Raw genomic sequence first — 56,883 nt, forward strand, 5'->3', positions numbered from 1 at the left:
ATGGACAGATACCAGCTCCTACCCTGGTGTGGAAAGAAGGGGAAACTGTCACCTTGCATGTGACCAATCATTTGAAAAAAACCTCTTCTATTCACTGGCATGGCATCATTTTACCTGCCGGGATGGATGGTGTTCCCGGTCTGAGTTTTGACGGTATTGCTCCGGGAGAGACTTTTACCTATACCTTCAAAGTACGGCAGCACGGAACCTACTGGTATCACAGTCACTCAGGATTTCAGGAGCAAACAGGGATGTATGGTGCCATTATCATCCAGCCAAAGAGAAAAGAACCGTTTGCCTATGACAAAGACTATGTTGTACTGCTCTCTGACTGGAGTGATGAGAAACCCGAAACGATCTACAAAAAACTCAAAAAGATGAGCCACTACTATAATTTTTCTCGAAGGACGGTAGGTACTTTTCTGGATGAAGTAAAAGAGAAAGGCTTGGCAAATGCGTTTTCTGATAGAAAAATGTGGAACCAGATGCGTATGAATGACCGGGACCTCTCTGATGTCACAGGATACACCTATACTTTCTTGATGAATGGAAAAAATCCTGCGACCCAATTTAAAGCACTTTTTAACAGAGGGGAAAAGATCCGTCTGCGTTTTGTCAATGCCTCGGCAATGACATTCTTTGATGTACGTATACCCGGACTCAAAATGACCGTGGTAGCTGCAGATGGAAATCATGTCAAACCTCTAAGCATCGAGGAGTTTCGTATCGGGGTAGCAGAAACTTATGATGTCATAGTAGAGCCTGCTGATCATAAAGCCTATGCCATATTTGCACAGAGTATCGACCGTTCAGGGTATGCCATGGGATCATTCACACCGAAAACTTCTATGTTGGCAAAGGCACCTGCCATGGATCCCAAACCTGTACTTACCCATACTGATATGGGAATGGATATGGGCCAAATGGATCACGGCGGGGGTATGAAATGCGGTTCAGGTATGATGATGTCTTCTAAAAAAGACTTGGAAAAAGACAAATATGCAAAGATGGAATCACAGAGATATCCCATAACGCAACTGCCTATGAAACGCGGATTACAAACTACCATGAAGGCAGTAGCACCTAAATACAGACTGGATGATCCAGGAGTAGGACTGAGAAATAATGGTCGAAAAGTCCTGACCTATGCAGATCTGAAGAACAGATACTCAACGCGTAAAGCCAAAAAACCGGACAGAGAGATCATTTTACACCTCACGGGCAATATGGAACGCTATATGTGGTCTATCAATGGTATCAAATATGCCGACTCCAAACCTTTGGTGTTTTACTACGGTGAACGTATACGTATTACATTTATCAACGATACCATGATGAACCACCCCATGCATCTGCATGGCATGTGGAGTGACCTGGAAACAGGTGACGATAACCATTTGGTTAGAAAACATACAGTCATTGTACAGCCAGGTGCCAAGATAAGTTACAGGGTCACCGTTGATGCCAGAGGTGCATGGGCATATCATTGTCATATGCTTTATCATATGGCCGGTATGTTCAGAAAAGTGGTGGTAGCATAAAGGAATGGATATGAAAAAAATAGTATCAGGTTTGATGGTTATGTTTGCATTGGGACAAACTGCTCAGGCAAGTATGGAGGATGATCCATTGGTCACCATGTTCCTTATGGATCGATTTGAAGTACTGGACAATGATGAAAATACAAGAGTGTGGGAAGGCAGCTTTTGGATAGGCTACGATATCAATAAACTTTACCTCTACAGTGAAGGGGAAGCGACTTCTGACGGCTTGGAGTCAAGCCAAAATGAACTGGTGTACTCCAGGGCTATGGCACCGTTTTGGGATGTACAGATGGGGTTGGCCTATGACAAAAGTGATGATGCATCCAAAACATGGGTAGAGATCGCAATTTCAGGTTTGGCGCCTTACTATTTTGAGACAAGAGCGGCTCTGCTTGTCAATGGAGAGGGGAATGTCGGATTACGTTTAGATGCGGAGTATGAAGCACTGCTGACACAGAAACTGATACTCACACCATCACTCGAAGCAGATCTCTACACAAAAGACGATCCGGATATGCACATTGGTTCCGGAATTTCCAACCTAGAAGCAGGATTACGTTTACGCTATGAATTTATACGTGAACTTGCACCCCTATATCGGTATTACATGGGAAAAAACATTTGGAAATACACGTGAATATCATCCTATAGATGAAACCAGTGTAATGGTAGGTGTGAGGTTTTGGTTTTGATCTGGACTGGTATATGAGGATGATCTGAGTACTCAGTGTATAGTTATTTCAAAGAGCTTGAGATGAGAGTTGAAAAGCACATAAAATGCGCTAAATAAAGGATTATGTCAGCCACATTTTCCTGGAGCACATTTCATACCGTTAAATTGGCCTGTAAGTGTGCCATCGGTACTTCCCTCATGCATTTTATCCATTCTCTCTTTCATCATTTCCGGATGTGCTATAAAGTTATAGCCTTTAAACAGTGTGATCCCTCCATAGAGAATAACAAGCATTGCGGCAAGCTTCATCATGGTACCACGAAGGGAGCCTTTTTGCAGGATCTTTGTGAGAAAGCCTAAAAAGAAAAGTGCAGGGATGGTAGCCAGTCCGAAGGTCGCCATCACCAAAGCACCCGCAAGAGGATCAGCTGTACTTGCCGCAAAAATGGAAAAAGAGTAGACAAGCCCACAAGGGATAATACCATTGAGCAAACCTAACAGATAAAAACTGAGATACGATTTGTCTGACATCAGTGCTCTAAAGCTCTTTTGATACCATGGGTATTTGGAAACCGACCATTCTGCTGAGTTTAGAAATTTAAAATTTCCCAAAAGTGAAAGTCCAGCCAATACCATGAGTATACCCGTAAAGACAAAGAGCACTCCCTTAGTAGTAGGTGTAAATGCAACGACTTGCCCTACAAAACCAAATAGGGCACCTAACATAGCATAAGTCGTGACACGACCGAAGTTATAGGCCAAATGTGCGGATGTTTGTTGAAGATAACTTGTTTGTTGATCTATTTTTGTAGAAGAGTATGCAACAACAATCCCGCCACACATACCAATACAATGTCCAACACTGCCTAAAAAAGCGGTTGTTAAGATGATAATTAAATCGATATTGCCCATTTAGACAGCCTCTTTTGCAAATAAATATAAAACTATAGTATTATTTTGTTAAAATAGTGTTAATAAATCAGAAGGGCAGGATTTTGTTTAAAAATTTAAAACGTCAACTCATGAAAATGTTCAGAGAATTACTTGTATACCATCATAGTTCTTTAGAATATAGAGCAAAGATCTTAACCCTTATGGTCTCAGCGAATGGTGAGATCTGTGAATGTGAAAAACAAAAATTGAAAGAGATAGCACATAGCATTTATAGTGATGACCAGGAAAGAGCAGAGCTTCTCATCGATACGGTTAATGAATACCATACAAAAATTTTAACTAACAACGGATTGGATTTTGAGCATCTTATTCTGTTGGTTGAAAGAGAGACCAGAGAAGTACCTCGTTTTACATCAAAGATAGATATGGGACTTCTTATGCAACTGCATGAATGTATGGAGAGTTCAGAAGATACCCTGTTCCAACAGCGTATTATAGAATTTTTACAAGGTCTTAAGGACGAATATGGAGTGGTATAGATTTATGATTTTTGGAAAAGTGCAGGGGGTATTCTATCGTAAGTTTGTTTCTCAGGCGATGATGAAGAAGCAATATAAAGGATACATACAAAATCTTGATGATGGTACAGTAGAAGTGGTAGCTGAAGTGTTTGATGAGGATTTTGATACATTCATGAGTATATTAAAAGATGGATCACCATCGAGCTTGGTAGAGGATATCCGATATGAGATCATCAATGATGCAGAATTTAGAACCGATGGGTTTGAAATAAGATATTAGGAGAATCAAATGAGCAGCGGTTGGGGATGTCAATTTATGGGGACAAAAGGTGAGGATAAAGAGTGGTGTCTAAAACTTCATCATCATTGTGAGCCAGGGTGCAAAGGATGCATCATCGCTGGACAAGTAGAGTTTTCCACACCCAATGTGAGTGAAGACCAGGAAAAGAAAGTCAAAAAGCGCAGTGACAACCCTCTAAGCGGTAAGTAACTACGCCATCTCTTTGCCAAATTTCGCTTTAAGTTTTGCTAATTTTGGTGGTATGACTGCCATACAGTAACCCTGCATTTGGTTTTGACGATAATAGTCCTGATGATACTCTTCTGCTTTATAGTAGTTGTCTAAAGGTTCTATGACTGTGATGATAGGATCACTATAGTCCGCCTGGGCAGCTTCCATCGCAGACTCGGCAGCCTCTTTTATCTCATCATCGGTATAAAGAATGGTTGAGCGATATTGCGTTCCTACATCTGCACCTTGTCGGTTGAGTGTTGTAGGGTTGTGGACCAGGAAGAAAATTTCCAGTAAGGTATCTACCGTAATGATACTGTCATCATACGTGATCTTAATGACTTCTGCATACCCTGTGTCACCTGTACAGATATCTCTGTAGGTTGGATTGGGCGTATGTCCATTAGCGTACCCGCTCTCTACATCACTGACACCTTTAAGTAATTCAAATACTGCTTCAGTACACCAGAAACATCCACCGCCGAGTATGAGTTCACGTTTCATTTCTATCTCCTTTTATTTCACCGATACGGTGATTCGTATCGAGTCATGTGCTTGTTTAATTTATATTTATTTTATTTGCTATAATACCTAAGAAACTAAAAACTAATCTAAATAGGGAGTATTTCTTATGAATGTTAATGTTGTATGCCCGCATTGTCTGAAAGTGAACCGTATACCTAAGAAAGAATCTTATGCTAAAGCGAACTGCGGTGAGTGTAAGAAGTCTCTGCTTGAGAGTCAGCCTATTTCTGTCGATTCAGACAAACTGGGTACTTTTATAGCCAATTCCGATATTCCTGTGGTCGTAGACTTTTGGGCACCATGGTGTGGCCCTTGTCTGCAGATGGCTCCTGCTTTTGAAGAAGCTGCTTTGGCGATGCCACTTCAGGCACAGTTTGTAAAGGTCAATACCGATGAACAGCAAGCTTTGGGTGCTCAGTATGGCATACAGAGCATACCAACGCTCATCGTGTTTAAAAATGGTAAAGAAGTTGATAGAGTGAGTGGTGCTTTAGATGCCAGTAGACTACAAAACTGGGTCAGGCAGTCTCTGTAGATGAGTAAAATATTATTACTTGAAGATGATGCCAATCTGAATGAAACGGTTACAGAATTTCTGCAGGAAAAGGGGCATGATGTGGTGAGTGTCTATGATGGATATGAGGCACAAGAAAAATTGTATGAGAGTAAGTATGACCTGCTTCTTTTTGATGTCAACACGCCGGGTATGAATGGTTTTGATCTTTTAAAAGAAGCGAGAGAAGCTGATGTGGTTGCACCGGCTATTTTTATTACTTCTTTAGACTCGGTGGATGACTTGGAAAAAGGCTTTGAGAGTGGATGTGATGACTACATACGTAAACCTTTTGCGCTCAAAGAACTGCAGATACGTGTGGAGACACTCCTTAAACGTGCTTTTTATCATGAATCCAAAGAGTTGATAAAGATTTCAAAAGATATTGCCTATGACATCAAAAATAATGAATTGATCATCGATGGTAAAACGGTATCCTTGGGACACAAAGAGTCAATGCTGCTTAAACTCTTTATGAAAAATGAGGATGAGGTCATTGTCCATGAACGTATATATAAACATTTATGGGATTTTGATGAAGAGCCCAGTGATACGGCACTCCGCACTTACATTAAAAATCTTCGTAAAATCATAGGTAAGGAAAGAATTGTTAGTATTAAAAAACAAGGCTACAAATTCACTGCTGAGAAGTGAGAAGAAATCTCTTTTTAGATTTTTAACGCTCTATGCAGCTATGGTCATATTTCTGATCACCCTGCTTTCACTGTTTTATTATCAAAGTCAGGAAGAACTGATGCTTTCTGACAAGCGAGCGATGCTGACCAAATATGCTTATATTCAAACAAAAAGACTTAAAGTACTGCACCATTTTTTTCCTGAAAGAACTGAATACCCTCGTGATCCCCGTTTCAAATCAGCTATTTATGATTTAGAACATATGAAAATATTTTCATTACTGGAAGATGAAAATGTACGTTTTGATGCGGAAGAGATATATATTACGCATGACCATATACATTTAGTGAAGATGCTGGATGAATTTTATCTGGGGACGAAGTATCTTGTCATAGAAGTAAAAGACAGTGGTGCATGGAGAGGGGAGATATGGAAAAATATCATAGGCTATGGTATTGTTATCTTTATCTTTTTTATACTGTTCGGACTCTATCTTGCTAAATTGTTTTTAAAGCCGATGCGGGATTCCATTGTACTGTTGGACAGGTTTATTAAAGATACTACGCATGAGCTTAATACACCGCTCTCTGCTATACTGGCAAATATAGAGATGATGGATACCGATGTCATGGTAGAGAAAAATAAGACCAAACTGGCACGAATCAACATTGCAGCTAAAACAGTTTCTGTACTTTACAAAGATTTAACGTATCTTATGCTGGAAGAAGAGAAAGAGAACCATAATGAAGAGATAGATATCAAAGAGCTCATATATAACAGGTTAGAGTATTTTTCTGTTCTGGCACAGTCAAAACATATAGAATATGATCTAGACTTGGAAGAGGCAAGTATTACTATGGATAGACGTAAATTTACAAGGGTGATAGATAACCTCATATCAAATGCGATTAAATATAATAAACGTAAAGGTACAATAGGAATACGATCAAGAGAAGGCATGTTGGTTATCTGGGATACAGGTATAGGTATAAATGAAGAAAAAATACCTTTTATTTTTGATCGCTATATGAGATTCAATAAGAGTGAAGGTGGTTTTGGTGTCGGTTTGAGCATCGTTAAAAAAATACTGGATGAATATAATATCTCTATAGTGGTAGATTCAAAAGAAGGAGAGGGTACAGAAATGGTGTTGAGATGGTAAAGCCTATCATGCTATGTTTAGCCTTGGTATCAGGTGTGTTCGCACAGGATGCGTATGAACGTCATTGTGTGGAGTGTCATAAAGAGTTACCCACATCATTACAGCGTATGTTTATGCGTTACCTGCTTGTCTATAGTGGTGAAGAAAATGTGAAAGCAGGGCTGAAACATTATTTGAAATATCCCTTAAAAGAGATCTCTGTTATGTCTGATCTATTTATAGACACTTATGGTATTAAAGAAAAAACGAAGTTGTCTGATAGTGACATTGATGAAGCTTTGGATATATATTGGAATAAGTTTAAGGTTTTTAATAAGTTGAAGTAGTTACAATAACTTTGGATAAGGTTATATTATAAAATAAAGGAAGAATGAACATGAAAAGAATAGTCACTGTACTTAGTCTTGTTGCATTTGCAATGGTCAGTACACCAACAGTCGCATCTGCGAGTGTAAAAAAAGGTCAAAAAGTATATAAAAAGAAGATTAGAAAATATTGTGGATTCTCAGGCGTGAGATTTGCAAGACATCATACCCAGGATGAGTGGGAAGAATTATATGATGATGGCGAATTTGAAGCAGAAACAAAGAGACTTTGCCCGAAATTACCTCTAAAGAAAATTAAAAAATCATGGTGGAAACACTTGTATGAATTCACTTATGAATATGGTGAAGGTGGATCACACGTTCCAAAGTGTTAAACTAAATGTAACTTCTCGAAGCAGTTGTCAACCTTCTGCTTCTTCTTTCAAATACTTCACAATATTTTCACAATTCCATGCTATTATGCTTTTACCTAAAAATTAAAAGGATTATATATGAAGACTATGACAAAATTGGCAGTTGCTGCTTTACTTGGTATGACATTACTCTCATCAACTGCATCTGCAGATGTGAAAAAAGGTCAAAAGATTTATCTTAAAAAGATGAAAGCGCCTTGTGGATTTAATGGTGTTAAGTTTGCACAAAAACATACGCAAGATGAGTGGGAAATGATCCATGAAGCTGGTAAGTTTGAAAATGAAGTAAAGAAAATATGTCCAAAGTTAAAAAAATTCAAAGCAAAATATGTTGATGATGTATATGACTTTGCTTATGAATATGCAAGCGATTCTGGTAACGTACCTGCGTGTTAAGGAATTGTAAACTATAATTTCGAGGTGAAAGGCCTACTTACCGTAGACCTTTTTAATGTTAATCAATAAAATAAAAGGAATTAAAATGAAAAAAATTGCAATCGCAATGTTACTCGCTGGATCTACACTACTTATGGCTGATGGTGCTGCTGCTTACGCTAAATGTGTTGGTTGTCACGGTGCAAACGGTGAAAAAAAAGCTCTAGGTAAATCTGCTGTGATCACAGGTCAAGATGCTGCTAAAACAATTGAGCAACTTAACGGTTATAAAGCTGGTACACTTAACCAACACGGTATGGGTGGTCTTATGAAAGGTCAAGTAGCTTCTATGGATGATGCTACTATCAAAGCTGTTGCAGAGCACATTGCAGCAATGAAATAAGTTTTTTTAAACTTTTACATTCAAAAGCCTTTTGGCTTTTGAATAGATCTCCTCTTTTCTCCTCTTAAAATCTATTTTATTTTCTTACTTTAATAGCGATCAAATAAGCATTTGAGTATATACTACTAACTGCCAGTACATTTTCCTGTTTCACATTTCATCGGAAGTAACTCTTTTTTTGGTACCTTTACGGTATTGTCTGATGAACATTTTGTACTTAACCTACCGGTCTCTTTGACACGTACACAATCGTATATCTCTTTTGTTGTTAACGCTTTCAGTACACAGTTCCGCCTATTGTCTTCTTTTTCAAGCTGGTTTAAAATGTTCATCTTCTTTTTTACCAGTAATGCGGAACCATCAACCATACTTGCACCACATTTTCCTGGACCACATTTCATACCATCTTCAGTGATGGATCCTTTTTGCTCTTTATCTGTACATCCTGCTAGAAGAGATAGAGTGAAAAGCAGTGTGATCGTTAGCCTTGATTTCATTTGGAACCTTTAGTTTGTTTTAATTGATATTTCTCATACATTTCGTAAAAAATAGGGATGAGAAACAGGCTTAATATAGCGGAACTTACAAGCCCACCTATCATAGGTGCTGCAATACGTTGCATAACTTCACTTCCTATACCAGAAGTGTACATGATAGGTAGAAGTCCTGCCAATATGGCAAATACAGTCATGAGTTTTGGTCTCACTCTTTGCACAGCACCTTCATAAATGGCATCGGAGAGGTGTTGCCTGTTAAATTTTCCACCCATTTTTTTATGCATCTCTTCAACACTTTCTTGTAGATAGACAATCATGACTATAGCTGTCTCTGCAGCAATTCCTAGAAGGGCTAAAAAACCGACTATCACTGCAATACTCATATTAAACTGCAACATATATAAATAAATTATACCGCCTAGTAGGGCAAAAGGAAGTGTGAAAAATACAATAAGTGTAGGTACCATTTTCCCCAGTGCAAAATAAATAAGGATCAATATCACTAAGAGCACAACAGGAACTATCCATTTTATTTTTTTCATTGCTGAGGTAAGGTATTCTGACTGTCCTTCCCATTCTAGGTAATATCCCGGAGGGAGTTTTATATTTTTTAAACTCTTAACGGCCTCTTCTTTGTATTTAACTGCACTCACTCCTTGTTGTGGCGTAATATATATGAATGTTACCGGTGTTGCCATTTCACTTTTTATTACAGAAGCACTCTCTTTGTATTCCACTTTTGCAAAGGTGGAAAGTGGTACAAATCCAAGCGGTGTTTTGACTTGTATATTACGTATATCATCAAGGTTACGACGCTCTTCTTCTTCAAAGCGCAGTGCGATAGGGTAACGTTCCAAACCTTTATACATTGTGGTGATCTTTTTACCACCGATCGCAGCTGAAGTATATTCATGGATCAACGATTTAGAAATGTTATAACGCTGTAATGCCTCGGTGTCTATGTTAATATCTATGAAAAATCCCGCACTAGCCTGATCAGAAAAAACAGATTGTGTACCTTTAAGTTCACGTAGTTTTGATTCTATTTGCATTGCTGTAGATTGTAGTACTTTTGCATCTTTTCCATAAAGTTTGATGCCCAAAGGTGTTCTTATACCTGAAAGTAACATATCGATTCGACCACGTATAGGATAGGTCCAAGAGTTAACAAGACCCGGTATCTGGAGTGCATCTTCCATTTCGGCCATAAGTTTTTCATGTGTCATACCTGTACGCCATTGTGATTTTGGTTTAAAGGTAATGATGGTTTCGATCATACCAAGAGGTGCGGGATCAGTAGCTGAACTGGCACGTCCTCCTTTACCAAATACCGTCGCCACTTCAGGAAAACTTTTGATGATCTGATCAGTTTTCTGTGTCAGTGCTTTACTTTGATCCACAGAGATGCCATACGGTGTAACAGGCATATACATGACAGTTTGCTCATTGAGCATAGGCATAAATTCCCAGTTTAACTTTTGGTAAAGAGGTATAGCAAATGCAAGTCCGCCAATGGCTAGTGGTATAACGAGGTATTTGAGTTTTAAACTATAGAGCAGGAGCGGGTGATAAAGCCAAATAAAAAAACGATTCAGTGGATTTTTTGATTCGGGGATGATCTTTCCTTTTATGAAGTATATCATTAAGACAGGTACTAGTGTAACGGAGAGTATCGCTCCTGCAGTCATCGCAAATGTTTTAGTAAAAGCAAGAGGATTAAACAGTAATCCCTCTTGACCCGAAAGTGCAAAGATAGGTAAAAAGGAGACGACAACAAGTGCCAGAGCAAAAAAGATAGGACGTCCAACAAGTTGAGAAGATTGAATAATGGTTTTGATACGTTCATCATTCTCCAGAGGCTCACCATGCGCTTCAGTTTTTTTATGTATAGCTTTATGCGCATTTTCTATCATAACGATAGATGCATCTACCATGGCACCGATAGCTATGGCGATACCTCCTAGACTCATAATATTAGATGGTATAGCAAAAACTTTCATAAGTAAAAAAGGTAAGGCTATGGTTAATGGAAGTACGATAAGCATGATAAGTATAGAACGAAAGTGTATTAAAAACAAACTAATGACTATGATGACGATGATACTTTCTTCAAATAGAGTCGTTTGAAGCGTTTTAATCGCTGATTCTATTAGCCCCGAACGGTCATAGGTAGTAACAATGTCCACACCTTCTATTTTAAGTTCTTGTATTTTAGACTTGATACGTTTTATGACAGTGTATACATCTTCTCCATAACGTACCATGACAATACCTCCTACCACTTCTCCCTCTCCATTGAGGTCAGCCAGTCCACGTCTTGCACTTGGCACCATCTCTACACGTCCTAATTGAGAGAGTGTCAGAGGTATACCATTTTTGGTAGTGACGACAAGTTGTCGTATTTCATCTAAATCTTTGATATACCCTTTGGCCTGTACCATCCATTCATAGCCGTTTTGAATGACGATGCGTCCACCAGTGTCATTATTGTTCTGTTTCAGTGTTTTAGAAATATCTTTGATCGAAAGATCATACTGCACCAGTGCATCATTGTTCACAGTAATTTGATAGGTTGGTACAAATCCACCTATACTGGCTACTTCACTCACCCCATCTACACCCATAAGTGCGTATTTGTAATAGTAGTCTTGAAGTGTTCTCAGTTCATCAAGGGTTTTGGTTTGAGAGGTCAGTGCATATTCATACACCCATCCTACACCAGAAGCATCGGGTCCGAGTGTGACTTCCATCGTATCTGGAAGCTGACTTTGTATGGATGCCAGTTGTTCAAGTACACGGCTTCTGGCCGAATAGAGGTCTGTACCTTCTTTAAAAATGATGTAGATCAGAGCATTTTCGTAGGTTGAAAATCCACGTACGGTTTCAATGTTTGATATTGCCAGAAATTGTGAAACCAGCGGATAGGTTCCTTGATCTTCTATGATTTCGGGGCTTTGCCCTTTCCAAGTGACTTGTACGATGACCTGTGGAGGTGAAAGATCCGGCAGGGCATCTAACGGTGTATTCCTCATTGCCCAAATGGAACCTATGATGAGGAATAGGGTGGTCATAAGGACAAGAAAACGATTTTTAGCCGAAAATACTATGAGTCGTTCTATCATTAATAAATCCCGTTGATTTGGGCATCAGAATCCATCATGAACAGCGCATTATTTACCACCGTATCTCCCTCTTTAAGACCTTTGATGATTTCATAATGTTTCGAGTCTATGGGTTTGATCTGAATGACCATAGGTTCATACTCACCTTCAAATTCCGTAGCAAGAAAAGCATACCACATGCCATTTTTACGTATAGCTGCGGTACGAGGTATAATAAGACGACTTTTCGCATCGGCTGATGCATAGACTTTTGCATACATGCCTGGTTTTAATAAAGTTTCCTCATTATCAAGTTGAAGTCTTAATGTAGCCGTTGCCTCTTTAGGATCCAGTTTTGGGTAAAGAAGTTTTTTTTGGGCTGTATAGGTTTTGGAAATACCTTTGGATTTTACACTAAAATGAGTTAGGAGAGGCAGTTTTTCAATTTCATCCTGATAGAGTTTGACTTCTATCCATACTTTTTCCAGGTTTACAATTTGAAAGAGTTTTTTTTGTGAATTGAAAGAGGCACCTTCGTTAATATTTTTTTCAAATATCCATCCTGATTGTGGTGCATAGATAGTGGTAAATTCATCGACCTTACGTTCATTGTCAATCCGTTTTATCTCTTCATTACTGACACCCAAAAGACGTAGTTTGGTTTTTGCACTCTGAAGCATTTGAGGTGAAGGGTGCTTTTTATTGAATTCCAATGAGTGTAAGTAGTCCTGTTTGGATTTGTATACTTCTGGAGAATAGACATAGGCTAAGGCATCACCTTTTTCTACTTTTTTATAGAGTGTGTCGGCAAAAAGTTTTGTGACATACCCTGAAAACCATGCATGTATATCAACTTTGCGTGAATCTTCCGCAACGATATATCCGTAGCTGATTTGCTCCTTGGCCATGGTCATTCTTTTTACTTTGATGGTCTTGACATTAAAAAGCTGTTCTATGGTAGGAATGGATTTTTTTTGATCCTGAGAGAATAAAAAAATTGGAATCAGTAAAAGTGTGAGCGTTGTTTTTATATGTATGGATACCATTATATTTCACCTATAAGAGATTTGAGTTGTGCCTGTGTTCGAAGGTATTCGGCTTTGATGGAAATACGCTGTTCTTCCAGGTCTAGTTTTTGTTCCAGGAGATTGGTGTAAGCAAAAAGGTCACCTCCGCTTTGAATACCGGATTGACTCAGTTCGATCATATGATCAAGCTGGGGTAGGCTTTCATTTTGGATAATGTCATAGATGTGGTAGGCTTCAGTGAGTTTAGCATACATAACAGTAATTTCGCTCTCCAAGGAAGATCTGTAATCTAAAGAAGCACTTGCTGCAGCAAGTGCTTCCATGCGTGCGGCTTCTGCATTATGTTTTTCTGAACCATATAAGGGCAGAGATACTCCCACTGTCACAGAGGCATAGTCAGGATATTCTCTACGGTTGAAATAACCTACATTCAGATAAGGGTCCGGGGTAACACTTAGTTCCTGTATGACCTTGTTTGCATCAGCGATATTTTGCTCGGAGAGTTTCATGTGGTAGTTTAGATTGTTTTGTGATTTAGAAAGATAACTTTCTAATGATTTAGGACGTTTGATCATTAATGGATCAGAAATTGTAGATACATCTCTTTGTACAAGGTATTTGAGTTTAGCTTGTTGGTTTTTCAAGATCATTGTATAACGTTCATATTTTATTTTTATTTTAGCAAGCATCAAACTCGCAGCCATCATGCTGGTGTGACTTTTGTTCTCTGTAGATGCGTAGGAGGTATAGAGTTCTATATTCTGTTTTGCTACAACTTTATATCGGTTGACTATACGGATGCGTTCTTCAAGTTCTTTCATTGTATAGGATGTCATCCGTATCTCTTTAGCCAGTGTGATCTTGGCTACTTCATAGGAGTCAACTATAAGACTTTTTTGGGCTTTCGTAAAGGTTTTTCGGGCATCGAGTTTACCGAACCATGGAAACTTTTGTTTAAAATTAACAGCATTGAACTGCATAGGTTCAAGGCCGCGGTCAGAAGGATTATCAAACTGTATATCATTGATAGTAAAAGAGAGGTCTGGATTAGAGAAATTTTGACTCTCTTCTATACGTTCATCCATTGCCAAAAGACGGTGCTGGATAGTTTGGAGTGAAGGGTGCTTTTTGATTGATTGATCGATAAGTTGTTGAATACTTTGTGCCTGCAGCAATCCTACAGTCCATAAAGTAAAAAGTATAATACGCATTAGTTCTCCCGGAGTTTGTTTAGTGTGTTTATAAAGTTATGATATTTTATCGTCATTATGTGTACCCTGTGTGCAATATGTAATATATGTGAAACAAGCGTTTAAAAATGGAAAAAATAAAATATACTATAAAACCTATAGATTTACTTGACATTAAAAATATATTTGGCTAATATACACTTATAAGATAATGAAATGCACTTGTAAAAACCCTAGATGTTTACATTAGACAAGGCATTGCACATTTTTTTTGGTTATTTTAGTCTCCCCTATATTGTTTATTGTTAATAAACAAACTGAGAAAAAGTCAATGTTGTAAATTACTCTAGGGTCTTTAGAGGTGCAAATCATAGTGCTAAAGGGCTTTGCTCAAAAATATTACTTCAGTGAAAGGAAAGAATATGTCTCCAAGTTGTCCGATATCTACAAGAAGAGTTGACTCTAACATGGTAAGAATTATCTCTTTCCAGGTAACACTTTTTACGCTTATACTTTTGATCACACAAGAGAGTGCCTTTGCACTCATCATACTCTTTGATTTTTTCATGAGAGCATTGCGATTATCAAATTTCAGTCCATTTGAGATGATGGGTAAGTTTGTACTTAGAGGGTGGGGTGTTGCACCTAAACTTTGTGATGAATCACCAAAAAGGTTTGCGCTGTATCTTGGACTGGTCACTTCATTGTTTATTGTCGTCTTTTATTTTGCCGGTTTTACACTATTTGCTACTGTGGTAGCGATTATTTTATTAATTTGTGCATTACTTGAGACATTATTCGATTTTTGTATAGGATGTAAGCTATACTACGTGATACAAATCGGTAAAGGTCTTTTAGGAAATGATAGGAATATCCAGTAAAACAATTTATGCTGTCGCTGCACTTCAGGAGTTGGGTTCAATTCCAGACAATAAAGTCCTTAAGATAAAAGAAATAGCAGCAAATGCATCCATCCCGCAAAACTTTTTGGAACAAATACTTTTAGAACTTAAAAAGCAGGGTCTGCTTACAAGCATCAAAGGTGCACATGGCGGATACAAACTTGCAAAAAAACTTAATGATATCACACTCAAAGATGTGGTGCTTATCTTAGAGTCAGATATATTTGCTGATAACTATCAAACAGATAATCAAGCACTTAAATTCTTTTGGGATGATATTAAACAAAAAGTCTCAGCCGTGTTCGAGATCCCCTTGTCTGAACTGAAGAACTATCAACTTAAAGCCAACCAAATACTTAATTATTCAATATAGGAACTAAGATGAACAATACCACTGATTTTGATTACTTCAATACCTTACTTGTCCAAAGTGTAGGTTCAAAGGTAGGCCCTATTGCACCTACGATCACCCCGTCTGCTGCTTATGGCTATGAAAATGCCGAAGAAGCAGAAGGTATCTTTTCTGCACAGGTCAACAAGCCTCTCTATGCAAGAGTAGGGAACCCGACAAATGCTAAATTGGAAGCTATCGTAGCGAAGATGGAGGGTGGATTTGGTGCCATTGCTACTTCTTCAGGTATGGGTGCTATCTCTATGGTATGTAGCGCTTTTTTATCTGCAGGGGATGAGTTGCTTTGTATCGGTGGCTTCTTTGGAGGGACCTATTCACTTGTGAATGAAACTTTGGCACGTTTTGGTATCACAAACACTTTTTGTACTGTAGATGATTTTGAACACATTGAAGCAACACTTAAACGTGGTATTAAAATGGTACTTTTTGAGTCAGTAGGTAATCCCAGCCTTACACTTCCAGATATACAGCGTATTATCGACCTTTGTAATAAGTATGAAACATTGGTCATGATAGACAATACTGCAACACCGCTTTTGGTGAGACCACTGGAGATGGGTGCCGACATCTCTGTACACTCTTCAACTAAAAATATGTCTGGTCACTCAGCTGCACTGGGTGGAATAGCTGTTTTTAGAGCGGTAAAAGAAGAGGGTGATAAATTACTGAACCCAAAATATGCAGATGTACACAAAATAGTGAAAAAGATGGGAAAAAAAGCATTTATACCTATCTGTAAAAAACGTGCCATTCGTGATTTTGGTATGACTGCCAATGCCTTTGGTTCATTTATGACAATGGTAGGACTGGAAACACTCTCACTTAGGGTAGAGAGGATCAATAAAAGTGTTGAAACTGTCGCAGCATTACTTGACGAGAAACTGCCTGAGGGGGTAAGTGTAAACCATCCATCACTTCCATCAAGTCCTGATCATGATCGATACAAGTCAGACTTTGCCCAAGGTTGCGGTCCATTACTCAGTATAAACTGTGGCACAAAAGAGCGGGCTTTTATTTTCCTCAACAAACTGAATCTTGTGATACAAACAGCAAACATAGGGGACAATAGAACACTCGCACTTCATATGACAAGTACCATTTATAGTGATTTCAATGAGGAAGCCCGTAAATTTTTAGGTGTGGATGAAGGGTTGATCCGTGTTTCCATCGGTTTGGAAGATCCTATGGCCATTGCAGAAGACTTTTTACAAGCAGCAAATGCATTATAAGTAGGTATCGTGCGCCATACGTTTCTGCGTTTTTCCCTATTCATACTGTTGCTGTTGGTTTCTCTCGAAGCCAGCAGTGAACACAAAGGGCTTATCTATCTCAATACTATTAGAGAAAAGAGTGGCCTTATCAAACTTAAAACCAATAAAACTTTACAACATGCAGCTACTTCACATGCAAACTATCTCATACATAACCAACAAAACGGACATTACGAAAAAAGAGGAAAATATGCATATACAGGTAGTACACCTTCTGAGCGTGTGATAAAAGCAGATTATCCTTCCACTTTTGTGATGGAAAATGTCTCTATTAATACAGCAGGGCATAAAAAATCCATAGACAACCTTTTTTCCGCGATTTACCATCGTTTTGTATTTTTGGATTTTGATATAGATGAGATAGGTTTTGGGGTTTCATCTAGCAAGAAAAAAAGAAAAGTAAAACATGCATATGTCTATAATATGGGTTCATCAGGTATTGCAGGACTTTGTAATAGATCCTTTACTTTGACACATGGTATCTATTATATGAGTGATATTTGTAAGCAAAGTACCAAGATGATACCTCAGTCACTTTTTGAAGTAACAAAAGATAAAGTACGACGTAAAAACAGAGATATTATCGTGTATCCATACGCTGAACAAAGAGATATCTGGCCTGCTTTTTATAATGAGTCTCCAGATCCTCTTCCTGGTTATAAAGTCAGCGGTTTTCCACTTTCTGTACAGTTCAATCCTGCAAATTATAAACATGTAACGTTGAGATCTTTTCGTTTATATGATGAAAATGGAAAAGAGATAAAAGAAACTAAGATCCTGCAATACAACAGTGATCATAACCATCTTTTAACCGAATTGGAATTTGTACTCATGCCACTGAAAAGACTAGAGTTTGACACAAAATATACGGCAGTATTTGAAGCGGTTGCCGATGGGGCTAAAATGAAAAAGCAGTGGACATTCAAAACAGCCAAACCTGAAGAAAAAATATATAGAGTGAGTGGCAATAAGACAAAACTGACAGTACAGGCAGGTTCAACAGTTTTACTCTACATGGTACCGGGTTCAGGGAAAGATATCTTACATAGTTACCGGTCCAGGGGAGGTATCAATGCCTCATTTCTGGATCAAAATACCTTAAAAGTGACATTCCCGAAGAGACGCTCTTCAGGCAGGGTCAGTTTGGACTTTGGTAAGAAAAAAGTTTTCTTTGATGTACAGTAGTTAGAATGAAGCTTTCAACCCATAAAAATAGTTTTGTAACTGCATCATACCTTTAGTGGAAAACTGTTCCATGAAGCTCTCTAGTTTATCTTTTTCTTTCCATCTTGGATCTGTGACCTTCGCAAGTTTTTCCACTTCTGCCTTGGCTTGGCTTTTTACTCCGACACGGTCTATAAGTCCTGCATCTTTAGCTCTTTTGGCTGAAAATATATGGGCATCTGCATACTCTTTTGAATGCTTTATATCTAAGCCCCGCGCATTCGCTACATCACTGATAAAAAGTTCATAGGTATCTTTGGTCAGTCTTTCGAGTTCAGCACGTTCTTCTGCTGTCCATTCTCTTGTTGGCGTGCCAGCTTCTTTGTAGGTACCTTGTTTGACTATCTGTGTTTTAACACCGATAGTATCCATCAGTTCTTCTATGTTTGCACTCTCCATTATCACCCCGATAGAGCCCACGATAGAGCCTGGATTGGCAATAATAGTATTGGCATAGATAGATGCGTAATAGCTGCCGCTTGCCATCATCCCGGAAGCATAAGCAACCACGGGTTTATGCTCTTTTAACGCTTTGATAGCATAGGCGATCTCAATAGAAGGAGGAACCGCACCCCCGGGTGAATTAATGTTGAGCAGTACACCTTTGATCTTCGGGTCTTTTTGTATCTCTTCTATCTCTTTGAGTATGGCATCAGCATCCATGATGGGACCTGCGAGTTGTATCTCTTGTAGATTGGCAGGCTTTAATTCTGTTGTTGACGTGGGCATAAGAACAACAAAAGCAATGAGCAAAAAAAGCATTCCCAAAAAGTGTTGACCTATCCATTTGATCGCTTTTCCTATAGCACTAAACATATTTTTCTCCTTCTATATAAACTTCTGAAACTTCTTTCGTATGCAAGATACTCCACAGTGCTAACTCATCTGTTCTTTGAGGTGCTTCAGGCAGTGTAACAATTGCAAAGTCCGCAAGTCTGTCTACTTCTATTTTACCACAGTTTAGACCTAATATATCAGCGGCATCTCCAGTGACTGCACGTAGTAATTTTTCGGAAAGTTCTTGGATATGAATGTCGTTGTGTAGCATGATCGCAGCTTTAAGTTCATCGAAGATATTCAGTGAATCGTTGGAACTTAATCCGTCTGTAGCGACAGTAAAAGGGAGGGATAGGTCTTCAATAGCAAGCCTTCCGCACCCCAAGTATCGGTTGGAACGAGGACAATGGGCGATAGTGTGTCCTTTTTGGGCCAAATAATTTAACTCATCTTCCGTTGCCTGTACACAGTGTATGAAATGTGTCGGATAGGTATCAAAGGCATGCATGAACTCTTTGATATTTGTGACCGTCGTGGATGTGTTAAAGTATTTTAGGAAAAATGCTTTGAGTGCACCAGTACTGGATTCGAGCCATTCTCTTTCTGCCTGTGATTCTAAAAAATGCGCACTAAGGGGCATCTTATGTTTTTTAGCTACATTCACTGCTTTTTGCAAGAGTATAGGATGTACTGAATAGGGCGAATGTATCGCTATAGCGGGGATGATACGAGAACTTTTATCGCATGATTGAGAAGCTCTGACACGTTCTTGAAAGTCACCATACAGCATATCTGCGTACATAGCATTTGAACCTATGAGTTCATTAAAGAAGACAACACGTTGAGGGGTTTTTTCACAGACTTCAAGTTCATTACCAAAACTTGAAACAGCCCCAAATGTTGTGATACCTGATCGCATCATCTTTGTACATGAATCTAGCATCATTTCATTGGTACAGGCACCTATAAGTTCATCACGATGATCTATGACAGAGTCAAGCCAAGGTTTAAAAGAGCCATAGACTAAAGATGTTTTATTCGCTGAAAACTCCAAATGTACATGGGTGTTTATGAAGCCAGGGTAGAGTATTGAATGTGGCTCAGTCTGGATGACCTTTGCATCTGGATAACGTTCTACAAGTGCTTCAAGGGTACCAATATCTTTAATGATTTCCGTAAATGCAACTGCTTGATTTTGTACATAGCCATTGGGTGTATAGAGAAAGTCCGCATTTATTATCTTCATTTTGCCTCACATTTAATATATTTAGATAAAATAATACCTAAATTATATAAACAAGGTAGAAAATGAAAATAGTAGTGATCCAAGGTCCGAACCTCAATATGCTAGGAATCAGAGAACAAAATGTCTATGGTCCGATGAAATTAGAAGATATCCATTCACAAATGAAAGCATTTGCTGACCAAAATAAAACAGAGATCGAATTTTTTCAAAGTAACTTAGAGGGTGAGATCGTAGATCGTATTCAAGAGTGTATCGGTGATGCTGATGGTATTATTATCAATCCGGCAGCATATACGCATACGTCTATCGCTATCCGTGATGCTATTGCTGCGGTACAGATACCTACGCTTGAAGTACACCTTTCAAACATTTACCAAAGAGAAGAATTTAGACATAAATCACTGACAGCACCTGTATGTGCCGGTCAAATTTCAGGTATGGGACCGTTTGGTTACCACTTGGCAATGGTTGGTATGACACAAATGCTTTCAGAAGTGGCAGCTATGAGAGAACACCAGGCTAAAACACAAGCAGCACAACAAAAATAATTCTATACTTCTCCTCTCCTCCGAGAGGAGGGCTATACCCCAATTTTAAACTAAATCAAAAGGTCACCTATGAACTACATGCTCAAAGATGAAAATGCTATCTACTATGAATGTGGCTACAGTTGTGATAATGCCCTCTATCTTTCTTTGGGAAGTGAAGCATTTTTTATCACAGACAGTCGTTACACCATCGATGCAACCCAAAATGTAAAAGGTGCAACAGTAGTTATCAATCGTGATCTTTATGGTGAAGCTGTTCATTTACTCAAAAAGGCTAGGGTTAAAAAAGTGGTCTTTGATCCTAAAGAGTGGAGTGTAGATGGTTTTGAGCGTGTGAGTTCCCAATGTAAAGTAAAGTTTGACCCACAGTTGGATTTTTCACATAAAAAGCGTATCATTAAAAGTGATGAAGAACTGAAAATACTTGCAAAGGCAGCAAAACTTGGTGCAAAAGCATTTAAAGCATTAGCCAAAGAGTTTTCTAAAAATGGTTTGGGCGAAAATGAATATACCTTAACATACAGAGCAAAAGGAGCTTTGAGTGATTTTGGCAAGTATGACCTGAGTTTTGATCCCATAGTGGCTGTGAATGCAAATGCTGCGAAACCTCATGCTATGCCAACATCTACAAAACTCACTAAAAATGATCTGCTTCTGGTGGATGCAGGATTGAAATACAAACGTTATTGCTCAGACCGCACACGTACTGTTCAGGCGAATAAAGGTTTTAGGTTTGATACAAAACAAAGTTTTAAACGTAAAAAAATACAAAAAGCCTATGATACGGTTCTCAAAGCACATGACAATGCCATTGCCAAAGCACGTTCCGGAATGAAAGCGAAAAAGGTGGATGCTCTTACCCGTGACATTGTCACGAAAGCAGGTTTTGGTGAGTACTATGTACACTCAACAGGACATGGGGTAGGACTGGACATTCATGAAATGCCTTATATTTCTACAAAATCGGATACGGTGATCGAGGATGGTATGGTGTATACTATAGAACCGGGTATATACATTCCTGATGAGTTTGGTATTCGTATCGAAGATATGGTAGCGATGGTAGACGGTAAAGCTGTTGTCCTGTAGGTTATGCTATGATAAGAAAAAAAATAGACGTAAAAAACACTTTAATTAGAACAAAAGATTTTCCTTGTATCTTATCAAGTCAAAGCGGTTATAGAGCTTTACTAGGTATAGGTGGCAATATCGGTGATGTTGTACGTCGATTTGAACATCTTTTTTACTATTTTAAAAGATCTTCATTACTACGTGTCATAGAGACTGCACCTATAGTAAAAAATCCTCCTTTCGGGTATACAGAGCAGGGAGATTTTTATAACTCTTTAATGGTCATTGAGACTTTTTTAAGTCCCAAGGCGTTATTACGTTATCTGTTGCGTGTAGAAAAGGTTTTTGGGCGTAAACGACTTTTTAAAGACGGTCCCAGAACATTAGATATCGATATTATATTTTATGAAAATGTGAAAATGGAAACAAAAGATTTGACACTCCCACATCCGGGTTGGAAAGAACGAGCGTCAGTATTGATCCCATTATCAATGATGGAAAGGTATAACAATAATGGTTAATGAAACATTTGTAGCTTCTGATCCAAAAAGTGCATACGAACAAGCCGTAGAGAAATACGGAGAGAGTGTTGAACTCATTTCAGCAAAACAGATCAAATATGAAGATGGAAAATTACGTTCTGAAGTATGCATTGCAGTACCAAAAGATCTTTTTATGGAAAGATCTTTTGGTGAAATTTCTACGGAGCATAATGATTCTGATAAAGAAGAAGATGAACTGTTAGAAGAATTGGGTGAACTGAAAAAACAATTATCTTTAATGCAAGAGGAGATGTTAGATTCAGAAGATGAGAGTGTAGTGCAAAAGGTAAAGAAACTTTTCATGAAAAAAGGCATTGCAAAATCTTGGCTGGATAATGCCTTAATGTCATTAATGGGAAATAACATACTTGATGATGCAACCCTGTTGGTTTCTTATTTGCTAGAAGAGATAGATGAGAGCCTGGAAGTACAAAAAGAAACATTGGATGAACCTAAAATAATGATGCTCGTAGGTCCAACAGGTGTAGGGAAAACGACCACTATTGCCAAACTGGCTGCACGTTATGCCTATTTGATGGATAAACCTTACAAAGTAGCCCTTCTAAACCTTGATAGTTATAAAGTAGGTGCTTTTGAACAACTTGCACACTATGCTGATATCATGCAACTTGAACATATTACTGTGGACAGTGTAGAAGGTTTTTCCAAAGGTTTGGAAGATTTGGCTGACTATGATGTTATACTCGTAGATACAGCCGGTATGTCTCCTTACGATACGCAAAAATTTATTAAAACGGTTGAATTTGTTCAAACTGACATACCTAGAAAGTTAGAGGTCAACCTTGTTTTCTCTGCAACGGTAAAATATGAAGATATGGATGATATATATAATAACTTCTCATTCCTGAATATTGACTCTGTCATGATCAGTAAATTTGATGAGACGAAGCATTTTGGGACCTTGCTAAACTTTATGTTATTATACAAGTTACCTATGAGTTATTTCTCGACAGGTCAAGAGGTACCGGATGATCTTATGATTGCTTCAAAAGAGTATCTTTTAGAGCAGTTTATCGGGGACTTAGATGGAGCATGAAACACAGGCTCATCATTTAGCGAGGATAATGCAAAAGCATATATCCTATCCGACGTATGAGTTAACACTGCCACTTGTAAAGGTGAGAAATAATAAACTTAAAAAATTAAATGAAAATGATCTACTTCTTACAGAGATTGATAGTTTAGAATTGTCATTAATGAATGGTAATACTATTTATGCTACTATGCGACTCAGAACGATGAAAAATGCGCATAGAGCAGAAATTGTTCATTTAGCTGAAGATACGATAGAACAGTCTGATAGTAAAAAATATAAAATCCTAAAGATCTCTTTTGGTACAGTGCAAAGTAAAGCGTTGGAAATAGGGTCTAAGATAGATATCACACATTTAGACTTAGAAAAAGTAACGCTTGTATCAGAGGGTAAAATGATAGCAGAGGGCTCTTTGGTCAATGTAGATGAAGAGATAGCAATACAAATAAAGAAAGTGAATTGATATGAAAAAGAAAGTACTAGTGGGTATGAGTGGAGGAGTAGATTCTACAGTGACCTCTATACTCTTACAAAAAGAGGGATATGAAGTTGAAGGTGTTTATATGAAACTCCATCAGAAACCAGGTTATCATGAAGAGAATTTTGCGAAAGCACAAAGAGTAGGTGACTACCTGGGTGTTAAGGTACACTTCCTTGATCTCAGTGAAGAGTTTGATAAGCAGGTTTACAATTATTTTGTGGACAGTTATAAAGAGGGACTTACACCAAATCCCTGTGTCATGTGTAACCGTACGATCAAGTTTGGAAAAATGGTTGAATTTGCAGATAGCATCGGTGCAGATCATGTAGCTACCGGGCACTACATTAAGTGTGATGGCGAATTTATCTATGCTGCTGACGATCCAAATAAAGATCAAAGTTATTTTCTTTGTGAAGTAAAGAAAGAAGTCCTTCCTAGATTAATTTTCCCTCTGGGTACATGGGTGAAACCAGATGTAAAAGCGTATGCAGCCAATATAGAAGTGCTAAAAGATTTTGCAACACAAAGGGAAAGTTCTGAGATCTGTTTTGTGGAAAATACCTATGATGAAGTATTGGCAAGACATATGGATATCGATATGCCTGGTGAAACTATAGATACTGAAGGAAACGTCGTTGGTACACACAAAGGATACATGCATTACACGATAGGTAAACGTAGAGGTTTCTTTGTTGATGGCGCACATGATCCACATTTTGTACTTGACATTAAACCTGATACAAATCAGATCGTTGTAGGTACCAAAGAAAAACTCGAAGAGCATGAGTTTGAAGTCAAACAGATCAACCTTTTTAAGGATCTGACAGAGTTTGATTGTATGGTGAAAGTTCGTTATCGTACCTCTGCAGTACCTTGTCATGTTAGCATCAATGATGGCAGAGCCAAAGTTACACTGGATGAGCCGGTATTTGGACTGGCTAAAGGTCAGATAGCAGCATTTTATGAAGAGGATAAGTTGATCGGCGGCGGAGTGATCTGTTAGATATCTAAGAGGCAAGAGGTCACAAAATATAATAGTATAAAGGGGTGTCTTATGAGAATAGTTACAAGAATATGCATCACATTACTGCTAAGTTTAGGTTTCGCCTATGCAGACACCGCAAAAGTAGTTTATGATCTGACAACTGGAGACAGTAAAAAAATAGAAAAGCATCTTATAAACAGTCTAGATGCAGTGGCTAAATATTATAAAAAAGAGCAAAAAGAATTAAAAGTCATGGTAGTTATCTCGGGGAATGCTTATAAATATTTTATCAATGATTTGAAAGCATCTCCTTATAAGGAAGATCAAGATGCTATTGAAGCTCAGGAAAAATTTAGACATCGTTTACAAGACCTCAATGATGCTTTTGGCGTAACGTTCAATATGTGTTCAGTAGGAATGAAAGCAAGAAAGATAGATAAAGATATACTTTACAAGTATGTACATGCAGAGCTTACGAAGAGTGTTTATCTTATTGAAGCACAAAATAACGGATATGCCTATATGCCTATTCATTAACTGCTTCTATCTTATTTTAATAGTAACAGGGGTAATGACAAGCCTTGAAGAAAAGTAGTTAACGAAAAAATGGAAGCTGAAAGAGAGAGTGAAACTGCTATGTCTCGTGGAGAAAACAGTCTAAACTAAATAGAGCCGCAGTCTTCTAAGGCAGATCATACCAGCCAGACTAGAGAAAAAATAAGTTAAGACCCAAGGCTATTATATTCTTGTTTAACGATTTAGGATATAATCATTTAATTCATTCTATCAGGATATTTCATGCAACAGTTCGACCGAAAAAATTCTACCTCATGCATTCAGCATTCATTGGCTATATTATTGATACCTTTTCTTTTTCTGCTAGGATTGGTACTTGCTTATTTGGGTATATTCCCTGTCAATGTTGAGACGCATACATTGGGGATAGTAGCATTTATATTTGTGGTATTTGTAACTTTTGTAAGACATAATGCAAATTACGCAGTGTGTCATATGAAAGGATCTTTTGCCAATATGGAAGAGATGCTACAGGTAGCATTACGAGAAAATGCATTGACGATCATGGGTAAGACCAAATCTACCTTACATGTTCAAGACTTTATTACTGAGTACTATCAGGATATTCGTAATGACAATTTTGCACGTGTAGCACCTTCTGTCTTCCCTATGCTGGGTATTTTGGGTACGTTTATTGCTATTGCCTTGTCTATGCCTGATTTTACAGTGAAAGACCTTGATGCTCTTGATCGTGAAATTTCTATACTGCTTTCGGGTATAGGTACGGCATTTTATGCATCTATCTACGGTATTATGCTCTCTCTTATCTGGACATACTTTGAAAAAAGAGGTATTGCAAAAGTAGACAAACAGATCTTTGATCTGGAAAAACTGTATGGTCAGCGTGTTTGGAAAAGATCTGAACTGATCAAACATGAGCACATGCAGAGTGAGCTTAAAGACCAACAGATCGTTCAGACACTTAAAGAGACATTCAATATGGACTTTATTAAAGAACTCAATGATCAGTATCTTAAAAATTTCACAACGATAGTCCATGATACGACAAACAGTTTTACAAAGCTGACGGTACATATGCAGGAAGCCTCTTCAGAATTGCGCGATACACTTGAGAACATTCATCACAGGCAAGCAAGTGTTCATGCAGTTAAAACTATGGAAAACAATATCGAAGGGTTCAATAAAAATGCTCAAAACCTTCAAAAATCTATGGAACGCTTTGATGGTTCCGTGGATTATACATTTGAGAAGATTGATGAAGAACTTGGACAGGCTGTTGAAAAGCTTGCAGAATTTGCACGTATCATCTCTGAGCAAAATGAAGAGATACTTGAAAATATGGCTACACTAAAACAGCAAGAAAAGTAAAAAGATGTTTAGAAACGACAAAACGAACGCAGAGAGCAATTTCTGGATATCCTATGCCGATCTGATGGCAGGATTACTTTTTGTTTTCATTTTACTTATTGGTGCGATCGTATCAAAATCTGTTATATTGAAAGCTGACCTGCACAACAAAGAAGATAGGCTTTCAAAGCTCTCTGAAACACTTGATGTTAAAGAGTATTCTTTGGCAAAAACTCAAGCGCTTTTATCTGAAAAAGAGAGACTATTGACCCTTCGAAATGCACGTATTGCCGAAGATGCGATCAAATTGTCTGAAGCTGAAAAACAACTGCAACTTCAAAATGCGCGTATTGCAAAAGACCAGCTACAGTTGGCTAAAAATGAAAGAATGTTCAAGCTTCATATATCTGAAATAGACAAGTTGAATAAACTGTTACTCGAAGCAAATGCAAAACAGGATCTACTTAGCAATAAAATTGTCATTGCCCAAGAATTACTGGATAAAAACAAAAATGCATTAGACAAAACGACTAAAAGTTTAAAAGAGTATGAAGGGAAAGTGTTGATTCTTTCTAACGAGTTGAATGAGACGAAGAATACGGTAAAAATAAAAGATGAAAAACTTTTAACGCTCCTGAATGCACTTGATGAGAAGAAGACAAAGTATGATGAGCTGGTGGCAAATCTTCAGGCACAAAAAGCGAAGATCAAGTCTCTTACAGGAATCAAGCTTAAAGTGGTGGCTGCACTGAAAGAGGCATTGGGTGAGAATATCGATATAGATAAAAAGACGGGTTCACTCAGACTGGCTTCTAACATACTTTTCGGAAGTGGAGAAGCTACTCTGAAGCCAGAAGCGAAAGTAGAGCTTAAAAAAGCATTTGAAGAGTATATTGGTACCCTGATCACTAATCCGAGTATCAAACCACATCTTGATAAGATCATCATTGAAGGACATACGGACAGTGTGGGATCATACATTTATAACTTGAATCTTTCGCAAAAACGTGCATTGGCAGTGATGGAGTATCTGCTTACGTTGAATTTCACGAAAAAGCACAATATTCAACCGCTTATGATCGCTTCGGGAAGAGCCTATCAGGATGCGATCATTGTAGATGGTGTAGAAGATAAAGAAGCTTCAAGACGTATAGAGATCAAATTTAGACTGAAGAATGAAGATGCGATGCATGAGATAGAAAAGGTATTAGATGCGCAGTGATTTTAAACCTGTGTATCTAAAACAGGCAAATGATAAACTGGACAGAGACCTGGTATCTTTAAAACAAGCTCAAAAAGAGAATGATATACCTAAAGATGAAAACGTTCAAATCTCTTTATGGCAAAAATTCTTAGGGTTTTTCAAAACCAATCCTTCTGAGTTACCTGAAGACCTCTATAAGGATAAATAAACGTAATATCTCCTAGTAGATGAATTTATTACGCTCATTTTAAGTTTCACAATTATTTCACATAACTATTCTATAGTATGCTATACTATGAGTATTATGATTGTATTAAAGATGTTGAATAAAGGAATATTACATTGCGATTAAATAGTTTATTAACATTATTTACCATAGCACTTACGCTAAGTGGTTGTGGTGGAGGGGGAGGTGGATCAACAGCTACTGATCCTATACTACCACCAACAGAGATAGATGTAAATGTTACTATCACTGATGACTATCAGGTTGAAAGCTTAGGCACTGCCAATACAATTAATGCAAATGTATCAGTAGGAAATACAGCCAAAGATCTTTATTTAGTACTTAGTAATTCTGCTAATGTACCAGGTAGTACAACTATTACACATAATCCTAAAATTACAGCAGAAGCTCAGGCTAAAATTATTTCACCTACTGTTGTTACAGAAAAACGACGCATTCTCCATCATCCTGATTATGTACAAGACTTTAATTCTCAAATAGGTACATTGTTTTCCAAAGCAGAATCAAGTCAGCGTCAGGCTAAAATAATAACTGTCACCGATAAAAATCAAGATATAGTTGGGAATCAAACTTTTTTTTGTGTGAATATTAATCAGGACAATGGAGTTTGTTCAGAAACAACTCTTGCTACCTCAAAAAAAGTAGTTTCAGGTATTGAAACTGCCTATGGGCCTAAAACACTCAATATTTGGGTTTCAAATGATAGTTTCAGTGGCCCAGATTGTACAAAATCTAAATGTATAACAGATACAATGGTAGATGAGCTTGCTAATACTTTTTTATTAGATGTAGATGGTTTGAATAATGATATTTATGACTGGGTCACTAATGTATATGGAGAAGAGTGGACTAATGCTGCACAGATTGAATATAGTAATCTTATAGGTGAAAATGATGAAATTACTATTTTACTTACAGATATAAATAATGATAACAGTGCTAATGGAGGAGTTATAGGCTTTTTTTGGTCAAAGGATAACTTTAAAACTTCTTCAATTCCAGGTTCTAATGAAAGGGTAATGTTTTATATCGATTCTGTTATGTTTGCTAATGAAGATGGTTTATCATGGGAGATAGATGATTATTGGCCTAAAGAGACAATCTCAACACTTGCACATGAATTTCAACATATGATTCATTTTTACCAGAAAACAGTTTTACTTGCAAATGATAATACCGATACATGGATCAATGAAATGCTCTCAGAAAGTACTGAAGACCTTATTGCTACTAAGATCCGGCATATTGGTCCACGTGGTGTTGATTACCTGGATGGAAGTGCTGGTGATCCAGATAATACTCTAGGTAGATATCCACTTTTTAATGCAAATAATACACTTACATTACCTGCATCGACTGGTCCATTAGATCAAAATGGTAACCCGACTTTTGTTTTAGCTGACTATTCTAAAGTGAATGCATTTGGAGCATACCTCCTTAGAAACTACGGAGGGGCAAAACTACTTCATGATATCATGTATAACAGCTATACAGATGTAAGAGCTGTAGTTTCTGCTGTCGGTTCAGGGAAAACATTTGCTAACTTACTCAGTGAGTGGGGTGTTGCAGTCATGCTTTCAGATCATATTAATTTGTCTAATACACCTTTTTATAATACGGGTGATTTTAGCTATGATGATTATAATGGTATTACTTATGAATTGGGTTCTATAAACTTCTTTAATTATATTCTTTTGGATCAATTTAGTAATATAATACAAGATGGTCCAAAAATATATACAACATCAGGTACCGTTCAGCCTCAAGGGAATTACTACTATAAAATAGGTGATAATTTAACGGGTGATCTTAATATTACGTTAGAGCTGAATGGTCAAACCGAAGCAACATTAATAGCTAAATAGAAGAAGGGTATGTATGAAAAAAATGTTTATTGGACTGAGTCTTATAGGATTATTTGTCGGATGTGCACAAGACAATGTGATGGAGCTTGAGGGAAGGGTAGCAGTGAAAGGCTCTGAACCCCATACATACCTGAGTATTAAAGACACGAAAACCCAAACCAGTTACAAGATACATAACCAAGCCAAGTTTGATCTGACAAAAAAACAAAATAAAATGGTTAAAGTTAAAGCTGTAGTTGTCAAGGAAGCTATAGGTCCTGGCTTTCCTGCAGTGATAGAAGTCGTAGAGGTCCAATAGACTTCTATTTACTCTCTTTCTTTCTTACGATATTTGCTCCCAGTGCAGCAAGTTTGCCTTCCAAATTATCATATCCCCGGTCTAAGTGATAGATACGTCTTACATTTGTTGTACCTTCTGCCACCAGTGCTGCTAGAACAAGTGCTGAAGAGGCTCTGAGGTCTGTTGCCATCACATCTGCTCCATAAAGCTTTTCAACACCTTTTACAGCTGCTGTACTCCCTTTGAGCCAGATATCTGCACCTAGACGGTTTAGTTCACTAACATGCATAAAACGGTTTTCAAAGAGACGCTCCTCTATAAGACTTTCACCTTCAGCTATGACCGCAAGCGCCATGAATTGTGCTTGCATGTCTGTAGGAAAGCCCGGATACTCTATGGTAATGAGATTTACAGGTTTGAGATTCTTAGCCGGATGAATGGTAATACTCTCATCACCCAGATCAAAGGTACAACCCATATGTTCCAGTTTGTCGATAGATGCTCTTATATGATGATGGTTTACTTTATTGAGTGTGATCGTAGAGTGAGTGATAGCTCCGGCACACAAATAGGTTCCCGCTTCGATACGATCAGGTATGATCTCGACCGTTTTAAAGGTAAGTGGTTTTCTGTCCGTACCTTCTATAGTAAGTTCATTAGTACCAATACCTTCTATTTTAACACCTGCATCACGTATCATTTCACAAAGTTGTACGATTTCAGGTTCTTGAGCTGCATTAATAATGGTTGTAGTACCTTTTGCCAATGCTGCTGCCATGACGATGTTTTCCGTACCGCCTACAGTGATCTTGTCGAAAATGATCTTTGCACCTTGAAGCCCATTGGGTGCTTCAGCACGGACATAACCGCCTTTGATCTCTATATGTGCACCCATCTCTTCAAGTGCTTGGAGGTGAAGGTCAATAGGACGTTGACCAATGGCACAACCACCAGGAAGACTCACTTCACATTCTCCAAATCTTGCAAGCAGGGGACCTAAAACCAAAATGGATGCTCTCATCTGAGAAACGATCTCATAGACCGCTTTGGTGGAAGTGATAGAACCATTGTTGATCTTTGCTACGGTTTTATCATGCTCTACTGTGCCGCCAAGCATCGTCAGTAATCTAAGGAGAGTGCGGATATCTACCACATTGGGTAAGTTTGTTAATGTGACTTCTTTGTCACTAAGTATGGTTGCTGCAATGACGGGGAGGGCTGCATTTTTGGCACCACTTATGGTGACATTTCCACTTAACTCTTTTCCACCAACGATCTCTAAATAATCCATCAATTCTATCCTCTAATATCTTTATAGGATTCTACCTAAAAATCTATTAGAAGCTACCAATTCATGATAAGAAATCCATTATTTATACTATATAATATTATAATTATTTCCTCTTTTTAGATTAAAAAATAAAAAAATTGATATTATTCACTATTATTTAACCAAGCTATAACATGATGTCTTGTATTATATTTAATAATATGTACTCAAGAACGGCCACAGGCCACATTTTAAGGGAAAAGAATGTCGAGTAATTTAGATAAATTAAAAGCACTTACGAGTCGCTTGGAAGATAAGATCGAAGAAAAAGAAAAAAAGTCTTCGGTTGTATCTACTGAGCACAAAGAAGTGCCAAAAACTAAAAAACAACCACCGGTAAAAGCTGTTAGTAAAGTAGCTGAAAACTATGACAATGTTCGTGAACAGAATATTGTACGTGTGAAAGAGCTTTATGAAAAACTCAAAATATTTGAGAAGTCACCAGACTTTGATAAGATCTTTATGTATAAAGCGATGAACCTGTCTGGTATTGGTTTAAAAGAAGATGACTTTGGTGAAGTACGTGAAGGTAAATATATCCAAGTTATAGCTATCACTTATGAACCAGATAAGCATGGTAAAAAGAAAGCTAAGAATATCTCTTTAGGATATTTTGGTAAAGCTGAGACTTTAGAGAATAAACTCAAAAATGAGATCATTGAGTTTGTTTTACGATGGCGTTATGAAAAAGCGTTCCAAAATGTAGAGCATTATAAAGATCTTATAGCACGTGTTGAAGTACCATCTGATACTCTGTTTTAAAATTTAGGGAATTTTCATTTCCCTATCGCTTCACTAATCAAAAATTTGCTACAATAAAATTCTAACTTTATTACTTAGGATAGTTATGCATCTCGATCTTACACCAGAAGCACTTTTAGCACAACTTGGCTATACCAAAAGTGAACAAACACTCAAACAAATCAATGATATTATCGGCAATACAAAGAACTTTAACAAGTTTTCACAGCATATCCCTTCATTTAATGATGCTTTGGCTGTTGAAAAGGGTTTTATCGCTATGTCCAACTCTGAAGATCATTTAAAGATCAAATGTGATGAAGACACAGGGGCAGATAACCTTTCTGCGTTCACAGAATTGGTAAAACATTGGGCAGATAAATACAAATTAGAACTCAAGCAGGTAGATAATAAAAACACTTACTACATCATTGGTCAGAAATAATTGCCTTTAACCTCTCTTAATGACGAGCAGCTTAGCGCTGCTACGGCACCGTTAGGACACAATCTTATTATTGCGAGTGCAGGTACAGGGAAAACTTCTACTATCGTAGGACGTATTGCACATCTTTTACATTCAGGTACTGAACCTTCCAAGATATTGCTTTTAACCTTTACAAATAAGGCTGCAGGAGAGATGATCGCACGTCTTGAACGCTATTTTCCTAAAAAAATAGTCTCTAAGATAGAATCTGGAACTTTCCATGCAGTCTCTTACCGTTGGCTCAAAGAGATATATCCGAATTTGGCACTGAAACAACCATCCGAGCTTAAAACACTTTTTAGAAGTATCTATGAAAAACGTAATTTTGAGCGTATGAACCTGAGCATGCAGCCTTTTTCAGCTACCTACCTCTATGAGATGTACTCTTTGTACCAAAATGCCTCTCTAGAAAGTTTTGATGTATGGTTTTTAGAAAAATACCCTGATCATGAACTTGTCATGGATGTCTATATGGATATCACTCAAGAGTTTGAAAAAGAGAAGATAGACTATGGTTTTGCTTCTTTTAATGATTTACTCTTGCGTATGAAAAGCCATTTGGAAGAGAACACTATACCTTTTGAAGAGGTGCTGGTGGATGAGTATCAGGATACTAATACCCTTCAAAGTGCTTTGATAGATGTACTCAAACCAAAATCACTATTTTGTGTAGGAGATTATGATCAGAGTATTTATGCCTTTAACGGGGCAAATATTGAGAACATCGCAACGTATTCAAATCGCTATCCTAATGCAAATGTGTTTACACTGAAAACAAACTATCGTTCTACTGCACCCATACTCTCTTTGGCAAACCGTGTGATAGAGAGAAATGAACGTATCTACCCTAAGAAACTGGAAGTTGGACGTGACGTGAAGAGTTATCCACCTAAACTCTTGATGTACAATGATCTTTTTGAACAGTACCAGTCTATTGCCGAAGGTATCAAACGTACCCATGTGCCTAATGACCAGATAGCTGTTATTTTTCGAAACAACTCTTCAGCTGATGGCGTGGAAGCAAGTCTGCGTGAATATGGTATCCCTTGTAAGCGTAAAGGCGGGACAAGTTTTTTTGATACAAAAGAGATAAAGTTTTTGCTGGATCTTTTGGCTTTACTGGTAAATCCAAAAGATATGATGGCCTTTATTCATGTGTTTGAATACGCAAGAGGGGTAGGGTCTGCACTTTCCAAAGAGTTTTTTCAGTGTTTCTTGCACTTTGGACAGGGAAATTTTATGCAAGGGGTACTCTACCCAAAGGTGTATGATCTACCAAAGTTAAATCCAAATAAAAATGTGCAGTTGGGACTTTTTGATGATGACCAGGAGATAGGATCTGCAGCGAGATTTAAACATATGAACCTCGATAGTTCCCTCTACAACCATCCATTGCTTAAACATGCAAAACTGAGTAACGACGGTATGAACTTTTTTAAAGAGTTTTATATGCTTATGAAGTCTATACATAGTTTGGAAAAACCCTCAGATATCTTAAAAAATATCATCTCTTCCAAACTCTATGTTGGGATCATAGAACTCTTGGCCACGCAAAGAGGACGACTTAAGTCCGGAGAAGTAGATGAAGAGAAGAAGAAACAGGCCAAAGAACGTATACAGAGAAAAGCACATCTTTTACTGGACCTTTCACGGCAGTATGCAGAGTTGCGACGTTTTGTGAATGCCATGGTACTGGGGGGAAATGAACTCAGCGAAGGCGAGGGTATTAATCTGCTTACCGTCCATGCAAGCAAAGGACTTGAATTTCCTGAAGTCTATGTGATCGATCTGGTAGACGGAAGATTTCCGAATAGAAAGATGATGTCCAGCATCGAAGAGGAACGCCGGTTGTTTTATGTTGCCGTGACACGCGCCAAAGACAGACTGTATCTCTCTTTGGCAAAATTTGACAGAGTGAAAAAGATAGACTATAAACCTTCACAGTTTTTACATGAAGCAGGGCTTATTAAAGGGGAATTTGTAGAACCTGAGCCTAAAGAGAAAAAAGGGAAGAAAGAGAAAAAAGAACCTACGGGTTAGTGGTGCCTTTTATCTCTAATGCTCATCTGTTTCGTTCCCTCATCGACATAAATATCAAACAAGTCGATCTCATCTATAAGGTTGCTCAGTTTTTTGTATCCGAAGTTAATAGGGGAAAAAGAGGTTGAGTTATTAATATATTGGCCTATATCAGCAAGATTTGCCCACCCATCCTCATCCATGGTCTGTTCAACCGCTGTTCTTAGTACATTGACCAGCCAGGTATCTGAGCGCATCTCTTTACCAGACTGACGTACAGGTGCCTGCATAACATCAACGCTCTCGGGACTATGGGTCATGTTCGTCATAAGCTTTTCGGTAAAGATGAACTGTGAACATGCCGCCATGAACGGTTTGGGAGTTTTCTTTTCACCAAATCCATACACTCTGATACCTTCAGTTTGTACTCGCATGACTACAGGCGTAAAGTCAGAGTCACTTGTGGCAAATGCAAAAGCATCGATATCTTTGGTATGAAGTAGGTCTATAGCATCTATCGTCATAAGGATATCTGTAGCATTTTTATTTTTAGAGTAATCGAACTGTTGTATGGGTTTAATGGCAAATTCCAAAAGTTTATCTTCCCAGTTCTTGAGGTTGTCTTTTGTCCAGTTTCCATAAGCTTGACGTATGTTCACGATTCCATATTTACTTAGTTCATTGATAATACCTTCTATGGAACGGTGTGATATATTATCACAGTCTATAAACAGTGCAATGTGGTCTTCTTTTTTACTTTTTGCCATATCAGTCCTTTGGTTTATAATAGGTCATCGTGCTGCGACCAAATTTTTTACGTTTCATCAACTTTAATGCACCTATCTCTTCTGGCATATCCAGATTGGTCATATGCTCTACAATGACCATTTCCGCAACTTCAGGCTCAATACTTTCTATGAGTGCGATCGTTTTATCATAGACATCATCCATGCCATCACGGGTAGAAAAGGGAGGATCAAAGTAGAAGTAGGTCTTTTCATTGCTCTTTTTGACTATATCATAGACAGTGGAGAACTTTTCAAAACTGTCACCATAGAAAAGATGACACTTAGAGGGATCGACACGTTTTACATTGCCCTCCAGACAACGATAAGCTGTTCTGTTGTACTCCATAAAATAACATTGTCCTGCACCACGGCTTAAAGCTTCCAGTCCTATCGAGCCTGAACCCGCAAATACTTCAACAAAATTCTTATCGATAATATCAAATTGTAACGTATTAAAAAGGGATTCTTTTAAGATCCCTTTTGAGCTGCGTGTTGTAAAGATATCTGGTATATCTATCTTTTTGCCTTTATAGTTACCGGCAGTGATGGTCGTTGTAAATATTTTTATTTTTTCTTTTGGTCTCATGGTATGAGTGTATCTAAATATGCGTTAAAAATTGACTATGCTCTGAAGTGTATTGATCAACTTACTCTGTTCACTGATATCTGCACGTTCTTTCCCTGGTTCGGTACTGCTAATGATAGTACGCGCAGTGATGAGTTTGGTACGGTCTTTTTTACGTATGCCCCAGTAGGTATGCATGATGACAGGCTCACCTTTATACTCACCCAGATAGAGGACGACATGTCCCGGAACATAGAGTAGAGATCTAAAAGGCTCAGCATCTTTGATGATCTTCTTTTTTTTTGTCGCTTTTGTAAGACCTTCTATGGAAACAGGATCTCCATCTTCAGCTTGTTTACTGGAGTTTCTGCGTAAGAATATACCAAATGCCCCTAAAAAGTCTCTGGTCGTTGCAGAACAGTCACGACACTCATAACTTCCACCCCAGCCATAAGGTTCGCCATAAAACTCTTTTGCCAGCATTCCAACGTTTTTAGCAGTGAAAGGCAGCGGCTTTTTCGCAATGACAGTTGGATTATGTACATTGACTTTTTCAATATGGGCCCTGCCTTTAGCATCGCGTGAAGCGACTAGATACTTTTGGTCTTTAGAGATGGGGAAGAGGGCACCCAGTTTAACGATGGAGATATCTTTATCATCATGATATAGACGAAGATTATCTTTGATCACCATGGCATAATTATTATTTTTAAACGTTTTAATGAAATCAGAACTTACGAGTGCCAGATCCGAAGTTTTTATCCAGCCAAAGGAGTATGACGCTCTTACAAAAGCCCATCGTTTATCCTTGGAAAAATGAGAGATGTAAAGGGGCACATTAATGTGGAGCGCAGAATTTTGGTTATAGTCGAAAGGAAATCCTTCTCCGGTTTTTTTGGGGTCCCTAAAGAAGGAAGATGAAGTAGGAAGCGCTTTGACATTGGTATGACGTACAGTGATGGCTTTATATTTTTTACTATCAATATGGTCATAGTCAGCATTATCTATCCATTTGTTATACACTTTAGCAGGTATGATGGCCCCTTTAGCTCTATAAATGGGTTTTTTTGTGATAAACCTGATCTCCCAGCCAAAGTCTTTTTCAGGGATATCCAATGCACGTAAACTCCATGGTTCGAAGTATTTTTTGTTAAATCTTTCATCGAATTTTTTTTGTTTACTTTTGGAAAAAGGTTTGATCTGACTGGCATAATATGCAGGATCCTGAGGGATCTGCTTCATATCGGCCACTCTGTTTTTAGGCAGACGGTCTATTTTACTTTTTATCCGTTTACTTTCTTTCAGCAGATATTCCGCATGTAAGCTGGAAAAGGAGCCAAGAAGAAGGAGGAGAAGGGTTAATTTTCGATACATCATTTTATTCTTTTTTGTTTTATCATATGATAGTTTGGTTAATGGTTGGTTTATATGCTGTGCTTAAAAGTCTATGATATGAAGTGAGTGTTACACTTTTGGAGGATTGGATTTCTTACTGTTTTTTTTTACGTCTTTTCTTTCTTCGTTCTTTATTTTCACTATGTACAGACTTCACCCACAGTCTGTTAAGGATGATGTAGATAATAGCGGTTACAACGATGGAGTAAAAAGAAGTACCCACATAGAGAGGAACAAGTATATCATCAAAATGTTCAGTGAACCATGACATGGTCAACTCTATATCTTCGATACCTTCACGTCCCAGGATAAAGTTGCCTGTAAGGTATTCCATATAATACATAGGAGGCATGGTAAAAGGATTGCTTAGCCAAACCATAGAGATCGCTATGGGTACATTAAAGCGGATAAACGGTGTGGTAGCCATGACGGCCAGCATTTGCATAGGCATAGGGATAAACCCCCAAAAAAGGCCTACAGCCACACCTCTGGTGACCATTCGTCTGTTTATAGCAAAATAAGCTTTGGGTAAATTGTATTTTTCTAGAAATGCATCTAGCTTATTGCCGCCGGCTGGTTTTTTTTTAAAAACTTTTCGTATCATTACTATCCATAGTTCCAATTAGTATCTGGCTTAGTGTAATACCGGGGAGCTTTAAATCACCTTTTTATCAACTTTTGTGTAGAATACGCGTAATAAAATAGACACAAAGGTACAATTATGAGTGGATATATGATTTTTTCCGGAACATCAAACCCTGAACTCTCTGAAGAGATAGCAACTTATTTGGAAATGCCTCTTTCCAAAGCTAAGATAAACCGCTTTTCTGATGGTGAGATTTCTATACAGATTGCAGAAAGTGTACGTGGTAAAGATGTATTTATCATTCAGCCTACGTCTGCACCTGCTAACGGTAACCTTATGGAACTTCTTATCATGACAGATGCCTTGAAACGTTCTTCTGCAAAGTCTATTACCGCTGTTGTACCTTATTACGGATATGCAAGACAAGACAGAAAAGCTGCGCCAAGAGTACCTATTTCAGCAAAGCTTGTAGCAAACCTTATGGAGACTTCGGGTATCACGCGTATGGTCACTGTGGATCTTCATGCTTCTCAGATACAAGGATTTTTTGATATCCCTGTTGATAACTTGTATGGGGCTATTTTATTTATGGATTACATTAGAGCAAAAAACTTTAAGAACCCTGTGATCGCTTCTCCAGATATTGGTGGTGTGGCAAGAGCAAGATACTTTGCCAATAAACTGGGTCTGGACATGGTTATTGTTGATAAGAGACGTGAAAAAGCCAATGAGAGTGAAGTGATGAATATCATTGGTAATGTTGAAGGTAAAGATGTGATCCTCATCGATGATATGGTCGATACTGCAGGAACGATGGTTAAAGCTGCAGCTGCACTTAAAAAACTTGGTGCTACTTCGGTCATGGCATGTTGTACACACCCCGTACTTTCAGGTCCAGCCTATGAACGTATTGAAGAGGGCGAGCTTGATGAACTTGTTGTTGCAAACACGATCCCTATGGTAAAACCGTCTAAAAAGATCAAAATGCTTTCAACGGCATCTATGTTGGGTGAAGTCATCCGCAGAGTACATAACAATGAGAGTGTAAACTCTTTATTTGAAACGAACTAGTAAGTAAGAATACAAGGAATTTAATGGCTAAGGCAGTACCACAGGAAAATATACGTAATTTTTCTATTATCGCACATATTGACCATGGAAAGTCAACACTTGCAGACCGAATCATCCAAGAGTGTGGAGCGGTTTCGGACAGAAAGATGTCTGCACAAGTGATGGATACGATGGACATAGAAAAAGAACGTGGTATTACCATCAAAGCGCAGTCTGTACGTCTTGACTATGTCAAAGATGGTGAACATTATATTCTTAACCTCATAGACACTCCGGGCCATGTGGACTTCTCTTATGAAGTCAGCCGCTCTTTGGCATCCTGTGAAGGTGCCTTACTGATCGTTGATGCGGCTCAGGGAGTGGAAGCACAAACGATTGCCAATGTTTATATCGCTATAGAGAATGATCTTGAACTTTTACCGGTAGTAAACAAGATCGATCTTCCTGCAGCAGATCCTGACAGGGTATTAACTGAACTGGAAGAGGCTATAGGTATCGATGCGACCGAGCATAATCTTGTTTCTGCCAAGACCGGTGTGGGTGTGAAAGACCTTATAGACGCTATCGTAGATCGTGTGCCGGCACCAAAAGGTAAGGAAGATGCGCCGGCCAAAGCGCTGATTTATGATAGTTGGTTTGACAATTATTTAGGTGCATTGGCATTGGTACGTGTCTTTGAAGGAAGTATTAAAAAAAGACAGAATATTAAGATCATGGGAACGAAAGAGGAGCATCAGGTACTTGATATGATGTATCCTAACCCTATCGCACCGATAAAAACGGATGAGATCCGTACGGGTGAGGTAGGTATTGTGGTAACCGGACTTAAAACAGTTGAAGGACTGCAGGTAGGTGATACCATTACCGATGCTAAAAATCCTACAGCTGAAGCCATTGGAGGTTTTGAACCGGCCAAACCTTTTGTATTTGCAGGTATCTACCCTATAGAGACCGATAAATTTGAAGACTTGCGTGATGCACTGAATAAACTCAAACTCAACGACTCCTCTTTGAGCTTTGAACCGGAAAGCTCTATGGCACTTGGATCTGGTTTTAGAACAGGTTTCTTGGGTATGTTGCATATGGAAGTGGTGAAAGAACGTTTGGAGCGTGAATTTAATTTGGAACTCATCGCTACAGCACCTACAGTTGTCTATAAAGTCAAACAGACAAACGGTGAAGAAATTGAGATTCAAAATCCAAGTGAACTTCCTGAACCGCAGAAGATAGATAAGATCTACGAACCCTACGTTAAAGCAACGATACTTACACCTCAAGAGTATGTGGGGAATCTCATTAAGCTACTCAATGACCGTCGTGGTATCCAGGTGAAGATGGATTACTTGAATGAAACACGTGTATTGATGGAGTATGATATCCCTATGAATGAGATCGTGATGGACTTTTATGATAAATTAAAGTCTATGACAAAAGGGTACGCGAGTTTTGATTATGAACCTATAGGGTTTAGAGAAGGGAACCTGGTAAAACTGGACATCCGGGTAGCGGGTGATATAGTAGATTCACTTTCCATCATCGTTCCTGAAGATAAGGCACGTACAAGAGGACTTGCCTTTGTTGCTCAACTTAAAGAGCTTATACCTAGACAACTTTTTGAAGTAGCTATCCAGGCGAGTATCGGAAACAATGTCATCGCTCGTTCTAATGTAAAATCCATGGGTAAAAACGTGACCGCAAAATGTTATGGTGGAGATATTACACGTAAAAGAAAGCTTTTAGAGAAACAGAAAGCAGGGAAAAAACGTATGAAGTCCATCGGTTCTGTGGAAGTACCGCAAGAGGCATTTATGGCTGTATTAAAGTTAGAGAGTTAATGACGCTCATTCCTGTAGAAGAAGATAAAAAGACCATCTCCGGACGTTTTAGAAAAGCACACTCCTTTGCTTTTCTTGATGAAGGACAGATCATTGTACAGGAAAACCTCCATAAAAGATCCAAATCACCAGAATTTTTTGAGTACTTTAAGACATTGAACATAGATAGTATCTACATAAAAGAGTTAGGGTATAAAACGTTCTTAAAACTTCTAGAACTAGGTGTTGAGGTTTATTTAGTCCAAGAGGCCGACAGATGGAACCGTATCAAGCCTAACTCATTACTTTCAATAACTATAGATAATGCAAAAGAATATTGTTCATTAGGACATCATAGCAAAGAGGAAGGAAAGTAGTGGGCTGGGCATTACATTTACACCTTGTCGCCGCTATCGCATGGATCGGTGGTGCATTTTTCATGTTTATGCTGGGTGTGAGCCTTAGAAAAAAAGAAGATCAGGATGCCGTTTATCCACGTATTGGTCCTATTTATGGGTATTTTGAAGTTGCAGCATTGGTCATCCTGCTTACTACAGGGTCACTCATGATAGCCAGCAATGGTTTGTTAGATATACTTTTTTCAAACCTCACAAATGAAGTCATTGATGCATTACGCAAGAAGCTCTATATAGTAGCCGTCATTGTAGTACTTACAGTGATACATATGACTATTTCTTTGAAGACCCTCCATACTGTAAAAACACCTTTACAGCGTCTTTTATCAAAAGGCTCATCGATGGGAATCTTTCTTTTAAACCTTATTGTACTGCACTATGCCATGGTATTAAGAGACATACTTTAATTTCCACACGCATCTATATTTTTATTTTTTCATTGAACTGACATTTTTACACTACTAAAAGTATCCTAAGTTTTATATACTCCTTAAATATAAAAAAGGAGTGATCATGAAAGTAGTATTGAGTATTGCTGGCTCTGACAGTAGTGGTGGTGCAGGTATTCAAGCTGACCTAAAGACATTTGAAGCATTTGATGTTTTTGGTACTACAGCCATTACAGCCATTACAGCACAAAATACCACAGGTGTGGAACAGATAGTGGGCATGGATGCATCATTTGTCAAAAAACAAATTGAAATGGTATTGAAAGATTTTGATGTTGCAGCGATAAAAATTGGTATGCTTTTTAACAAAGAGATCATAGATGCTGTGTGTGAGATGATAAAGGACCTTAGTATTCCTATTGTCCTTGATCCTGTGTCTATATCTAAAGCAGGTTCTCCGTTGCTTGAGGATGATGCCTTAAGTGCAATGAAATCTCTTTTTAATCATGTGACACTCATTACACCTAATCATCATGAGGCCTATGAATTCTTTGGATACATACAGGGAGATAATAAATCTCTTGAAATGATCCAAAGTCTCAATACACCTGTACTTGTCAAACATCATGTTGTTGAATTTGCCGAAGGTAGCTTCAGTGTTGATCAGCTTTATTTTTACCGTCAAAAGCGTGTATTTCAGTCACCGCTTATAGAAACCTCTAATTTGCATGGTACAGGGTGCTCTTTTTCAAGTGCGATCACAGCAAATCTTGCATTAGGTCATCCTCTCGAAAAATCGATCTCAATTGCAAAAAAGTTTATTACGTATGGACTTAGAGAGGCTCCAGGCATTGGAAATGGACCAGGTCCTATACATCATAAAAAAGGAGGAGAACATGTCGCAATCGCTTAAGGGTCTGTATGTGATCACAGATGAATATCTTACACCTGATGAAACGGTACATAGTTATGTTGAGGATGCCCTCATGGCAGGTGCTTCCATCGTACAATATAGAAACAAAACAAAATCAGATGAAGAGGTAGAAACAATATGTCGAATACTTCAAGCACTTTGTAGTCGCCACAATGTACCCTTCATTATAGATGATCGTCCGTATTTAGCAGCTAAAATAAATGCTGATGGTCTGCATATCGGTAAAGATGATATACCTATTGAAGAGGCGAGGAAAATTTTCCCAAAAGGTATCATAGGGGTATCATGTTATGGAAGTATCCGTAAGGCAAAAGAGGCTCAGGAGGAAGGAGCGGATTATGTAGCCTTTGGATCATTTTTCGCTTCACCCACAAAACCTCACTCGGGTATGATCTCTTTAAATGTCCTGCATAAAGCAAAAGAAGCAGTTGATATACCTATTTGTGCGATTGGAGGTATTTCTGAGACAAACATAGGGCAAATTGCAGCGACACAAATAGATATGATCTCTGTAGTGAGTGCAGCATTTAAAGGTAACACAAAAGGAAATGTATCAAATTTAATAAAAGGAATGAAAATATGAAACTTAAACTCGCTTTTGAATGGTTCTTAAACCCAGACCATTTACCCTTTTTGATAGGGTTGCACAAAGGTTACTTTGAAAACTACGGTTTGGATCTTGAACTGATCGTACCTGATGAGCATTATGACGGATTAGATGAGTTAATTGCAGGGAATATACAATTTGCAACCAACGAACCCCTTCATCTCATAGAGCAGTTTCATGAGAAGTTTCTCTCACTAGGTACCTATTTTGAAACTAAAGGTGGTGTTTTACTTAAAAAAGAGACGTATGAAAAAGTAAAAAATGGTGAAATGATTACTATAACTACTCCGGTATCGAATGAAGTGACCAATACTATAGGGTATGAGATTATTCGTCGTTACTTTGAAAAAGACGGTATTGATGTCTCCAAAGGACAGGTACACTTTGAGCCTAATGGTTTTGAGCATATTAAGTATATGAAAGAAGGTGCAGATGGGGGATGGCTATATTTCTATAATTTTGAAGGTATAGAGGCACAAAAGGAAGGAATGGATCTACTTTATCTTGATGCACAAACTTCAGGTTTTGCAAACTTCAGTGCACTGGATCTGTTTGTCAATAAAGATTTTTATCATGATAATGAAGAAGTATGTAAAAACTTTGACAAAGCAGTGAAACAATCCATTACATTCATGAATCAAAATCCAGAAGAGGCGATGGATATTTACTATGATCACACCAAAGAAGCTAAATCTGCACTGATGGATGATATACTAAGAGCAACACTAGAATGTTTTGATGAAAATTATAGTTCAAACTATGCACAATCTTTGCCTATTTTAGAATTTTTTAGAGAGATAGGCATAACATCATTGGATGATGAGAGATTTAAAACAGCATTTTTACAGTAAAGGATCAATGATGAAAATAGCCGTTTCTGGATGTCTGCTAGGGGAAGAAATACGTTATAGCGGCGGACACAGTCATGATCGATTTGTGACTCAGAGTTTAGGAAAGTATGCTCAGTTCGTTTCATTTTGTCCCGAACATTTAGCATTCGGTACTCCTAGATCAACGGTAAGACTTGTAGAAGATGAGAATGACGGCTATTATGTTCAAAGCAGTGATGGAGAGGTAGATGTTACTGAGAAACTTTTACACACAAATAACAAAGAACTCCAAAAAATTCAAAATGAACCTATACGAGGTATCATATTCAAGTCAAAATCCCCTAGTTGTGGACTTGGAAGTGCCTTGATCTATAGAACAAACGGTTACTCTAAAGAGAAAGATGATGGTCTCTTTGTAAAGATGTGCAAAGAACGTTTTCCTTTATTGCCCATGGAAGAGGAAGGAAGACTGAATGATCCATGGTTGCGAGAGAACTTCATCATGCAACTTTTTGCCTACGATGATTTTGAAAACTTTAAAGCAAGTCATCCACGTCTTAAAGACTTAGTAGAGTTTCATCAAAGTTATAAGTTTATGCTCCAGGCAAAACATGACATGATGTACAGAGAGTTAGGACAAATCGTAGGTAACCATGAAGAATTGGAATTTAGTGAAATACTCAGACAATATGAAATTCTCTTTAAAACAGCCATTGGGCAAAAGAGTTCTATAGGTAAAAATAGAAATGTTCTTGAACATATGGCAGGCTTCGTGAAAGATAGAATAAATGAAGTAGAAAAAGAGATGCTTCATGAACAGATACTGGATTATGCAAATAAAATAGTACCTCTTATTGCACCATTAAGTAGGCTTCATATGTTTGCTAAAGCCTATAATGTTGAGTATCTTTTGAATCAAAAGTTTTTAGATCCTTATCCTAAGGAGTTGGCTTTACGTTCAGATATAAAGAGTGGGAAATGAAAAAAATCACACTATTTTTATTCATGTCTGGATTTACTCTCTTTGCAGAAGAGCAAAAACTTTCAATTCTTGAGCAAATTACACAACCCAAGGTGAGTTTTCAAAGTGATTTTTTGTCTGATGCAAAATTTGAGGGCTATGAAGGCAGTGTAAAAACCTATAAGCAGAAGATTCAGATCAATAACGACATTATGGGTTTTAGCTACAGTCGTTGGGATTTTGACTGGGACAGGGAGAATGATCTTCCTTTTTATCAAGATAAAACACCTATAGATTCAATGAACCGTATCAAACTTTATGCGAATTGGCCTTTACGTATCAATGAGAAATGGTTTATGCTTAACTCTGTGAATGTGAATACAACCTATGAAAAAGAGATGAGTCACTCCTTTGGTGCAGGTATCACAAGTTTTTTTTCTTATAAGATTGATGATGACCATGCGGTTCAGCTTGGTGCTTTTGCAAATTATCATTCTGTAAAGACACTTGCTTTACCTGTCATTGGTTATTCTTATCGCGCACGTGAGACAGATGGATTGAAAATGGTACTTGGATTTCCAAGAGCCTATATCGGCTATCAAATAAGTCCAGAAGTTTTGCTCAATGCAGGTATGATCTATTCTCAGGCAGTGATACGTCTTGCAGATGACAGCGGTATTGAGCCAGGTGGCTATAGCGAAGCTAAAGATTTTCAGGCAAACCTGGGATTTAGGTATGAGATCAATCAACACTTTGAACTCAGTGCTGATCTTCTCTATGCATTGAAACGTGATTTTACTATTTACAACCACAATGCTGATGAAGTAGATAGCCACAGCATTGAACCTTCTATGGGTGGTATACTAAAATTAAAATATCTTTTTTAAAGAATTTATGATGAGAGTAGGTAATAGATGAAAAGGATTCTTTGGTTCAGGCGTGATTTGAGAGTGGAAGACAATCCCTTACTCTCATTGGGTGGTGAGGTACTGCCTGTCTTTATTTTCGATACGCAAATACTCTACGCACTTCCTGAAAATGATAAGAGAGTCAGCTTTATTTTTGACAGGGTTATCAAACTCAAACACTCACTTCAAGCCAAAGGGTTGGAGCTGAAAATATTCTGGGGAGATCCTGTAGAGATATTTAAAGTACTTGAGGCACAAGGTTTTAATGAAGTTGTTGCCAGTGGAGATTATGATGCCTATGCAAAAGAAAGGGATATTAGAGTTTCTCATATCCTTCACTTCCGTTACATGCATGATACCTATATTTTTAAACCTGAAGAGGTATTGAAAGATGACGGTACACCTTATCTGGTCTTTACCCCTTTTTATAACAAGGCCAAAGCACTTTTTTCTAAAGAACATCTTCAAGAGTATACTCTTGAAGAACATACACTATATGGTACTTCGTATGAAGGAATTACCAAAATTGATGATGATAAAGAGGAGATCCTCCCTTTACGTATTGATTCGATCGGGTTTAGAGAAAATCTTCCTGAAATTAAAGACCCACAAACAAAGATTAAGGCCTTTCAGAAGAGGCTTGAAGGGTATGTAAAAGATAGAGACTATCTTGACAAAGAGGCCACATCACATCTCAGTATCGATCTTCGTTTTGGTACGATCTCTATCCGAAGCCTTTTACGCTTTATAGTTGAGCAGAAAAAAAGTGGTGTTGATACTGAGCCTTTTTTCAGGCAACTTATTTTTCGTGACTTTTATGCTTATTTGCTCTTTCACTTTCCTGATCTAGCGTGGAAAAACCATAAATATCAATTTAACGGCATAGAGGATAAAGAGAAGTTCGCAGCTTTTTGTCAAGCCAAGACAGGTGTACCCATTGTCGATGCAGGAGTAAGAGAACTTCTAAAGAGTGGTGGTATGCACAACCGTGTACGGATGATCTGTGCTTCATTTTTTACCAAAGATCTGCTCTTACCATGGCAGTGGGGAGAAAGTTTTTTTGCAAAGTATCTGTTGGATTATGACGCGGCATCGAACATCCTCTCTTGGCAGTGGAGCGCAGGTACAGGCATAGACCCTCAGCCTTATTTTCGTATATTTAATCCCTATCTACAGAGTAAAAAGTTTGATAAAGAGGCAGTTTATATCAAAAAGTGGATACCGGAACTTAGATCAGTGGATGCGAAGAAGCTTCATGATGAGAATTATTTGCTACACTATACTGTTGAAGGCTATCCAAAACCGATGGTAGTACATAAAGAAGCTTCACAAAATGCCTTGGCATATTTTAAGCAGAGACTTTAGGAGGTGGCATGTTAGATTTGCAAGAGATGCGTACAGAATATATACAAGCGACACTCGATGAAAGTACGGTACCTACAGATCCTTTCATACTCTTTGAAATGTGGTTCTCTCAGGCCGTTCAGACAGAGGTTAAAGACCCAAACAGTATGATCTTAGCCACAAGTTCAAAAGAAAATATTCCAAATATACGTACCGTACTTTTAAAGATATTTGATGAAAAGGGATTTGTTTTTTTTACGAACTATAATAGTGTGAAGGCCAAGGAAATAGAGGAAAATCCTCATGTGGCTCTGGAATTCCTATGGTTGGATCTCGAACGTCAGGTTCGTGTGATAGGCACATGTGAGAAGATCAGTACATCAGAGTCTATGTCTTACTTTATGAAACGTTCACGCGGTAGTCAGATAGGTGCATGGGTGAGTGAACAAAGTTCCGTGATCTCTTCACGGAAGATGCTTCAGATGCAAATAGAAAAAATGAAAAAAAAGTTTGCCAATGGTTCCATCCCTTTGCCCGATTTTTGGGGAGGTTACAGGGTCATACCCTCACAAATAGAATTTTGGCAGGGTAGAGCGAACAGACTGCATGACCGTATTCTCTATACCAAGGAACAAGATAGTTGGAAGATAGAACGGCTTGCACCATAATATTTTTAAATCATTTTTTAGAGGTAGAGATTAGTTCTTTTGGAGAATTTTTTTAGCCTGTTTTATAAAGAGCTGCTTGTTTTCCAGCATATTTTCTATCTCTTGTTTGCCGAGATCGCCAAATCTTTTTACGATATACTCTGCAACCTCCGTAGAAACAAGATCGAAGTCTGTAAAAAGTGTGTCTATGTGCATACGCAGATGACTGATGGTATGCTCATCCTTCGGAAGATCTATATGGGAAAGCTTCAACTCTTTGATACTGTAGTTAGAATCTCTGGGATCCATTGTCTCCTGATAGCATTGCATGCTTCCAAGCTGTATAGCGGTGAGTTTTTTCCCATAAGAACACCCCGTATCGATCCCGTAAAAGTTTTCTCCTGTTTTGACCTCTTCAAAGACGCAGTGCCCGAAAATATTTATGACTTCATCGTTTGGAATTTCCATACCTTCTTCATAGCGGTTGAGTAGATAATCTTTGTAGTAGACAGGATCGTTTCGATGCTCATAAAAAGGCAGGGCAAAGCCATGGGTAATGAAATAGTTGTCTACCTGTAGGTAGATAGGAAGCGTTTTTATCCACTCAAGATGTGCGAGCATTTTGCCATGATCATCTTGGTAGCTTTGAAGTGTAAGCATTCCTCCGTAGCGTTTGTCTGAACTCCACGGGCTGTGTTTGTCATGAAAAATGGCATCTTCAAGGTAGACTTCCATGAGGTGTTCATGATTCCCCTTGACGCAATCATAACCATTTTGGATAACAAAATCGATGACATCTCTAGAGAAGTTCCCTTTATCACAGAGGTCCCCTACAAATATGAGTTCCGCATCTTTTGGAAGACGTCCAATAAGGTTTTGCAAAGTATGAAAGCATCCGTGTACATCGCCTACCACATAAATGTTTTCAATATCTCTATCCTTACGCATGCACTGCCTCCTATTTTTTTGATTATAATAAAATTAAATGAAGATTCGTAGTAAAAAGATGTCAATTCATCTCAATATCTATCATGGACAGTCAAAAAAACGCTATGAAAATGGTCTGAATAGACTATACTTATTATTTAGAGAGTGTGTTATACTTTAAAAGCAGGAGTGACTATGAAAGTATTACTTACCGGTGCAAACGGCTACATAGGAAGACGTCTTAAACAAACCCTTTTAGATGAGGATCTCCATTTACGCCTGCTTGTACGCAATCCAAAAAGTCTGGATTCTGATCTAAACGCTGAAATAGTACAAGGAAATACCTTTGATATGGACTCTTTGGAGCGTGCACTTGATGGCATTGATGTTGCCTACTATCTCATACACTCTTTGCAACACAAAAACTATAAAGAGCTTGACAAACAAAGTGCGCAAAATTTTCTGGATGCAGCCATCAAAAAAGGGGTTAAACGTATCATATACCTGGGTGGACTTGGTGTGAAAGAACATGCAAGTGAACATCTTTTAAGCCGTATAGAAACAGGAGAAATACTTTCAAGCAGACCTGACAAGATAGAGACGATCTGGATACGTGCAGGGGTTATCATAGGTTCTGGAAGTGCCAGCTTTGAGATCATCAGGCATCTTACAGAAAAACTGCCTATCATGGTCACACCTAAATGGGTTAATACCTTAGCGCAGCCCATTGGTGTAGATGATGTCATTGCCTACTTGAATGCCTCAAAGGACCTTAGTATCGATAGTAATCTTGTAGTGGATATTGGCAGTGAGAAGATGACTTATAAAGAGATGATGCTGGCTTGTGCCAATGCACTTGGTCTCCGACGCTGGATCTTTCCGCTTCCCGTACTGACTATCAATCTCTCTTCATATTGGCTGAATCTATTTACCCCTGTACCTTATACGATTGCACGTTCACTGATAGAAGGACTTTCCTCAGAAGTGGTCATACAAAATGACAATGCTAAGCGATATTTTAGTCATATCCAGCCTATGGAATTTAAAGAAGCCGTTGAAAAAGCGATCAAAGAGATGGAAGAGAATCAAGTTTTTAGTCGCTGGAGTGATGCAGGAGGCGGACAGGACCTATGGGAGAAACAGCATAAAGGTGATCCTTCATCAGCAGTTTTGATGGATCGCCAGTCTATGAAGCTGGGTGATATTCCAAAAGAGACGGTCTATCGTACTTTTTGTGCTATAGGTGGTAAAGAGGGATGGTTCGGATATGATTGGCTTTGGGAGATCAGAGGCTGGATGGATAAAATGATCGGTGGTGCTGGACTTAACAGGGGACGAAGACATAGTCAGCATCTTAGAATAGGAGAGAGTGTTGACTTTTGGAGAGTTGAAGATCTGAGTGTCAATGAAAGGCTGCTACTCTATGCACAAATGAAAGTACCAGGTAAAGCTTGGCTGGAGTTCAAGATAAAAGGGGATGAATTGGTGCAGACTGCGTATTTTTATCCTCGTGGATTGTGGGGAAGACTCTACTGGTATATACTTACCCCCGTACACTATTTGGTTTTTAGCAATATGATAAGATCTATATTAAAAAAAGCACGAAACAATAAACAGACAAAAAACAACTATGAATAGATCATCAGAAAGAGTAAAATAAATAAAAAGGAGTCCACTATGAAAAAATTACTATTACCTCTTTTACTTGCATTGGTTTTTCTTGTGACAGGGTGTGAAGACAAAAAACCGCAAAAAGTCACTCCTGTTGAGGGCTTTAAACTCTCAGAGTATCTAGGCACATGGTATGAGATAGTAAGACTTGAACATAGATTTGAAAAAGGTATGGAAGCGATATCGGCAACTTACAGTATGAGAGAAGATGGTGGTGTAAAGGTACTCAATAAAGGATACAAAACCAAAGAGAAAGAGTGGAGTGAGGCAGAAGGTAAAGCCTATTTTGTAGAAAGTCCTGACAAAGGCTTTTTAAAAGTATCATTTTTTGGACCTTTTTACGGTTCATATATAGTCATGGACACAGATTATGAAACCTACACGATGATCAGTGGACCTGATCTGAGTTATTTCTGGATACTCTCTAGAAAACCGACACTCGATGATAAGATACTGAACAGACTTTTAGCGCAAGCAAAAGAAGCAGGGTTTGACACTAGTAAACTTATTTATCCAGATCAAAGTATGAATGATGGCAGATAGAGCACTCATCATCGTAGCGCATGGCAGCCGAAAAAACTCTTCCAATGAAGAGGTCAAGGCACTAGGAGAAAAAGTAAAATCCATACAGGATAAACACTACACATTAGTGATGACATCATTTTTAGAATTTGTAACTCCTTCTTTGGAAGAGAGTATTCTCTCCTGTATCGATAAGGGTGTCAGTGAGATAGTCATCTTACCTTACTTTCTGGCTTCTGGTAACCATGTCACCCGAGACATCCCTGAAGTGGTTCAAAAGATACAGGCATCACACCCGCAAGTAAAAATAACACTCAAAGAACATTTAGGCAGTGCATCAGGTATGGTGAAACTTCTAAGTGATATGGCTGCAGTTCAAACAAAAAACTCTAAAACTCAATAAATACACTACAAGTTTTAGAGGCAATAAATAATAGGATAGAAAACCTTATAAAATTATATATTTTATAAGGTTTTGGAAACAAAACATTTCTGATATACTCTTAAGACTGAAATATCGCAATAAAAGGACATTATGTTCCTTGGATAAATAGTTATGAGTATCAAGGAATGAAACATTGAAAAGCAAGATTACAATAATCTCTCTTAGTTTAATTATAGTTATGTATTTAGCTTTTAAGGGTTTTATACATATACTGAGTAGTTCAAACTATAAACTGAACTCAATCAAGTCAGCATCAAATACAAAATTTATAGTTAGTGAATTTGAATCACTTAGTGAAGCAGGTCATGCGCCCTATGGAAAACACTTAACCTTATCTAAAAAACCTATAGATACTCCAAGTGAAGGACATATTATATATGCTGGCTATTGCCTCAACCTTGAATATTCATGGCTATCTAATAATAGAATTCAAGTTAACTGCAGAACTGACAAGCCTGAAAACCCTGTTTCATTATCAAAAACTGCATATGGTATTGTTGTTGAATACAATTAAACTCATAACAAGATGTTCATACAGGATGCAAAATTTAACTAAGCGTTATGAATCACTTACAAATAAATTTTATTAAGGAGTGTCATGAAACTAACCTCATTTATTAATACTCTCTTTTTCCCTGTTTTATTATTGGCAACACCAAATGAGACAAACTATCTAAAACTAAAAACAACTTGGGACAACAATATCACATATCTCAAGTTTATGTTGAAATCTCCAATGATTGGAGAAGAACGATATAATTATCAAAAAGGTATGGAGGAAAATTATATTAGCCATATTTCAGTAATAGATATAAAAAAAGATAAAAAAATATTAGATGTTTCTACAAGTTCTTATATGCGTGAAAATCTAATTATTAAATTTAAATATATTGATATTGAGAGATCTGAAAATATAAAATTTATTATTACTGACAACAAAGGTTCTCAAAATAATTATAATGCAAATACCAACAAAGGCAAGAGCCAATATTTGACTCCATCTAAAGCCACAGCATTATATGACAAAGTAGAAACAATTAATTACAGAAAACAAAATCCTCAAATTTTTAAATCTAAAAATATTGATGAAGCGATAAAAGCACTTTATGGTACCGTAAAGGAACCTATTGAAAACAAAATAAAGCTTTCTTTAAAAGAACATAATTATTGTCATGAACTAATTCCTATTCATATTTCGTCCGATGTTGACTTGGAATCTTTTGCAATTTTTAATAATCAAAACAAATATCCTACAATAGCGGTATTTTCTCTTGATAAAGTGAAAATGATAGATCTTAAATTTAATGTGCGTATGTTTAAAACATGTACGGACTATTCTATTATTATCGTAGGAAAAGACAGTATGGGAAATATTTATATAACAAGTGAGAAAGCTCGTGTGGCATGTGCAGATGGTTGTGGTGGAGGCGGATAAATGAAAGACTTTACCTAATTAATAAATAAGATATTATCGCAAATATGAGGATCAATACAGACTTTGTATTTCCTAAAAACTAAAACCTTATAATCTAACATAGAATATGACGGGTAAGTAAACCTCATAAAGTTATATATTTTATAAGGTTTTCTCTTCACACTAGTTTCACACTTCTATTTTATACTTCATCTGAATTTGGATAAAGCGTTTCTGATTTGAATATCAGATAAGCATTACAAAAAAATTAAAAGGATTTATAATGAAAAAATTAACAGCAATCTTACTTCTAACAATCGGTTTAGCTTCAAGCGCTATGGCACATCACCCTGCACCAGTAGATCAAGCTGGCTCAGGAATACCAGATAATTCTGGACACTGGGATGCATTTCTTGGTGGTCTCTAGTTCATTATATTAATATATTTTGGATAAAAAAAAGCAAGGCGTATCCTAAATTTGGGATATGCCTTTTTTTATTTCTTCGATCAAAACACCAATTTTTAAACTAATTTTATTTGTTGCACCAAAACCTCATAAAGTTATATATTTTATAAGGTTTTATATAAGGAAAAGTAGAAGATGTTTTTTATTTGCCTTTTAATATCTGTAAATAACCTTTTCATCTCAAAATCAATACTTTAATTAATATTTGAGTGTTGTATTCCAAGCCGATTTTGAACGTCCCTTTTCATATCCTACTTGATAAAGTGCATTCATATATTTTTTGTCAATAACATATTCCAAAGGCACATCAAAACTCTTTGGTACATTGGTTATATATACATTAAATCCATCACGTTTAGCTAATGAGGTGATATTGACTAAGTCACCCACCCCATGGTATTTTGTTAAGGTATAAAATGATCGCTTTGCAATATCACTTAGGGAAAGAGAAACAGGTTTATACACAGGGTCTATCTTTGTATTTCGTATCAGCCACATATTTTTTTGAGGATGTATATTTAACAAACGCTGCAGCTTCTGAATATCCATATCACGAGGATATACAAATATCTGTCTGGTAACGCCACCGTCTACATGTACTTCCTCGTGTCTCTTTCCATTAATCACCACATCTATGAGTACCGGTGGGAAGGCTCCAGGGATGGAAGATGAGGCTAATATGATATCTCTGATAAGTTTTGGGGCATCTGAACGACCACTTAAAGCAATTTTAGTAATATCCCAGACGACGGGGCGCTGTGCATCAAGATTGGTAGTACCGATCTGTAGTATACGCCCCTTTCTTGCCTCCTTTGCCAACTCCGCTATGAAAGCATCATTTATCTCTTCAGTAAGGATCTTTTTAAGTGGTGCCGTATCCCCTAGTGAGGCACCAAAAAGTGCCTCCATCGGTGAGAATAGGACGATGTTCTTTTGAGAGGACTCTGTATAGAGCCTTTCTATCACTCTATCATACTTTGGCCCCAAGAATGCAAAAGGAGCCATCAGCGCACCGGTCGAAATACCTGTCACCACAGTGAACTGAGGTCTGTCTCCACGTTCACTCCAACCCTTCAAGAAACCCGCACCATATGCTCCATCCTCAGCACCGCCTGAAAGGGCAAGTATATCTATTCTTTTACGAAAACTTTTATTGGCTTCAAGTCTTTTTATATTCGATCTTGTATAGGTATACTTTGCTGTTTCATCACCCCAGTAACGAATGTTTGTATACCCCATAATCGTAGCTTTAGTATAATTTTCTGCAGCAGGTGGAGGGAATGAGCGTTGCTTAGTAGAGCAGGCAGAGAAAAACAACATGAATGGTAAAATATTTACCAGTATCAATGAAATCTTTTTCTTATGCATGTACACTCCTTCCATAGTATCACTTAATCCCCTTAATTTAAACTCTTCTTGAAGATTGAAAGAGAAAATACAAAGAAAAACATCCCTATGACAAAAATCCAAAACATATCAACCCATACAACATCCAGCCCAGCTCCTCGATAGAGAATTGCCTGAGACATACTCACAAAGTGGCTTGTAGGCATCAGCAACATAAAATTTTGAAGCAGTTGCGGCATACTCTCAAAAGGAGTGATAGCTCCAGAGAGTATATGAAGCGGCAAAATGGTGATAATGATAATAAGCCCCAGCTGCGGCATAGATTTAGCGACAGTCCCCATGAATATCCCCATTGATGTTGTTGAAAAAAGCATTAAAAATGCCCCGAATAAAAAAAGCCCTTCAGATCCTGCTATTGGAACATCCAGCACGCCTTTGATCACAAACTGCAAAGATAGTGCTGCGGCCAATAAGACAATAACTCCCATGGACCAAACTTTAGAGAGCATGATCTCAGCAGCATTCAATGGCATGACCATCAGGTGCTCAAGTGTTCCATGTTCTCGCTCACGAATAAGTGCGGCACCTGAGAGAATGATCGAAAGAAGGGTTATCTGCTCAATAAACTCCATCACACTTCCAAACCATGTGCTTTCAAGCGCCGGATTAAACTTCATACGGGCAACAAGTTCTACCGGAACCGAAATGTCTGCTGAAGTACCTTGTAAAAAAGTGCGGACTTCATCGTTGATCATCTGCTGTATGTACCCCGCACCGATACCTGCCTGTGACATACGCGTAGCATCGATATTGAGTTGGATGGTAGGTTGTCTTCCTTGCAGTACTTCCTTCTCAAATGAAGGTGGAATGGTAAGGACAAACGTGTATACCCCCTTATCCATTCCATAGTCAATCTTATCTGCCTCTATCAGATCAGGAGGAAGGAAACGTGGTTTGTAAAATGCTCCAATAATCCGTGCTGAGAGTACCGATTGATCTTCATCATTGAAAGCAACAGGAACTTTGTTAAATTCCGAAGAGGTTGCGGTTGCACCAAGGTAGATAGCAAAAGAGAATGTATAGACTATCAGAATGGTCAACATTTTATCATGCCATACACTTTGAAGTTCTTTGATTCCAAGACGATAGATGTTCAGAAGACTTCTTTTCATTCAAGCCTCCTGTTTTTTCAGTGCTGTAATACTGAGTAGTGTAATGACAACAACAATAGCTGCAAGCGCAGAAAAATCATAACTAAGATCTCTAAACTCAAGCGCTTTGCTGAAAACACCTCGGCTTATATTGATAAAATAGGTTGCCGGGAAGATATTGCCCATCACTGCTCCAGCACCTTCCAAGGAGCTGACCGGTTCATTAAGCCCTGAAAAACTGACTGTCGGCAATAAAGTCAAGATAGCCGTTGCAGTCAAAGCTGCAATCTGTGTTTTCGCAAATGAGGACATCAGAAGTCCCAACCCTGTAGTTGCTGTAACAAAAAGCACTGCACCAAGACTCAATGTCCATAAACTTCCCTTGAGCGGTACCCCGAAAAGAGTAGTAGCAAAAACAACCAACCCCACATATCCGATCATACTGATAACGATATAGGGCAACTGTTTCCCCAGTAAAAACTCTAGCCGTGTTACTGGTGTAGCATAGAAGTTTGTAATAGACCCAAGCTCTTTTTCCCTCACGACACTCAATGCCATCAATATAGAAGGAATAAACACTAAGAGCAGAGGGATGACTGCCGGTACCATCGCATAGATACTTTTAAAATCCTGATTATAGCGATAGCGCATCTCGATAATGACTGCTGAGAGTACTGGAGTAGCCACTGACTGCTCTTTTGTCTGCTGGATCAGGTAATCATAGTGCATACCTCTGACATACCCTCGAATCGTCTCGGCCCGAAAC

Annotated in this window: 66 protein-coding genes (2 of these 66 running past the window's edge); 49 read left to right on the plus strand and 17 right to left on the minus strand. The window is 38.0% G+C overall.

Annotation, left to right across the window (positions count from 1 at the left end):
• The 3 genes in view from LDM93_RS01910 to LDM93_RS11395 are tightly spaced (at most 10 nt apart) and all read left to right on the plus strand, a layout consistent with a single transcriptional unit that may run on beyond the window.
• Positions 1-1,541 carry the 3' portion of a copper resistance system multicopper oxidase gene (locus tag LDM93_RS01910; RefSeq protein ID WP_255586201.1) on the plus strand. 193 nt of this gene lie to the left of the window's left edge, so the window shows 1,541 of its 1,734 coding nt (coding positions 194-1,734); the start codon falls outside the window, past its left edge; it ends in the stop codon at positions 1,539-1,541.
• A 10-nt stretch (positions 1,542-1,551) separates the two neighbouring features.
• On the plus strand, positions 1,552-2,181 hold the full coding sequence (locus LDM93_RS01915; RefSeq protein WP_238480470.1) for a copper resistance protein B: 630 nt from the start codon (positions 1,552-1,554) through the stop codon (positions 2,179-2,181).
• The gene (locus LDM93_RS11395; RefSeq protein ID WP_374706125.1) at positions 2,147-2,236 is read left to right on the plus strand and encodes a hypothetical protein; all 90 of its coding nucleotides are present in this window, start codon (positions 2,147-2,149) and stop codon (positions 2,234-2,236) included. The genes LDM93_RS01915 and LDM93_RS11395 overlap by 35 nt, the downstream gene beginning before the upstream one ends.
• A 107-nt stretch (positions 2,237-2,343) precedes the next feature.
• On the opposite strand, the gene LDM93_RS01920 is transcribed toward LDM93_RS11395, so the two are convergent.
• Entirely contained in the window at positions 2,344-3,129 is a 786-nt protein-coding gene (locus LDM93_RS01920) for a sulfite exporter TauE/SafE family protein (protein WP_223890285.1), read from the minus strand.
• Positions 3,130-3,212: 83 nt separating this feature from the next.
• Between LDM93_RS01920 and LDM93_RS01925 the strand changes: the two genes are divergently transcribed.
• Genes LDM93_RS01925 through LDM93_RS01935 form a run of 3 tightly spaced genes read left to right on the plus strand, consistent with a single transcriptional unit; the run spans position 3,213 to position 4,122 of the window.
• Positions 3,213-3,650: a hypothetical protein gene (locus tag LDM93_RS01925; protein WP_223890286.1), complete on the plus strand. Its 438-nt coding sequence runs from the start codon at positions 3,213-3,215 to the stop codon at positions 3,648-3,650.
• A complete protein-coding gene (locus LDM93_RS01930) occupies positions 3,637-3,912 on the plus strand; it encodes an acylphosphatase (RefSeq protein ID WP_223890287.1) in 276 nt (91 codons plus the stop codon). Before LDM93_RS01925 ends, LDM93_RS01930 begins: the two co-directional genes overlap by 14 nt.
• 9 nt (positions 3,913-3,921) lie before the next feature.
• Entirely contained in the window at positions 3,922-4,122 is a 201-nt protein-coding gene (locus LDM93_RS01935; RefSeq protein ID WP_223890288.1) for a hypothetical protein, read from the plus strand.
• Here LDM93_RS01935 and msrA read toward each other — a convergent pair whose 3' ends face one another.
• Positions 4,123-4,647 (minus strand): peptide-methionine (S)-S-oxide reductase MsrA, encoded by a 525-nt coding sequence (gene msrA / locus LDM93_RS01940; RefSeq protein ID WP_223890289.1) that lies wholly within the window; start codon positions 4,645-4,647, stop codon positions 4,123-4,125.
• Positions 4,648-4,774: 127 nt separating this feature from the next.
• On the opposite strand from msrA, the gene trxC reads away from it, so the two are divergent.
• From trxC to LDM93_RS01975, 7 genes are all read left to right on the plus strand, one after another.
• Positions 4,775-5,203, plus strand: a complete 429-nt coding sequence (gene trxC / locus LDM93_RS01945) for a thioredoxin TrxC (protein ID WP_223890290.1) — start codon at positions 4,775-4,777, stop codon at positions 5,201-5,203.
• Positions 5,204-5,875: a response regulator transcription factor gene (locus tag LDM93_RS01950; RefSeq protein WP_223890291.1), complete on the plus strand. Its 672-nt coding sequence runs from the start codon at positions 5,204-5,206 to the stop codon at positions 5,873-5,875. It abuts the gene before it with no gap.
• Entirely contained in the window at positions 5,829-7,019 is a 1,191-nt protein-coding gene (locus LDM93_RS01955) for a HAMP domain-containing sensor histidine kinase (protein ID WP_223890294.1), read from the plus strand. The genes LDM93_RS01950 and LDM93_RS01955 overlap by 47 nt, the downstream gene beginning before the upstream one ends.
• The gene (locus tag LDM93_RS01960) at positions 7,013-7,345 is read left to right on the plus strand and encodes a hypothetical protein (RefSeq protein WP_223890296.1); all 333 of its coding nucleotides are present in this window, start codon (positions 7,013-7,015) and stop codon (positions 7,343-7,345) included. The genes LDM93_RS01955 and LDM93_RS01960 overlap by 7 nt, the downstream gene beginning before the upstream one ends.
• Positions 7,346-7,395: 50 nt before the next feature.
• Complete coding sequence (locus LDM93_RS01965) at positions 7,396-7,719, plus strand: hypothetical protein (protein WP_223890297.1); 324 nt, start codon at positions 7,396-7,398, stop codon at positions 7,717-7,719.
• Positions 7,720-7,836: 117 nt separating this feature from the next.
• A complete protein-coding gene (locus tag LDM93_RS01970; protein WP_223890299.1) occupies positions 7,837-8,154 on the plus strand; it encodes a cytochrome C in 318 nt (105 codons plus the stop codon).
• An 85-nt stretch (positions 8,155-8,239) separates the two neighbouring features.
• Positions 8,240-8,536 carry a c-type cytochrome gene (locus LDM93_RS01975; RefSeq protein WP_223890300.1) on the plus strand — a complete coding sequence of 99 codons (297 nt, stop codon included), beginning with the start codon at positions 8,240-8,242 and terminating at the stop codon, positions 8,534-8,536.
• A gap of 125 nt (positions 8,537-8,661) precedes the next feature.
• On the opposite strand, the gene LDM93_RS01980 is transcribed toward LDM93_RS01975, so the two are convergent.
• Genes LDM93_RS01980 through LDM93_RS01995 form a run of 4 tightly spaced genes read right to left on the minus strand, consistent with a single transcriptional unit; the run spans position 8,662 to position 14,373 of the window.
• The gene (locus tag LDM93_RS01980) at positions 8,662-9,033 is read right to left on the minus strand and encodes a hypothetical protein (RefSeq protein ID WP_223890302.1); all 372 of its coding nucleotides are present in this window, start codon (positions 9,031-9,033) and stop codon (positions 8,662-8,664) included.
• Positions 9,030-12,155: an efflux RND transporter permease subunit gene (locus LDM93_RS01985; RefSeq protein WP_223890303.1), complete on the minus strand. Its 3,126-nt coding sequence runs from the start codon at positions 12,153-12,155 to the stop codon at positions 9,030-9,032. The genes LDM93_RS01980 and LDM93_RS01985 overlap by 4 nt, the downstream gene beginning before the upstream one ends.
• Positions 12,155-13,180 (minus strand): efflux RND transporter periplasmic adaptor subunit, encoded by a 1,026-nt coding sequence (locus LDM93_RS01990; protein ID WP_223890305.1) that lies wholly within the window; start codon positions 13,178-13,180, stop codon positions 12,155-12,157. Before LDM93_RS01990 ends, LDM93_RS01985 begins: the two co-directional genes overlap by 1 nt.
• Entirely contained in the window at positions 13,180-14,373 is a 1,194-nt protein-coding gene (locus LDM93_RS01995) for a TolC family protein (RefSeq protein ID WP_223890306.1), read from the minus strand. The genes LDM93_RS01990 and LDM93_RS01995 overlap by 1 nt, the downstream gene beginning before the upstream one ends.
• 401 nt (positions 14,374-14,774) lie before the next feature.
• On the opposite strand from LDM93_RS01995, the gene LDM93_RS02000 reads away from it, so the two are divergent.
• From LDM93_RS02000 to LDM93_RS02015, 4 genes are read left to right on the plus strand one after another with little or no spacing between them, the layout of a single operon-like run.
• Positions 14,775-15,233: a DUF4395 domain-containing protein gene (locus tag LDM93_RS02000; protein WP_223890307.1), complete on the plus strand. Its 459-nt coding sequence runs from the start codon at positions 14,775-14,777 to the stop codon at positions 15,231-15,233.
• On the plus strand, positions 15,214-15,627 hold the full coding sequence (locus tag LDM93_RS02005; RefSeq protein ID WP_223890309.1) for an Rrf2 family transcriptional regulator: 414 nt from the start codon (positions 15,214-15,216) through the stop codon (positions 15,625-15,627). Before LDM93_RS02000 ends, LDM93_RS02005 begins: the two co-directional genes overlap by 20 nt.
• An 8-nt stretch (positions 15,628-15,635) precedes the next feature.
• A complete protein-coding gene (locus tag LDM93_RS02010; RefSeq protein WP_223890310.1) occupies positions 15,636-16,895 on the plus strand; it encodes a PLP-dependent aspartate aminotransferase family protein in 1,260 nt (419 codons plus the stop codon).
• A gap of 9 nt (positions 16,896-16,904) precedes the next feature.
• Complete coding sequence (locus LDM93_RS02015) at positions 16,905-18,122, plus strand: CAP domain-containing protein (protein WP_223890312.1); 1,218 nt, start codon at positions 16,905-16,907, stop codon at positions 18,120-18,122.
• Here LDM93_RS02015 and sppA read toward each other — a convergent pair whose 3' ends face one another.
• Entirely contained in the window at positions 18,123-18,977 is an 855-nt protein-coding gene (sppA, locus tag LDM93_RS02020; RefSeq protein ID WP_223890313.1) for a signal peptide peptidase SppA, read from the minus strand.
• The gene (locus tag LDM93_RS02025; protein WP_223890315.1) at positions 18,970-20,184 is read right to left on the minus strand and encodes a metal-dependent hydrolase; all 1,215 of its coding nucleotides are present in this window, start codon (positions 20,182-20,184) and stop codon (positions 18,970-18,972) included. Before LDM93_RS02025 ends, sppA begins: the two co-directional genes overlap by 8 nt.
• A gap of 62 nt (positions 20,185-20,246) precedes the next feature.
• Between LDM93_RS02025 and aroQ the strand changes: the two genes are divergently transcribed.
• The 12 genes from aroQ to LDM93_RS02085 all read left to right on the plus strand — a co-directional run bounded on the left by aroQ (position 20,247) and on the right by LDM93_RS02085 (position 30,363).
• Complete coding sequence (aroQ, locus tag LDM93_RS02030; RefSeq protein ID WP_223890317.1) at positions 20,247-20,732, plus strand: type II 3-dehydroquinate dehydratase; 486 nt, start codon at positions 20,247-20,249, stop codon at positions 20,730-20,732.
• 69 nt (positions 20,733-20,801) lie between these two features.
• Entirely contained in the window at positions 20,802-21,821 is a 1,020-nt protein-coding gene (locus LDM93_RS02035; RefSeq protein WP_223890319.1) for a M24 family metallopeptidase, read from the plus strand.
• 8 nt (positions 21,822-21,829) lie between these two features.
• Positions 21,830-22,324 (plus strand): 2-amino-4-hydroxy-6-hydroxymethyldihydropteridine diphosphokinase, encoded by a 495-nt coding sequence (gene folK / locus LDM93_RS02040; RefSeq protein ID WP_223890321.1) that lies wholly within the window; start codon positions 21,830-21,832, stop codon positions 22,322-22,324.
• Complete coding sequence (locus LDM93_RS02045) at positions 22,317-23,402, plus strand: flagellar biosynthesis protein FlhF (RefSeq protein WP_223890323.1); 1,086 nt, start codon at positions 22,317-22,319, stop codon at positions 23,400-23,402. Before folK ends, LDM93_RS02045 begins: the two co-directional genes overlap by 8 nt.
• Entirely contained in the window at positions 23,392-23,862 is a 471-nt protein-coding gene (locus LDM93_RS02050; RefSeq protein ID WP_223890324.1) for a hypothetical protein, read from the plus strand. The genes LDM93_RS02045 and LDM93_RS02050 overlap by 11 nt, the downstream gene beginning before the upstream one ends.
• 1 nt (position 23,863) lies before the next feature.
• Positions 23,864-24,883: a tRNA 2-thiouridine(34) synthase MnmA gene (mnmA, locus tag LDM93_RS02055; RefSeq protein WP_223890325.1), complete on the plus strand. Its 1,020-nt coding sequence runs from the start codon at positions 23,864-23,866 to the stop codon at positions 24,881-24,883.
• Between the two features lie 51 nt (positions 24,884-24,934).
• Positions 24,935-25,402 carry a DsrE family protein gene (locus tag LDM93_RS02060; protein ID WP_223890326.1) on the plus strand — a complete coding sequence of 156 codons (468 nt, stop codon included), beginning with the start codon at positions 24,935-24,937 and terminating at the stop codon, positions 25,400-25,402.
• 261 nt (positions 25,403-25,663) lie between these two features.
• Positions 25,664-26,770: a MotA/TolQ/ExbB proton channel family protein gene (locus LDM93_RS02065; RefSeq protein ID WP_223890327.1), complete on the plus strand. Its 1,107-nt coding sequence runs from the start codon at positions 25,664-25,666 to the stop codon at positions 26,768-26,770.
• A gap of 4 nt (positions 26,771-26,774) precedes the next feature.
• Positions 26,775-27,971 carry an OmpA family protein gene (locus LDM93_RS02070; protein ID WP_223890328.1) on the plus strand — a complete coding sequence of 399 codons (1,197 nt, stop codon included), beginning with the start codon at positions 26,775-26,777 and terminating at the stop codon, positions 27,969-27,971.
• The gene (locus LDM93_RS02075) at positions 27,961-28,161 is read left to right on the plus strand and encodes a hypothetical protein (protein ID WP_223890329.1); all 201 of its coding nucleotides are present in this window, start codon (positions 27,961-27,963) and stop codon (positions 28,159-28,161) included. Before LDM93_RS02070 ends, LDM93_RS02075 begins: the two co-directional genes overlap by 11 nt.
• Positions 28,162-28,295: 134 nt before the next feature.
• A complete protein-coding gene (locus tag LDM93_RS02080; RefSeq protein WP_223890330.1) occupies positions 28,296-30,065 on the plus strand; it encodes a hypothetical protein in 1,770 nt (589 codons plus the stop codon).
• A 13-nt stretch (positions 30,066-30,078) separates the two neighbouring features.
• Positions 30,079-30,363 carry a hypothetical protein gene (locus LDM93_RS02085; RefSeq protein WP_223890332.1) on the plus strand — a complete coding sequence of 95 codons (285 nt, stop codon included), beginning with the start codon at positions 30,079-30,081 and terminating at the stop codon, positions 30,361-30,363.
• A 4-nt stretch (positions 30,364-30,367) separates the two neighbouring features.
• On the opposite strand, the gene murA is transcribed toward LDM93_RS02085, so the two are convergent.
• Complete coding sequence (gene murA / locus LDM93_RS02090; RefSeq protein WP_223890334.1) at positions 30,368-31,636, minus strand: UDP-N-acetylglucosamine 1-carboxyvinyltransferase; 1,269 nt, start codon at positions 31,634-31,636, stop codon at positions 30,368-30,370.
• 243 nt (positions 31,637-31,879) lie between these two features.
• Between murA and LDM93_RS02095 the strand changes: the two genes are divergently transcribed.
• From LDM93_RS02095 to LDM93_RS02105, 3 genes are all read left to right on the plus strand, one after another.
• Positions 31,880-32,437 carry a hypothetical protein gene (locus tag LDM93_RS02095; RefSeq protein ID WP_223890335.1) on the plus strand — a complete coding sequence of 186 codons (558 nt, stop codon included), beginning with the start codon at positions 31,880-31,882 and terminating at the stop codon, positions 32,435-32,437.
• Between the two features lie 85 nt (positions 32,438-32,522).
• Positions 32,523-32,861 (plus strand): hypothetical protein, encoded by a 339-nt coding sequence (locus tag LDM93_RS02100; RefSeq protein WP_223890337.1) that lies wholly within the window; start codon positions 32,523-32,525, stop codon positions 32,859-32,861.
• Positions 32,862-34,940, plus strand: coding sequence for an ATP-dependent helicase (locus LDM93_RS02105; protein ID WP_223890339.1), 2,079 nt, complete (start codon positions 32,862-32,864; stop codon positions 34,938-34,940). It begins immediately after the preceding gene.
• Here the strand turns inward: LDM93_RS02105 and LDM93_RS02110 are convergent.
• The 4 genes from LDM93_RS02110 to LDM93_RS02125 form a co-directional block, all read right to left on the minus strand.
• Entirely contained in the window at positions 34,937-35,686 is a 750-nt protein-coding gene (locus LDM93_RS02110; RefSeq protein WP_223890341.1) for an NYN domain-containing protein, read from the minus strand. The two genes, LDM93_RS02105 and LDM93_RS02110, sit on opposite strands and share 4 nt — an antisense overlap.
• A 1-nt stretch (position 35,687) precedes the next feature.
• On the minus strand, positions 35,688-36,293 hold the full coding sequence (gene rsmD, locus LDM93_RS02115; protein WP_223890343.1) for a 16S rRNA (guanine(966)-N(2))-methyltransferase RsmD: 606 nt from the start codon (positions 36,291-36,293) through the stop codon (positions 35,688-35,690).
• A gap of 24 nt (positions 36,294-36,317) precedes the next feature.
• A complete protein-coding gene (locus LDM93_RS02120) occupies positions 36,318-37,646 on the minus strand; it encodes an SH3 domain-containing protein (protein WP_223890345.1) in 1,329 nt (442 codons plus the stop codon).
• A 115-nt stretch (positions 37,647-37,761) separates the two neighbouring features.
• Entirely contained in the window at positions 37,762-38,271 is a 510-nt protein-coding gene (locus LDM93_RS02125) for a DUF2062 domain-containing protein (protein WP_223890346.1), read from the minus strand.
• Positions 38,272-38,388: 117 nt separating this feature from the next.
• On the opposite strand from LDM93_RS02125, the gene LDM93_RS02130 reads away from it, so the two are divergent.
• The 11 genes from LDM93_RS02130 (at position 38,389) to pdxH (ending at position 48,195) form a co-directional block, all read left to right on the plus strand.
• Positions 38,389-39,324, plus strand: a complete 936-nt coding sequence (locus tag LDM93_RS02130) for a ribose-phosphate pyrophosphokinase (protein ID WP_223890347.1) — start codon at positions 38,389-38,391, stop codon at positions 39,322-39,324.
• A gap of 23 nt (positions 39,325-39,347) precedes the next feature.
• Positions 39,348-41,159 carry a translation elongation factor 4 gene (gene lepA / locus LDM93_RS02135; RefSeq protein WP_223890348.1) on the plus strand — a complete coding sequence of 604 codons (1,812 nt, stop codon included), beginning with the start codon at positions 39,348-39,350 and terminating at the stop codon, positions 41,157-41,159.
• A complete protein-coding gene (locus tag LDM93_RS02140; RefSeq protein ID WP_223890349.1) occupies positions 41,159-41,515 on the plus strand; it encodes a hypothetical protein in 357 nt (118 codons plus the stop codon). Before lepA ends, LDM93_RS02140 begins: the two co-directional genes overlap by 1 nt.
• On the plus strand, positions 41,515-41,961 hold the full coding sequence (locus LDM93_RS02145) for a urate hydroxylase PuuD (RefSeq protein ID WP_223890350.1): 447 nt from the start codon (positions 41,515-41,517) through the stop codon (positions 41,959-41,961). The genes LDM93_RS02140 and LDM93_RS02145 overlap by 1 nt, the downstream gene beginning before the upstream one ends.
• Before the next feature lie 106 nt (positions 41,962-42,067).
• On the plus strand, positions 42,068-42,856 hold the full coding sequence (thiD, locus tag LDM93_RS02150; protein ID WP_223890351.1) for a bifunctional hydroxymethylpyrimidine kinase/phosphomethylpyrimidine kinase: 789 nt from the start codon (positions 42,068-42,070) through the stop codon (positions 42,854-42,856).
• Positions 42,840-43,460, plus strand: a complete 621-nt coding sequence (thiE, locus tag LDM93_RS02155) for a thiamine phosphate synthase (RefSeq protein WP_223890352.1) — start codon at positions 42,840-42,842, stop codon at positions 43,458-43,460. Before thiD ends, thiE begins: the two co-directional genes overlap by 17 nt.
• Positions 43,457-44,335 (plus strand): ABC transporter substrate-binding protein, encoded by an 879-nt coding sequence (locus LDM93_RS02160; protein ID WP_223890354.1) that lies wholly within the window; start codon positions 43,457-43,459, stop codon positions 44,333-44,335. Before thiE ends, LDM93_RS02160 begins: the two co-directional genes overlap by 4 nt.
• A gap of 10 nt (positions 44,336-44,345) precedes the next feature.
• Complete coding sequence (locus tag LDM93_RS02165; protein WP_223890356.1) at positions 44,346-45,296, plus strand: DUF523 and DUF1722 domain-containing protein; 951 nt, start codon at positions 44,346-44,348, stop codon at positions 45,294-45,296.
• Positions 45,293-46,162: a hypothetical protein gene (locus LDM93_RS02170; RefSeq protein WP_223890357.1), complete on the plus strand. Its 870-nt coding sequence runs from the start codon at positions 45,293-45,295 to the stop codon at positions 46,160-46,162. The genes LDM93_RS02165 and LDM93_RS02170 overlap by 4 nt, the downstream gene beginning before the upstream one ends.
• 27 nt (positions 46,163-46,189) lie before the next feature.
• Positions 46,190-47,548 (plus strand): deoxyribodipyrimidine photo-lyase, encoded by a 1,359-nt coding sequence (locus tag LDM93_RS02175; RefSeq protein WP_223890358.1) that lies wholly within the window; start codon positions 46,190-46,192, stop codon positions 47,546-47,548.
• Positions 47,549-47,556: 8 nt separating this feature from the next.
• A complete protein-coding gene (gene pdxH / locus LDM93_RS02180) occupies positions 47,557-48,195 on the plus strand; it encodes a pyridoxamine 5'-phosphate oxidase (protein ID WP_223890359.1) in 639 nt (212 codons plus the stop codon).
• Positions 48,196-48,225: 30 nt separating this feature from the next.
• Here pdxH and LDM93_RS02185 read toward each other — a convergent pair whose 3' ends face one another.
• Positions 48,226-49,122 (minus strand): metallophosphoesterase, encoded by an 897-nt coding sequence (locus tag LDM93_RS02185; RefSeq protein WP_223890360.1) that lies wholly within the window; start codon positions 49,120-49,122, stop codon positions 48,226-48,228.
• 174 nt (positions 49,123-49,296) lie between these two features.
• Here LDM93_RS02185 and LDM93_RS02190 point away from each other — a divergent pair, with 174 nt between their 5' ends.
• From LDM93_RS02190 to LDM93_RS02215, 6 genes are all read left to right on the plus strand, one after another.
• A complete protein-coding gene (locus tag LDM93_RS02190; RefSeq protein ID WP_223890361.1) occupies positions 49,297-50,739 on the plus strand; it encodes an SDR family oxidoreductase in 1,443 nt (480 codons plus the stop codon).
• 39 nt (positions 50,740-50,778) lie between these two features.
• The gene (locus LDM93_RS02195; protein ID WP_223890362.1) at positions 50,779-51,315 is read left to right on the plus strand and encodes a lipocalin family protein; all 537 of its coding nucleotides are present in this window, start codon (positions 50,779-50,781) and stop codon (positions 51,313-51,315) included.
• A complete protein-coding gene (locus tag LDM93_RS02200; protein ID WP_223890365.1) occupies positions 51,305-51,697 on the plus strand; it encodes a sirohydrochlorin chelatase in 393 nt (130 codons plus the stop codon). The genes LDM93_RS02195 and LDM93_RS02200 overlap by 11 nt, the downstream gene beginning before the upstream one ends.
• 175 nt (positions 51,698-51,872) lie before the next feature.
• Positions 51,873-52,253, plus strand: a complete 381-nt coding sequence (locus LDM93_RS02205) for a hypothetical protein (RefSeq protein ID WP_223890367.1) — start codon at positions 51,873-51,875, stop codon at positions 52,251-52,253.
• A gap of 84 nt (positions 52,254-52,337) precedes the next feature.
• Complete coding sequence (locus LDM93_RS02210) at positions 52,338-53,174, plus strand: thiosulfate oxidation carrier protein SoxY (protein ID WP_223890369.1); 837 nt, start codon at positions 52,338-52,340, stop codon at positions 53,172-53,174.
• 262 nt (positions 53,175-53,436) lie between these two features.
• Positions 53,437-53,580 (plus strand): hypothetical protein, encoded by a 144-nt coding sequence (locus tag LDM93_RS02215; RefSeq protein WP_155993683.1) that lies wholly within the window; start codon positions 53,437-53,439, stop codon positions 53,578-53,580.
• A 237-nt stretch (positions 53,581-53,817) separates the two neighbouring features.
• Here LDM93_RS02215 and LDM93_RS02220 read toward each other — a convergent pair whose 3' ends face one another.
• The 3 genes in view from LDM93_RS02220 to rbbA are tightly spaced (at most 32 nt apart) and all read right to left on the minus strand, a layout consistent with a single transcriptional unit that may run on beyond the window.
• Complete coding sequence (locus tag LDM93_RS02220) at positions 53,818-54,987, minus strand: patatin-like phospholipase family protein (protein WP_223890371.1); 1,170 nt, start codon at positions 54,985-54,987, stop codon at positions 53,818-53,820.
• 32 nt (positions 54,988-55,019) lie between these two features.
• Positions 55,020-56,138, minus strand: a complete 1,119-nt coding sequence (locus tag LDM93_RS02225; RefSeq protein ID WP_223890373.1) for an ABC transporter permease — start codon at positions 56,136-56,138, stop codon at positions 55,020-55,022.
• Positions 56,139-56,883: the final stretch of a ribosome-associated ATPase/putative transporter RbbA gene (gene rbbA / locus LDM93_RS02230; RefSeq protein ID WP_223890375.1), read on the minus strand. 1,982 nt of this gene lie beyond the right edge of the window; only the last 745 of its 2,727 coding nucleotides appear in the window; its start codon lies off the right edge, out of view — the gene reads right to left on this strand; it ends in the stop codon at positions 56,139-56,141.

Origin of the sequence: Sulfurovum sp. TSL6 (assembly GCF_019972115.1) — a bacterium.
In the GTDB taxonomy this organism is placed as follows: Bacteria; Campylobacterota; Campylobacteria; order Campylobacterales; family Sulfurovaceae; genus Sulfurovum.

Excerpts from the sequence above, each read along its gene's own strand:
- LDM93_RS01915 (WP_238480470.1), top strand. The coding sequence starts at position 1,552 with ATGAAAAAAATAGTATCAGGTTTGATGGTTATGTTTGCATTGGGACAA.
- LDM93_RS01920 (WP_223890285.1), bottom strand. The coding sequence starts at position 3,129 with ATGGGCAATATCGATTTAATTATCATCTTAACAACCGCTTTTTTAGGC.
- LDM93_RS01930 (WP_223890287.1), top strand. The coding sequence starts at position 3,637 with ATGGAGTGGTATAGATTTATGATTTTTGGAAAAGTGCAGGGGGTATTC.
- LDM93_RS01935 (WP_223890288.1), top strand. The coding sequence starts at position 3,922 with ATGAGCAGCGGTTGGGGATGTCAATTTATGGGGACAAAAGGTGAGGAT.
- msrA (WP_223890289.1), bottom strand. The coding sequence starts at position 4,647 with ATGAAACGTGAACTCATACTCGGCGGTGGATGTTTCTGGTGTACTGAA.
- trxC (WP_223890290.1), top strand. The coding sequence starts at position 4,775 with ATGAATGTTAATGTTGTATGCCCGCATTGTCTGAAAGTGAACCGTATA.
- LDM93_RS01950 (WP_223890291.1), top strand. The coding sequence starts at position 5,204 with ATGAGTAAAATATTATTACTTGAAGATGATGCCAATCTGAATGAAACG.
- LDM93_RS01960 (WP_223890296.1), top strand. The coding sequence starts at position 7,013 with ATGGTAAAGCCTATCATGCTATGTTTAGCCTTGGTATCAGGTGTGTTC.
- LDM93_RS01965 (WP_223890297.1), top strand. The coding sequence starts at position 7,396 with ATGAAAAGAATAGTCACTGTACTTAGTCTTGTTGCATTTGCAATGGTC.
- LDM93_RS01970 (WP_223890299.1), top strand. The coding sequence starts at position 7,837 with ATGAAGACTATGACAAAATTGGCAGTTGCTGCTTTACTTGGTATGACA.
- LDM93_RS01975 (WP_223890300.1), top strand. The coding sequence starts at position 8,240 with ATGAAAAAAATTGCAATCGCAATGTTACTCGCTGGATCTACACTACTT.
- LDM93_RS01980 (WP_223890302.1), bottom strand. The coding sequence starts at position 9,033 with ATGAAATCAAGGCTAACGATCACACTGCTTTTCACTCTATCTCTTCTA.
- LDM93_RS01985 (WP_223890303.1), bottom strand. The coding sequence starts at position 12,155 with ATGATAGAACGACTCATAGTATTTTCGGCTAAAAATCGTTTTCTTGTC.
- LDM93_RS01990 (WP_223890305.1), bottom strand. The coding sequence starts at position 13,180 with ATGGTATCCATACATATAAAAACAACGCTCACACTTTTACTGATTCCA.
- LDM93_RS01995 (WP_223890306.1), bottom strand. The coding sequence starts at position 14,373 with ATGCGTATTATACTTTTTACTTTATGGACTGTAGGATTGCTGCAGGCA.
- LDM93_RS02000 (WP_223890307.1), top strand. The coding sequence starts at position 14,775 with ATGTCTCCAAGTTGTCCGATATCTACAAGAAGAGTTGACTCTAACATG.
- LDM93_RS02005 (WP_223890309.1), top strand. The coding sequence starts at position 15,214 with ATGATAGGAATATCCAGTAAAACAATTTATGCTGTCGCTGCACTTCAG.
- LDM93_RS02010 (WP_223890310.1), top strand. The coding sequence starts at position 15,636 with ATGAACAATACCACTGATTTTGATTACTTCAATACCTTACTTGTCCAA.
- sppA (WP_223890313.1), bottom strand. The coding sequence starts at position 18,977 with ATGTTTAGTGCTATAGGAAAAGCGATCAAATGGATAGGTCAACACTTT.
- LDM93_RS02025 (WP_223890315.1), bottom strand. The coding sequence starts at position 20,184 with ATGAAGATAATAAATGCGGACTTTCTCTATACACCCAATGGCTATGTA.
- aroQ (WP_223890317.1), top strand. The coding sequence starts at position 20,247 with ATGAAAATAGTAGTGATCCAAGGTCCGAACCTCAATATGCTAGGAATC.
- LDM93_RS02035 (WP_223890319.1), top strand. The coding sequence starts at position 20,802 with ATGAACTACATGCTCAAAGATGAAAATGCTATCTACTATGAATGTGGC.
- folK (WP_223890321.1), top strand. The coding sequence starts at position 21,830 with ATGATAAGAAAAAAAATAGACGTAAAAAACACTTTAATTAGAACAAAA.
- LDM93_RS02045 (WP_223890323.1), top strand. The coding sequence starts at position 22,317 with ATGGTTAATGAAACATTTGTAGCTTCTGATCCAAAAAGTGCATACGAA.
- LDM93_RS02050 (WP_223890324.1), top strand. The coding sequence starts at position 23,392 with ATGGAGCATGAAACACAGGCTCATCATTTAGCGAGGATAATGCAAAAG.
- mnmA (WP_223890325.1), top strand. The coding sequence starts at position 23,864 with ATGAAAAAGAAAGTACTAGTGGGTATGAGTGGAGGAGTAGATTCTACA.
- LDM93_RS02060 (WP_223890326.1), top strand. The coding sequence starts at position 24,935 with ATGAGAATAGTTACAAGAATATGCATCACATTACTGCTAAGTTTAGGT.
- LDM93_RS02065 (WP_223890327.1), top strand. The coding sequence starts at position 25,664 with ATGCAACAGTTCGACCGAAAAAATTCTACCTCATGCATTCAGCATTCA.
- LDM93_RS02070 (WP_223890328.1), top strand. The coding sequence starts at position 26,775 with ATGTTTAGAAACGACAAAACGAACGCAGAGAGCAATTTCTGGATATCC.
- LDM93_RS02075 (WP_223890329.1), top strand. The coding sequence starts at position 27,961 with ATGCGCAGTGATTTTAAACCTGTGTATCTAAAACAGGCAAATGATAAA.
- LDM93_RS02085 (WP_223890332.1), top strand. The coding sequence starts at position 30,079 with ATGAAAAAAATGTTTATTGGACTGAGTCTTATAGGATTATTTGTCGGA.
- murA (WP_223890334.1), bottom strand. The coding sequence starts at position 31,636 with ATGGATTATTTAGAGATCGTTGGTGGAAAAGAGTTAAGTGGAAATGTC.
- LDM93_RS02095 (WP_223890335.1), top strand. The coding sequence starts at position 31,880 with ATGTCGAGTAATTTAGATAAATTAAAAGCACTTACGAGTCGCTTGGAA.
- LDM93_RS02100 (WP_223890337.1), top strand. The coding sequence starts at position 32,523 with ATGCATCTCGATCTTACACCAGAAGCACTTTTAGCACAACTTGGCTAT.
- LDM93_RS02110 (WP_223890341.1), bottom strand. The coding sequence starts at position 35,686 with ATGGCAAAAAGTAAAAAAGAAGACCACATTGCACTGTTTATAGACTGT.
- rsmD (WP_223890343.1), bottom strand. The coding sequence starts at position 36,293 with ATGAGACCAAAAGAAAAAATAAAAATATTTACAACGACCATCACTGCC.
- LDM93_RS02120 (WP_223890345.1), bottom strand. The coding sequence starts at position 37,646 with ATGTATCGAAAATTAACCCTTCTCCTCCTTCTTCTTGGCTCCTTTTCC.
- LDM93_RS02125 (WP_223890346.1), bottom strand. The coding sequence starts at position 38,271 with ATGATACGAAAAGTTTTTAAAAAAAAACCAGCCGGCGGCAATAAGCTA.
- LDM93_RS02130 (WP_223890347.1), top strand. The coding sequence starts at position 38,389 with ATGAGTGGATATATGATTTTTTCCGGAACATCAAACCCTGAACTCTCT.
- lepA (WP_223890348.1), top strand. The coding sequence starts at position 39,348 with ATGGCTAAGGCAGTACCACAGGAAAATATACGTAATTTTTCTATTATC.
- LDM93_RS02140 (WP_223890349.1), top strand. The coding sequence starts at position 41,159 with ATGACGCTCATTCCTGTAGAAGAAGATAAAAAGACCATCTCCGGACGT.
- thiD (WP_223890351.1), top strand. The coding sequence starts at position 42,068 with ATGAAAGTAGTATTGAGTATTGCTGGCTCTGACAGTAGTGGTGGTGCA.
- thiE (WP_223890352.1), top strand. The coding sequence starts at position 42,840 with ATGTCGCAATCGCTTAAGGGTCTGTATGTGATCACAGATGAATATCTT.
- LDM93_RS02160 (WP_223890354.1), top strand. The coding sequence starts at position 43,457 with ATGAAACTTAAACTCGCTTTTGAATGGTTCTTAAACCCAGACCATTTA.
- LDM93_RS02165 (WP_223890356.1), top strand. The coding sequence starts at position 44,346 with ATGAAAATAGCCGTTTCTGGATGTCTGCTAGGGGAAGAAATACGTTAT.
- LDM93_RS02170 (WP_223890357.1), top strand. The coding sequence starts at position 45,293 with ATGAAAAAAATCACACTATTTTTATTCATGTCTGGATTTACTCTCTTT.
- LDM93_RS02175 (WP_223890358.1), top strand. The coding sequence starts at position 46,190 with ATGAAAAGGATTCTTTGGTTCAGGCGTGATTTGAGAGTGGAAGACAAT.
- pdxH (WP_223890359.1), top strand. The coding sequence starts at position 47,557 with ATGTTAGATTTGCAAGAGATGCGTACAGAATATATACAAGCGACACTC.
- LDM93_RS02185 (WP_223890360.1), bottom strand. The coding sequence starts at position 49,122 with ATGCGTAAGGATAGAGATATTGAAAACATTTATGTGGTAGGCGATGTA.
- LDM93_RS02190 (WP_223890361.1), top strand. The coding sequence starts at position 49,297 with ATGAAAGTATTACTTACCGGTGCAAACGGCTACATAGGAAGACGTCTT.
- LDM93_RS02195 (WP_223890362.1), top strand. The coding sequence starts at position 50,779 with ATGAAAAAATTACTATTACCTCTTTTACTTGCATTGGTTTTTCTTGTG.
- LDM93_RS02200 (WP_223890365.1), top strand. The coding sequence starts at position 51,305 with ATGGCAGATAGAGCACTCATCATCGTAGCGCATGGCAGCCGAAAAAAC.
- LDM93_RS02210 (WP_223890369.1), top strand. The coding sequence starts at position 52,338 with ATGAAACTAACCTCATTTATTAATACTCTCTTTTTCCCTGTTTTATTA.
- LDM93_RS02215 (WP_155993683.1), top strand. The coding sequence starts at position 53,437 with ATGAAAAAATTAACAGCAATCTTACTTCTAACAATCGGTTTAGCTTCA.
- LDM93_RS02220 (WP_223890371.1), bottom strand. The coding sequence starts at position 54,987 with ATGCATAAGAAAAAGATTTCATTGATACTGGTAAATATTTTACCATTC.
- LDM93_RS02225 (WP_223890373.1), bottom strand. The coding sequence starts at position 56,138 with ATGAAAAGAAGTCTTCTGAACATCTATCGTCTTGGAATCAAAGAACTT.